50 protein-coding genes, 1 tRNA gene and 1 riboswitch (2 of these 52 cut by a window edge) are annotated in these 57,671 nt (G+C 64.5%); of the genes, 27 read left to right on the plus strand and 24 right to left on the minus strand.

Going from position 1 to position 57,671, the window contains the following annotated elements:
- The 4 genes in view from proC to DL1_RS07940 are tightly spaced (at most 42 nt apart) and all read left to right on the plus strand, a layout consistent with a single transcriptional unit that may run on beyond the window.
- Positions 1-686, plus strand: partial view of a pyrroline-5-carboxylate reductase gene (proC, locus tag DL1_RS07925; RefSeq protein ID WP_038064623.1) — the 3' portion only. The gene continues 127 nt to the left of window position 1, outside the view; only the last 686 of its 813 coding nucleotides appear in the window; its start codon lies off the left edge, out of view; the stop codon is at positions 684-686.
- Positions 683-1,018 (plus strand): tRNA-binding protein, encoded by a 336-nt coding sequence (locus DL1_RS07930; protein WP_038064626.1) that lies wholly within the window; start codon positions 683-685, stop codon positions 1,016-1,018. The genes proC and DL1_RS07930 overlap by 4 nt, the downstream gene beginning before the upstream one ends.
- Complete coding sequence (locus DL1_RS07935; RefSeq protein WP_038064629.1) at positions 1,018-1,965, plus strand: 2-hydroxyacid dehydrogenase; 948 nt, start codon at positions 1,018-1,020, stop codon at positions 1,963-1,965. Before DL1_RS07930 ends, DL1_RS07935 begins: the two co-directional genes overlap by 1 nt.
- Positions 1,966-2,007: 42 nt before the next feature.
- Entirely contained in the window at positions 2,008-3,126 is a 1,119-nt protein-coding gene (locus DL1_RS07940; RefSeq protein ID WP_038064632.1) for a beta-ketoacyl-ACP synthase III, read from the plus strand.
- On the opposite strand, the gene DL1_RS07945 is transcribed toward DL1_RS07940, so the two are convergent.
- The 10 genes from DL1_RS07945 to DL1_RS07990 form a co-directional block, all read right to left on the minus strand.
- Positions 3,123-3,707 (minus strand): thymidine kinase, encoded by a 585-nt coding sequence (locus DL1_RS07945; RefSeq protein ID WP_038064635.1) that lies wholly within the window; start codon positions 3,705-3,707, stop codon positions 3,123-3,125. The two genes, DL1_RS07940 and DL1_RS07945, sit on opposite strands and share 4 nt — an antisense overlap.
- 44 nt (positions 3,708-3,751) lie before the next feature.
- Positions 3,752-4,201, minus strand: a complete 450-nt coding sequence (gene dtd / locus DL1_RS07950) for a D-aminoacyl-tRNA deacylase (RefSeq protein ID WP_038064639.1) — start codon at positions 4,199-4,201, stop codon at positions 3,752-3,754.
- Complete coding sequence (locus DL1_RS07955; protein WP_038064642.1) at positions 4,198-5,121, minus strand: carbohydrate kinase family protein; 924 nt, start codon at positions 5,119-5,121, stop codon at positions 4,198-4,200. Before DL1_RS07955 ends, dtd begins: the two co-directional genes overlap by 4 nt.
- A 148-nt stretch (positions 5,122-5,269) precedes the next feature.
- A complete protein-coding gene (gene gcvP / locus DL1_RS07960; RefSeq protein ID WP_038064644.1) occupies positions 5,270-8,104 on the minus strand; it encodes an aminomethyl-transferring glycine dehydrogenase in 2,835 nt (944 codons plus the stop codon).
- 7 nt (positions 8,105-8,111) lie between these two features.
- Positions 8,112-8,462: a VOC family protein gene (locus tag DL1_RS07965; RefSeq protein WP_038064647.1), complete on the minus strand. Its 351-nt coding sequence runs from the start codon at positions 8,460-8,462 to the stop codon at positions 8,112-8,114.
- On the minus strand, positions 8,459-8,818 hold the full coding sequence (gene gcvH / locus DL1_RS07970; RefSeq protein WP_038064649.1) for a glycine cleavage system protein GcvH: 360 nt from the start codon (positions 8,816-8,818) through the stop codon (positions 8,459-8,461). Before gcvH ends, DL1_RS07965 begins: the two co-directional genes overlap by 4 nt.
- Positions 8,819-8,841: 23 nt before the next feature.
- Positions 8,842-9,945: a glycine cleavage system aminomethyltransferase GcvT gene (gcvT, locus tag DL1_RS07975; RefSeq protein WP_038064652.1), complete on the minus strand. Its 1,104-nt coding sequence runs from the start codon at positions 9,943-9,945 to the stop codon at positions 8,842-8,844.
- Between the two features lie 159 nt (positions 9,946-10,104).
- Positions 10,105-10,197: riboswitch (glycine riboswitch) on the minus strand.
- Positions 10,198-10,329: 132 nt separating this feature from the next.
- Positions 10,330-11,277: a 1-phosphofructokinase family hexose kinase gene (locus tag DL1_RS07980; protein WP_038064654.1), complete on the minus strand. Its 948-nt coding sequence runs from the start codon at positions 11,275-11,277 to the stop codon at positions 10,330-10,332.
- A 185-nt stretch (positions 11,278-11,462) separates the two neighbouring features.
- Positions 11,463-12,380, minus strand: a complete 918-nt coding sequence (locus DL1_RS07985; RefSeq protein ID WP_245739556.1) for an MBL fold metallo-hydrolase — start codon at positions 12,378-12,380, stop codon at positions 11,463-11,465.
- Between the two features lie 113 nt (positions 12,381-12,493).
- Positions 12,494-12,907, minus strand: a complete 414-nt coding sequence (locus DL1_RS07990) for a metallopeptidase family protein (RefSeq protein ID WP_038064659.1) — start codon at positions 12,905-12,907, stop codon at positions 12,494-12,496.
- A 100-nt stretch (positions 12,908-13,007) separates the two neighbouring features.
- On the opposite strand from DL1_RS07990, the gene gltX reads away from it, so the two are divergent.
- The gene (gene gltX, locus DL1_RS07995) at positions 13,008-14,336 is read left to right on the plus strand and encodes a glutamate--tRNA ligase (RefSeq protein ID WP_038064661.1); all 1,329 of its coding nucleotides are present in this window, start codon (positions 13,008-13,010) and stop codon (positions 14,334-14,336) included.
- 23 nt (positions 14,337-14,359) lie between these two features.
- Here gltX and DL1_RS08000 read toward each other — a convergent pair whose 3' ends face one another.
- Both DL1_RS08000 and DL1_RS08005 read right to left on the minus strand, forming a co-directional pair.
- Positions 14,360-14,818, minus strand: a complete 459-nt coding sequence (locus DL1_RS08000; RefSeq protein ID WP_038064663.1) for a hypothetical protein — start codon at positions 14,816-14,818, stop codon at positions 14,360-14,362.
- 62 nt (positions 14,819-14,880) lie between these two features.
- Positions 14,881-16,578 (minus strand): NAD+ synthase, encoded by a 1,698-nt coding sequence (locus DL1_RS08005; RefSeq protein WP_051693422.1) that lies wholly within the window; start codon positions 16,576-16,578, stop codon positions 14,881-14,883.
- Between the two features lie 210 nt (positions 16,579-16,788).
- Here DL1_RS08005 and DL1_RS08010 point away from each other — a divergent pair, with 210 nt between their 5' ends.
- A complete protein-coding gene (locus DL1_RS08010) occupies positions 16,789-18,348 on the plus strand; it encodes an MORN repeat-containing protein (RefSeq protein ID WP_143081602.1) in 1,560 nt (519 codons plus the stop codon).
- Between the two features lie 9 nt (positions 18,349-18,357).
- On the opposite strand, the gene DL1_RS08015 is transcribed toward DL1_RS08010, so the two are convergent.
- Genes DL1_RS08015 through DL1_RS08025 form a run of 3 tightly spaced genes read right to left on the minus strand, consistent with a single transcriptional unit; the run spans position 18,358 to position 21,237 of the window.
- Positions 18,358-19,884, minus strand: coding sequence for a cryptochrome/photolyase family protein (locus DL1_RS08015; protein WP_038064664.1), 1,527 nt, complete (start codon positions 19,882-19,884; stop codon positions 18,358-18,360).
- Complete coding sequence (locus DL1_RS08020; RefSeq protein WP_038064666.1) at positions 19,877-20,593, minus strand: SDR family oxidoreductase; 717 nt, start codon at positions 20,591-20,593, stop codon at positions 19,877-19,879. Before DL1_RS08020 ends, DL1_RS08015 begins: the two co-directional genes overlap by 8 nt.
- Positions 20,587-21,237, minus strand: coding sequence for an SDR family NAD(P)-dependent oxidoreductase (locus tag DL1_RS08025; RefSeq protein WP_038064668.1), 651 nt, complete (start codon positions 21,235-21,237; stop codon positions 20,587-20,589). The genes DL1_RS08020 and DL1_RS08025 overlap by 7 nt, the downstream gene beginning before the upstream one ends.
- 342 nt (positions 21,238-21,579) lie before the next feature.
- Between DL1_RS08025 and DL1_RS08030 the strand changes: the two genes are divergently transcribed.
- The gene (locus DL1_RS08030) at positions 21,580-23,139 is read left to right on the plus strand and encodes a 2-isopropylmalate synthase (RefSeq protein WP_038064858.1); all 1,560 of its coding nucleotides are present in this window, start codon (positions 21,580-21,582) and stop codon (positions 23,137-23,139) included.
- A gap of 53 nt (positions 23,140-23,192) precedes the next feature.
- On the opposite strand, the gene DL1_RS21535 is transcribed toward DL1_RS08030, so the two are convergent.
- Positions 23,193-23,375: a hypothetical protein gene (locus DL1_RS21535; protein ID WP_143081603.1), complete on the minus strand. Its 183-nt coding sequence runs from the start codon at positions 23,373-23,375 to the stop codon at positions 23,193-23,195.
- Positions 23,376-23,464: 89 nt separating this feature from the next.
- Between DL1_RS21535 and DL1_RS08035 the strand changes: the two genes are divergently transcribed.
- From DL1_RS08035 to DL1_RS08060, 6 genes are read left to right on the plus strand one after another with little or no spacing between them, the layout of a single operon-like run.
- The gene (locus DL1_RS08035) at positions 23,465-24,496 is read left to right on the plus strand and encodes a rod shape-determining protein (protein WP_038064670.1); all 1,032 of its coding nucleotides are present in this window, start codon (positions 23,465-23,467) and stop codon (positions 24,494-24,496) included.
- Between the two features lie 43 nt (positions 24,497-24,539).
- Entirely contained in the window at positions 24,540-25,508 is a 969-nt protein-coding gene (gene mreC, locus DL1_RS08040; RefSeq protein ID WP_051693423.1) for a rod shape-determining protein MreC, read from the plus strand.
- On the plus strand, positions 25,505-26,044 hold the full coding sequence (locus DL1_RS08045) for a hypothetical protein (protein WP_038064674.1): 540 nt from the start codon (positions 25,505-25,507) through the stop codon (positions 26,042-26,044). The genes mreC and DL1_RS08045 overlap by 4 nt, the downstream gene beginning before the upstream one ends.
- A gap of 12 nt (positions 26,045-26,056) precedes the next feature.
- Positions 26,057-28,006 (plus strand): penicillin-binding protein 2, encoded by a 1,950-nt coding sequence (gene mrdA, locus DL1_RS08050; RefSeq protein ID WP_038064676.1) that lies wholly within the window; start codon positions 26,057-26,059, stop codon positions 28,004-28,006.
- Positions 28,003-29,148 (plus strand): rod shape-determining protein RodA, encoded by a 1,146-nt coding sequence (gene rodA, locus DL1_RS08055; RefSeq protein WP_038064679.1) that lies wholly within the window; start codon positions 28,003-28,005, stop codon positions 29,146-29,148. The genes mrdA and rodA overlap by 4 nt, the downstream gene beginning before the upstream one ends.
- The gene (locus DL1_RS08060; protein ID WP_038064681.1) at positions 29,145-30,086 is read left to right on the plus strand and encodes a 2-hydroxyacid dehydrogenase; all 942 of its coding nucleotides are present in this window, start codon (positions 29,145-29,147) and stop codon (positions 30,084-30,086) included. The genes rodA and DL1_RS08060 overlap by 4 nt, the downstream gene beginning before the upstream one ends.
- A gap of 54 nt (positions 30,087-30,140) precedes the next feature.
- Here the strand turns inward: DL1_RS08060 and hisG are convergent, their stop codons facing one another.
- From hisG to hisS, 3 genes are read right to left on the minus strand one after another with little or no spacing between them, the layout of a single operon-like run.
- Positions 30,141-30,842, minus strand: a complete 702-nt coding sequence (gene hisG / locus DL1_RS08065; protein WP_038064684.1) for an ATP phosphoribosyltransferase — start codon at positions 30,840-30,842, stop codon at positions 30,141-30,143.
- Positions 30,839-31,909 carry an ATP phosphoribosyltransferase regulatory subunit gene (locus DL1_RS08070; RefSeq protein WP_038064686.1) on the minus strand — a complete coding sequence of 357 codons (1,071 nt, stop codon included), beginning with the start codon at positions 31,907-31,909 and terminating at the stop codon, positions 30,839-30,841. The genes hisG and DL1_RS08070 overlap by 4 nt, the downstream gene beginning before the upstream one ends.
- Before the next feature lie 3 nt (positions 31,910-31,912).
- Complete coding sequence (hisS, locus tag DL1_RS08075; RefSeq protein ID WP_038064689.1) at positions 31,913-33,412, minus strand: histidine--tRNA ligase; 1,500 nt, start codon at positions 33,410-33,412, stop codon at positions 31,913-31,915.
- A 75-nt stretch (positions 33,413-33,487) separates the two neighbouring features.
- Here hisS and DL1_RS08080 point away from each other — a divergent pair, with 75 nt between their 5' ends.
- Positions 33,488-33,694, plus strand: a complete 207-nt coding sequence (locus tag DL1_RS08080) for a SlyX family protein (protein WP_038064690.1) — start codon at positions 33,488-33,490, stop codon at positions 33,692-33,694.
- Positions 33,694-34,119, plus strand: a complete 426-nt coding sequence (locus tag DL1_RS08085) for a hypothetical protein (protein ID WP_038064691.1) — start codon at positions 33,694-33,696, stop codon at positions 34,117-34,119. Before DL1_RS08080 ends, DL1_RS08085 begins: the two co-directional genes overlap by 1 nt.
- Here the strand turns inward: DL1_RS08085 and dnaE are convergent.
- Positions 34,116-37,619, minus strand: coding sequence for a DNA polymerase III subunit alpha (gene dnaE / locus DL1_RS08090; protein ID WP_038064861.1), 3,504 nt, complete (start codon positions 37,617-37,619; stop codon positions 34,116-34,118). The genes DL1_RS08085 and dnaE overlap by 4 nt on opposite strands.
- A 282-nt stretch (positions 37,620-37,901) precedes the next feature.
- Between dnaE and xdhA the strand changes: the two genes are divergently transcribed.
- The 10 genes from xdhA to DL1_RS08140 all read left to right on the plus strand — a co-directional run bounded on the left by xdhA (position 37,902) and on the right by DL1_RS08140 (position 50,711).
- Positions 37,902-39,308, plus strand: coding sequence for a xanthine dehydrogenase small subunit (gene xdhA / locus DL1_RS08095; RefSeq protein WP_038064693.1), 1,407 nt, complete (start codon positions 37,902-37,904; stop codon positions 39,306-39,308).
- On the plus strand, positions 39,305-41,659 hold the full coding sequence (xdhB, locus tag DL1_RS08100) for a xanthine dehydrogenase molybdopterin binding subunit (RefSeq protein WP_038064696.1): 2,355 nt from the start codon (positions 39,305-39,307) through the stop codon (positions 41,657-41,659). Before xdhA ends, xdhB begins: the two co-directional genes overlap by 4 nt.
- On the plus strand, positions 41,656-42,606 hold the full coding sequence (gene xdhC / locus DL1_RS08105) for a xanthine dehydrogenase accessory protein XdhC (RefSeq protein WP_038064699.1): 951 nt from the start codon (positions 41,656-41,658) through the stop codon (positions 42,604-42,606). Before xdhB ends, xdhC begins: the two co-directional genes overlap by 4 nt.
- A complete protein-coding gene (locus DL1_RS08110; RefSeq protein ID WP_038064701.1) occupies positions 42,603-44,117 on the plus strand; it encodes an ABC transporter ATP-binding protein in 1,515 nt (504 codons plus the stop codon). The genes xdhC and DL1_RS08110 overlap by 4 nt, the downstream gene beginning before the upstream one ends.
- Positions 44,114-45,196 (plus strand): ABC transporter permease, encoded by a 1,083-nt coding sequence (locus DL1_RS08115; protein ID WP_038064704.1) that lies wholly within the window; start codon positions 44,114-44,116, stop codon positions 45,194-45,196. Before DL1_RS08110 ends, DL1_RS08115 begins: the two co-directional genes overlap by 4 nt.
- On the plus strand, positions 45,193-45,522 hold the full coding sequence (locus DL1_RS08120; RefSeq protein WP_038064706.1) for a hypothetical protein: 330 nt from the start codon (positions 45,193-45,195) through the stop codon (positions 45,520-45,522). Before DL1_RS08115 ends, DL1_RS08120 begins: the two co-directional genes overlap by 4 nt.
- Complete coding sequence (locus DL1_RS08125) at positions 45,519-46,451, plus strand: ABC transporter permease (protein WP_038064708.1); 933 nt, start codon at positions 45,519-45,521, stop codon at positions 46,449-46,451. The genes DL1_RS08120 and DL1_RS08125 overlap by 4 nt, the downstream gene beginning before the upstream one ends.
- Before the next feature lie 53 nt (positions 46,452-46,504).
- Complete coding sequence (locus tag DL1_RS08130) at positions 46,505-47,590, plus strand: BMP family ABC transporter substrate-binding protein (protein ID WP_038064711.1); 1,086 nt, start codon at positions 46,505-46,507, stop codon at positions 47,588-47,590.
- 117 nt (positions 47,591-47,707) lie between these two features.
- Positions 47,708-48,505 (plus strand): capsular polysaccharide synthesis protein, encoded by a 798-nt coding sequence (locus DL1_RS08135; protein ID WP_038064714.1) that lies wholly within the window; start codon positions 47,708-47,710, stop codon positions 48,503-48,505.
- A 193-nt stretch (positions 48,506-48,698) separates the two neighbouring features.
- The gene (locus tag DL1_RS08140) at positions 48,699-50,711 is read left to right on the plus strand and encodes an OmpA family protein (RefSeq protein WP_051693424.1); all 2,013 of its coding nucleotides are present in this window, start codon (positions 48,699-48,701) and stop codon (positions 50,709-50,711) included.
- 70 nt (positions 50,712-50,781) lie between these two features.
- Here the strand turns inward: DL1_RS08140 and DL1_RS20830 are convergent, their stop codons facing one another.
- Both DL1_RS20830 and DL1_RS08150 read right to left on the minus strand, forming a co-directional pair.
- Positions 50,782-52,131, minus strand: a complete 1,350-nt coding sequence (locus DL1_RS20830) for an ATP-binding protein (protein ID WP_051693425.1) — start codon at positions 52,129-52,131, stop codon at positions 50,782-50,784.
- A gap of 183 nt (positions 52,132-52,314) precedes the next feature.
- Positions 52,315-52,391: transfer RNA gene (locus DL1_RS08150), tRNA-Met, on the minus strand.
- Between the two features lie 140 nt (positions 52,392-52,531).
- On the opposite strand from DL1_RS08150, the gene selD reads away from it, so the two are divergent.
- The gene (gene selD / locus DL1_RS08155) at positions 52,532-54,721 is read left to right on the plus strand and encodes a selenide, water dikinase SelD (RefSeq protein WP_038064717.1); all 2,190 of its coding nucleotides are present in this window, start codon (positions 52,532-52,534) and stop codon (positions 54,719-54,721) included.
- Here the strand turns inward: selD and mnmH are convergent.
- Positions 54,663-55,736: a tRNA 2-selenouridine(34) synthase MnmH gene (gene mnmH, locus DL1_RS08160; RefSeq protein ID WP_038064720.1), complete on the minus strand. Its 1,074-nt coding sequence runs from the start codon at positions 55,734-55,736 to the stop codon at positions 54,663-54,665. The two genes, selD and mnmH, sit on opposite strands and share 59 nt — an antisense overlap.
- Positions 55,736-56,314 (minus strand): L,D-transpeptidase, encoded by a 579-nt coding sequence (locus DL1_RS08165; protein WP_038064722.1) that lies wholly within the window; start codon positions 56,312-56,314, stop codon positions 55,736-55,738. The genes mnmH and DL1_RS08165 overlap by 1 nt, the downstream gene beginning before the upstream one ends.
- 212 nt (positions 56,315-56,526) lie before the next feature.
- Here DL1_RS08165 and DL1_RS08170 point away from each other — a divergent pair, with 212 nt between their 5' ends.
- A protein-coding gene (locus DL1_RS08170) for a heavy metal translocating P-type ATPase (protein ID WP_038064724.1) crosses the window boundary here: on the plus strand, positions 56,527-57,671 show its beginning. 1,291 nt of this gene lie beyond the right edge of the window; the window shows 1,145 of its 2,436 coding nt (coding positions 1-1,145); it begins with the start codon at positions 56,527-56,529; its stop codon lies beyond the right edge, outside the window.

A 57,671-nucleotide genomic window follows, 5' to 3' on the forward strand; every position in this document is an offset into this window, starting at 1 on the left:
ACCCTTCGGACTGGCTCAAGAGCACGAATGTCCAGCTCAACGGCACGCTGCCCGACAGTCCGGCGGTGGTGCTGGTGGCCGTGAAGCCGCAGATGATGGCCGATGCGCTGCCGCAACTTGAGGCGATGGCCAAGGGTGATACGCTGTTTCTGACTGTTGCTGCCGGCATCACGATGGCGGGATATGAGCGGATGCTGGGCGATCAAACCCGGCTGGTGCGCGCGATGCCCAACACGCCCGCCGCCATCGGGCGCGGTGTCACGGCCATTGTCGGGAATCCGAACGCAACCCCGGAGGATCTGGAGACCGCCGATGCGCTGATGCAGGGCGTGGGTCAGGTGGTCCGGCTCGAGGCAGAGGATCAGATGGATGCCGTGATCGGGGTGTCGGGCTCGGGCCCGGCCTATGTGTTTCATCTGATCGAGGCGATGGCGGCGGCGGGCGAGGCCGAGGGGCTCTCCGCCGATCTCGCGCTTCAACTGGCGAAAGCGACCGTGGGCGGTGCCGGGCAACTGGCCGAGGACAGCCCCGAGACCCCCGCGACGCTGCGTGAGAATGTCACCTCGCCGGGTGGCACGACGGCGGCGGCGCTTGAGGTGCTGATGGATCCAGAGACCGGCCTGCGCCCGTTGATGCGCCGCGCGGTGGCCGCAAATATTGCGCGCAACCGGGAGTTGGGAAAATGACCATCTCGTTTGACGATTTTCTCAAGCTCGACATCCGCGTCGGCAAGATCACCCGCGCCGAACCCTTCCCCGAGGCCCGCAAGCCCGCGATCAAGCTTTGGGTCGATTATGGCGATGAGATCGGGGTGAAGAAATCCTCCGCCCAGATCACCCGGCATTACACGCCCGAGGCGCTGATCGGGCGGCAGGTGATGGGCGTGGTTAATTTCCCGCCGCGCCAGATCGGCCCGTTCATGTCCGAGGCCTTGGTCCTTGGCGTGCCCGATGCCGATGGCGAGGTCGTGCTGATCGGTCCCGGTCAGGATGTGCCATTGGGGGGGCGGCTGTTTTGATGAAACTGCTCGTCACCCGCCAACTCACCCCCGAGGTCGAGGCCCGCGTCGCGGCCGAATTCGACGTGACCTTCCGCAACGGCGATGCGCCGATGGACGCGCAAGAGGCGCGTGCCGCACTGGCCTCGCATGATGCGCTGCTGGTCACGCTGGGCGATCAGCTCAGCGCCGAGGCGTTCGCGGGGGCTCCGCGCGCCAAGATGGTCGCAAATTTCGGGGTGGGCTATAATCATATCGACGTCGCGGCGGCGACAGAGGCGGGTGTCACCGTCTCCAACACGCCGGGTGCTGTGACCGATGCCACCGCCGATATCGCGCTGATGCTGCTCTTGATGAGCGCGCGACGGGCGGGTGCCGGAGAGCGCTTCGTGCGCCGTGGCGATTGGACCGGCTGGACGCCCACGCAGTTTCTGGGCACCCACGTCTCAGGCAAAACGGTGGGCATCATCGGGCTGGGCCGGATCGGCACCGCAATCGCCAAGCGCTGCCATTTCGGCTTCGGCATGGAGGTGCTCTACACCAAGCGCAGCCCCACCGATCCGGGCTTCCCGGCGCGCCATGTCGATCAGGACACGCTGCTTGCGCAGGCCGATTTCGTGGTGATCGCAGTGCCCGCAAGCCCTGCCACGCATCACCTGATCGGGGCGGCACAGATCGCGCAGATGCAGCCGCACGCGCATCTGATCAACATTGCGCGCGGCGATATCGTCGATGAAGCCGCCCTGATTGTCGCCCTGCAGTCGGACACGATCGCCGGGGCCGGGCTCGACGTCTATGAGCGCGAACCCGAAGTGCCCGAAGCCCTGCGCGCGATGGAGAACGTGACGCTTTTGCCGCATCTTGGAACCGCCGCCCTTGAGGTGCGCGATGCGATGGGCCATATGGCGCTCGACAATCTGATCGCCTTCAGGGATGGGCGCGTGCCGCCCAACCGCGTCACGCCTTGACCTTTTCCCTCCTTGGCGGGACTGTTCGCCAAGGAGGACTTCATGCATCAAGCCGTTATTTCCGGAACGGGCGTCTACACCCCCGAGCACGTCATCACCAATGCCGAGCTGGTCACCGCGTTCAACGCCTATGTCACGCGGTTCAACAGCGAGAACGCGCAGGCCATCGAGGCGGGAACTGTTGAGGCCAAGGCCCCGTCCTCGGAAGAGTTCATCCTCAAAGCCTCCGGGATCGAGCAACGCTACGTGTTGGAAAAGACGGGCATTCTCGATCCAGACCGGATGTATCCGCATTACCGCCAGCGCAGCGATGACGAGCCGGGCCTGATGGCCGAGATCGCGCTCAAAGCCTGCGAGACGGCGCTCGCGATGGCCGGGCGCACCGGCGCGGAGATCGATCTCGTGATCTGTGCCGCCTCCAATATGGAGCGCCCCTACCCCGCCGTTGCCGTCGAGATCCAGAAGCTCTTGGGCGCGGGCGGCTTCGGGTTTGACATGAATGTCGCCTGCTCCTCGGCCACGTTCGGCATTCAGGCCGCCGCCGATATGATCCGCACCGGATCGGTCCGCCGCGCGCTCGTTGTGAACCCCGAGATCACTTCGGGCCATCTCGAATGGCGCGACCGCGATTGTCATTTCATCTTCGGCGATGTCGCCACCGCCACGCTGATCGAGCGGCGCGACGAGAACAGCCAAGGCTTCCTGATCCGCTCGACCCGCTGCGCCACGGAATTTTCCAACAATATCCGCAACAATAACGGCTTCCTGCGCCGCACCCGCCCCGATGGTCTGGCCGACCGGCGTGATATGCAATTCATGCAAGAGGGACGGAAAGTCTTCAAGGAAGTGATGCCGCTGGTGGCCCAACACGTCCATGACCACCTTGACGAGGCCGGGATCGAGCCTTCGGCACTGCGCCGCCTCTGGCTGCATCAGGCCAATAAGACGATGAATGATTTCCTTGGCAAGAAAGTGCTCGGGCGCGCGCCGGAGCCGGGCGAGCAGCCCAATATCTTGCAAGATTACGCCAATACGTCCTCGGCAGGCTCGATCATCGCCTTTGCCAAGCATTCCGACGACATCCAGCCGGGAGAGCTGGGTCTGATCTGCTCTTTCGGGGCGGGCTATTCGGTGGGCTCGGTCGTGGTCGAGAAACTCTAGATCCGCTCGCCCATCGCTTCGCGCCAATGACGGCGGCACAGGCTCACATAGGTCTCGTTGCCGCCGATCTGCACCTGATCGCCGTCGCGCAGAGCCCGACCATCCGCACCCATTCGCACCACCATTGTGGCCTTCTTGCCGCAATGGCAGATCGTGCGCACCTCGCGCATCTCATCGGCCAGCGCCAAAAGCGCAGCCGAGCCCGGAAAGAGATGCCCCTGAAAATCCACCCGCAGCCCGTAGCACATCACCGGCACGCCCAGATCATCGACCGCGCGCGCGAGTTGCCAGACCTGCGCTTCGCTGAGAAACTGCGCTTCGTCGATGAACACGCAGGCGCAGGGGCCGCTTGCCAGACGGGCGGCGAGCATCGCGAACATATCGGTTTCGGGGTCGAACTGCTCCGCCTGCGAGCCAATCCCGATCCGGCTGGCGATCTCGCCCACGCCCGCGCGGTCGTCAAAGCGTGAGGTGACAAGCATCGTCGCCATGCCGCGCTCGATATAGTTATGCGAGGCCTGGAGCAGCAGCGTGCTTTTGCCAGCATTCATCGTGGAATAATGGAAATACAGTTTGGCCATGCGCCTTCGATTAGCGCCCCGATGCGCTTTGGGCAAGCCATGGTTCAGCTGCGATCGGCACTGTCCATCCAGATTGTGATCGGCCCGTCATTCAGAAGGGCGACCTTCATATCCGCTCCGAACTGCCCGGTCTGCACCGGCAGGCCAAGGCTCGCCAGATGGGCTGCGAAATACTCATAGAGCCGCGCGCCGTCCTCGGGCGGTGCGGCGCTGGAAAAGCCGGGCCGGTTGCCGCGCGAGGTATCTGCGGCCAGCGTGAACTGGCTCACCACCAGACAGGCACCGCCGATATCGCGGACCGAACGATTCATCTTGCCCGCGTCATCCTTGAAGATCCGCAGCTTGGCCACCCGTGCGGCCAGCTTCTCGGCCTGCTCCTCCCCATCGCCCGCCATCGCGCAGACAAGGATCAACAGCCCCGGCCCGATCTCGGAGATCCGCGTCCCCTCGACCGTGACGGAGGCCTCGCTCACCCGCTGGACAAGCGCCCTCACACCAGCTCCGAGGCCCAGGGCGGATTGGCACCGGCCCGGCTGACCACGACCGCCGCCGCTGCCACGCCCAATTCCAGACAGGCCTGGACCAGCGCCTCATCGGCCTGCGCCACAGAGGCCTTGTCGAGAGCGCCTGCCCGGTCGAGAGCCGCCAGCACGCCCGCATTGAACGTGTCGCCCGCGCCCACCGTATCGACCACCTCGACGCGGCGCGCGGGCGCGAAAATCGAATGATTGGCCGAAAACCCATGCGCACCGGTCGCGCCCTCGGTCACGAAGACCAGCTTGGCACCACGCTCCAAGAGCTTTACGGCATGGGTCTCGATCGTGCCCGGCCCCTCGATCCAGCGCAGATCTTCGTCCGAGATCTTGACGATATCGGCCGCCGCCATCATCCGCGCCAGCCGCGCCCGGTAGCGCGCCTCATCGCGGATGAAGCCGGGCCGGATATTGGGGTCGATCATCGTCACGCGCTGCGGTGCCTCACGCAGCATCAGCGCCTCGTAGCTCGCCCCGCAGGGCTCCACCGGCAGAGAGATCCCGCCAAAGAACAATGCGCGCACAGCGTCCGGCACCTGCGGCAGGTCCGCCTCCGAGAGCATGCGCCCGGCGGTGTTCTCATCGTAGAACGCATAGCGCGCATGGCCGTCGACCAAGGTGACAAAGGCCAGCGTCGTGGGCCGGTCAGAGCGCGCAGACAGCCCGGCATCCACACCGGACTCCGCCAATGCATTCACCAGCATCTGGCCGAAAAGATCATCCGAGAGCCCCGAAAAGAACCCCGATTTCGACCCAAGCCGCCCCAGCGCGATGGCGGTATTGAACACCGCCCCGCCCGGATAGGGGGCAAAGGCTCCCTCGCCCTGCACGCTCTCGCGCGGCAGCATGTCGATCAGGGCTTCTCCACAGCTCAGGATCATCTCGGACCTCCCGTTGATTGCGCTAACATCGCTACACCGCCCAGCCACATCCGACAATCCCTTGGCTTTCGACTTCGTGCAAATATCCCGGGGGTGAATTTTGCCCCAAGGGCAAAAGAGGGGGCAGCGCCCCCTCCCCCGTGCTCAGTCATTCCGCCGCATAGGCCTCGACGGGCGGACAGGTGCAGATCAGGTTGCGATCGCCAAAGACGTTGTCAACGCGGCCCACGGGCGGCCAGTATTTATCGACCCGGAAGGCACCTGCGGGGAAGCAGCCTGCCTCGCGCGAATAGGCGCGGTCCCAATCGGCCACAAGATCCTCGACGGTGTGGGGCGCATGGCGCAGCGGGCTGTCCTCGGGCGTGATCTCGCCGCGCTCGACGGCGGAGATTTCGTCGCGGATCGCAAGAAGCGCTGCGATAAAGCGGTCGATCTCGGCCTTGGTCTCGCTCTCCGTGGGCTCGATCATCAGCGTCCCCGAGACCGGAAAGCTCATGGTCGGGGCATGGAAGCCGTTGTCGATCAGCCGTTTGGCAATGTCATCCACGGTGATGCCCACTTCGGTGAAGCCGCGCGTGTCGAGGATGCATTCATGCGCCACCCGACCGCGATTGCCCATGAACAAGATCGGATAGGCCGCCTTGAGGCGTGCTGCGATGTAATTGGCATTCAGGATCGCCACCCGTGTCGCCTGCGTCAGCCCCTCGCCGCCCATCATCAGGCAATAGGCCCATGAAATCAGCAGGATCGAGGCCGAGCCATAGGGGGCCGCACTCACCGCGCCCTCGCCGTCCTGGGTTTGCGAATGCCCCGGAAGGAAAGGCGCCAGATGCGCGCCCACACCAATCGGCCCCATGCCCGGACCACCGCCGCCATGCGGGATCGCGAAGGTCTTGTGCAGGTTGAGGTGGCTCACATCGCCGCCGATCTCGCCGGGTTTCACAAGCCCGACCATCGCGTTCATATTGGCCCCGTCGATATAGACCTGCCCGCCATGGGTATGGGTGATCTCGCAGACCTGCCGAACGGTTTCCTCGAACACGCCATGGGTCGAAGGATAGGTAATCATGCAGGCGGCCAGCTTGTCGCCTGCCGCTTTCGCCTTGGCTTCGAAATCCTCGATATCGACATCGCCATTGGGCGCGGATTTCACGACCACGACCTTCATCCCCGCCATCTGCGCAGAGGCCGGGTTGGTGCCATGCGCCGACATCGGGATCAGGCAGATATCGCGCTGATCATCGCCGCGCGAACGGTGGTAGGCCGCAATCGTCAGCAACCCCGCATATTCGCCCTGCGCGCCCGAATTGGGCTGCATCGAGAAGGCGTCATAGCCGGTGATCTCGCACAGCTTCTCGGTCAGATCGGCAATCGCCTCGTGATAGCCCTCGGCCTGATCGGCGGGCACAAACGGATGGAGCGAGCCAAATTCCGGCCATGTAAGCGGCATCATTTCGGCGGCCGCATTGAGCTTCATCGTGCAGGAGCCCAGAGGAATCATCGCCCGATCCAGCGCCAGATCGCGATCCGACAGGCGGCGCATATAGCGCATCATCTCGGATTCCGCGCGGTTCATGTGAAAGACCGGATGGGTCAGATACGCGCTCTCGCGCAGCATCGCCTCGGGCACGCCCAGCCGTCCCGGCTGCGGCCCACCCATCTCGATCCCGAACGCGTCGAGCAGACGCCGGACGATCCCCTCATCGGTGGTCTCGTCAATCGAGATCCCGACCCGGTCGCGCCCGACCTTGCGCAGGTTGATCCCGCGATGGCGTGCGGCGGCCATGATGCCTTGCTGACCCACCCCTACGCGCACGGTGAGCGTGTCGAAAAACGCCTCTGGCTCAACCTCGGCACCCGCCGCCCGCAGCGCATCGGCCACCTGCGTGGTGATGAAATGCACCCGCTCGGCGATGGCACGCAGACCCATGGGCCCGTGAAACACCGCATAGAAGCTCGCCATTACCGCCAGCAGCGCCTGCGCGGTGCAGACGTTCGAGGTGGCCTTCTCGCGGCGGATATGCTGCTCGCGGGTTTGCAGGCTCAGCCGGTAGGCGCGATTGCCGCGCTTATCGACAGAGACACCCACGATCCGACCCGGCATCGCGCGCTTCATGCTGTCTTGGCAGGACATGAACCCGGCATGCGGGCCGCCATAGCCCATCGGCACTCCGAAGCGCTGCGCCGAGCCCACCGCGATATCCGCGCCCATCGCGCCCGGCTCCTTGAGCAGGCAGAGCGCCAGCAGATCCGTCGCGACAATCGCCACGGCCTTTGCCTCATGCAACGCGCTGCAGGCATCGGTGAAATCGCGCACATCGCCATAGGTGCCGGGATATTGGAAGATCGCCCCAAAGACCGCCTCGGCCTGCAGATCCTCCGGCGCGCCCACGATCACCTCGATGCCCAAAGGTGCTGCGCGGGTACGGATCACGTCGATGGTCTGCGGGTGGCAATCGCGATCCACGAAGAACGCGGTCGCCTTGGATTTCGACACGCGCTGCGCCATCGCCATGGCTTCAGCCGCCGCCGTCGCCTCATCGAGCAGCGAGGCATTGGCGACCGGCAGCCCGGTCAGATCCGACACCATCGTCTGGAAGTTCAAAAGCGCCTCAAGCCGCCCCTGCGCGATCTCGGGTTGGTAGGGCGTATAGGCGGTATACCAAGCGGGGTTTTCCAAGATATTGCGCTGGATCGCGGGCGGCGTGACCGTGCCGTAATAGCCCTGCCCGATAAGGCTTACCATCACCCGGTTCTTCTTGCCGACCTCTTGCATCTTTTGCAGCAAGCCATATTCAGTCAGCGGCGCCCAGCTCAGCGGGCTGTCCTGCCGGATCGATTTCGGCACCGTCTCATCGATCAGCGCATCGAGGTCACGCGCCCCCACCGCCTTGAGCATCTCGGCCATCTCACCGGGCGCAGGCCCGATATGGCGGCGATTGGCGAAGTCATAGGTGTCGTAGGTCGTGGGGGTAAAGCTCATGGCGTCCTCAATTGTGGCAGACGATATTGATCAGCGTTCCGGTCGGATCGCGCAGATAGAAGCGGCGCACGCCCCAAGGCTCCGAGACCGGGCCATAGGGGATCTCGGCGCCAAGGGCACGGGCCTTGGCCAGCACCGGCTCCAGCGCGTCGACCGCGACCGAGATCTGGGGCAGCTCGGTTCCCGAACCGCCCTGAGAGGCCACGCTCAGCTGGACCGGGGCGCTCTCGCCCGTGCCCAGCGTCGCGATAAAGCCGTGATCCATCAGCAGATCGAGCCCTAGCAAGTCGCGATAAAACGCAGCGAGCGCCGCCGGGTCATCACTGTGCAGATTGGCTACGATCCGTTGGACCGTCATCCGATGAAGTCCTTGTAGGCGGCCTCATCCATGAAGTCGTCCAGCGCAGAGCTGTCGGCGAGCTTCATCTTGAAGAACCACGCCTTGCCGGTCGGGTCCTCATTCACGAGGCCGGGATTGTCGGCCAGATCCTCGTTGATCTCGACGATCTCACCATCAAGCGGCGCCATGATGTCAGAGGCGGCCTTGACGCTTTCGATCACGCAGATCTCGTCGCCCTTGGACACTTCTGCGCCGGGCTCAGGCAGCTCGACAAAAACGACATCGCCCAGTTGCTCGGAGGCATGGGCGGTAATGCCGACGATCACCAGATCGCCCTCGGGCTTGAGCCATTCGTGGTCTTGAGTGAATTTCATGTGGGGTCTCCCTGTCGCAGGTCTTAGCGTTTGTAGGTTGTGGGTTGGAACGGCATAGGCGCAATCGTGGCAGGCAGGCGCTTGCCGCGCACCTCGCCATAAACGGTCGTGCCCTCGGTCAGATCGGACGGCAGATAGGCCATCGCCAGCGGCCCACCGATCGAGGGGCCAAAGCCGCCAGAGGTAATTTTGCCGATGGCTGTGCCGCCCTCGGATAGCGCGAAAATCTCGACGCCTTCGCGCATCGGGGCGCGGCCCTCGGGGCGCAGACCGACGCGCTTGCGCGCGGTCCCGTCCTCAAGCTGGGCGAGGATGGTATCGGCACCCGGAAATCCGCCCGCCCGCGCCCCGCCCGTGCGGCGCGCCTTCTGGATCGCCCAAGCGAGATTGGCCTCAATCGGCGTGGTGGTGGTGTCGATATCATGGCCATAGAGGCACAGCCCCGCCTCAAGACGGAGGCTGTCGCGCGCGCCCAGACCGATGGGCGCGACCGCCTCATTCGCGAGCAAGGCACGGGCAAACGCCTCGGCCTCCGGCGCGGGCACCGAGATTTCATAGCCGTCCTCGCCCGTATAACCCGAGCGAGAGATCCACAGCTCAGAGCCCTGCCAGTCGAACGTGGCCACATCCATGAAGCGCATCGCGGCCACGCCGGGCACGAGGGCGTCGAGCGCGCCTTCCGCCGCAGGTCCTTGCAGCGCCAGAAGCGCCCGATCGGTGATCTCCTGCACGCCCTCGATATGGGCGCACATATGCGCCAGATCGGCTTGCTTGCAGGCCGCATTGACCACGACAAACAGGTGATCGCCGCGATTGGCGACCATCAGGTCATCGAGAATACCGCCCTGCGCATCGGTGAACATCGCATAGCGCTGGCGACCTTCGGCCAAGGCGACCAGGCTCACAGGGACCAGCGCCTCGAGGGCCTCAGCCGCACCCGCACCGGGCACGATCACCTGCCCCATATGGCTGACATCGAACAGTCCGGCCTGCGCGCGGGTGTGCAGATGCTCGCCCATCACGCCCATCGGATATTGCACCGGCATCGCATAGCCCGCAAACGGCACCATCTTGGCGCCCAGTTCGAGATGCAGATCGTAAAGTGGTGTCTTTTCGAGATCGCTCATTCCGGCCTCTTCCCCTTGCGCCGGATCGCCCGGCATCGACAAATGGGCCAAACGACCCGTGCGATGCCCCCTCTGTCCGTGCCGCCCCCTTGTCCGGGGCAAGCGCCTGAGATCGTTATCCCTTCGGCGGGCGCGTGCAGCGCCACTCTCCAGAGTCCTTGGCTGGATGCGGTCCTTTTGCCTGAGAGTTTACCGGGGCGGTTGCTCCTTCGGCACCGCGATTTGCATCGCAGCTTCTCCCGTATCCAACGAGACTCCGAATAGCGGAGCGAAGCCGGTCCTGACAAGCCCGATTCGCCAAATGCGGCGCTTGCGCGCCAAAACCGACCAAAGCGGGAGCGCAAATGCCCAAGCAACAGGCAGGTTCAGACCTCGGAGGCAGGTTCAAACCTCGGAGACGGGGCATTGCGCGCGCAATCGGCGCATATCAGAGGCCCGACACAGATCGGTGGCGGGCGACATCACCGCAGCCGAAGCCGCGGCCGCCCCATCTTGCAACGCCTCGGGGAGCGACTTGCCGCGCGACAGCGCCAGAGTGAAGGCCGCAACGAAACTGTCGCCCGCCCCCACTTTCGAGACCACCGGCACGCGGGCTGCCTGAGCAAACCAGCGCGCCTCGCGCGTGGCCAGCACGTTGCCCTCGCCACCACGCGCGACCAGCACCACCTCGGCCACCCCGCGCTGCACGAGATCTTGCGCGAAATCGGCACTGTCGGCGCGTTCGGGCAAGGGACGCCCCGCCAGCTCTTCGGCCTCAAGCGCATCCATCCGCAGCAGCCCGGCGGGCGGCGCGGTCGCGCTCAGCAGATGGTGCAGCGGGGGGCCGGATGTGTCGAGAAACAGCCGCGCCTGCGTGCGGGAGATCCGCGCGGCAAGCTGTGCGGGGAAATCCGGCGGCACGCCGGGGGGCTGGCTGCCCGAAAGCACGACGATCCCGCCCTCGGGGGCCGCGCGCGCAATCCGCGACAGCGCCCGGCTGACATCGCGCGCGCTCCATTCCGGCCCCGGCATCACGAAGCGATATTGCGCGCCGGTGCTCTGATCCGTGGCCGTGAGGCTCAGGCGGGTCTCCCCCGGCGCGGGAAAGGCGCAAACCCCGATCCCCGCCGCCGCGAGAAGACGCATCACCTGATCCCCGTTCGGCCCGCCAAGCGCCGCAAAGGCCGTCGAATTGCCGCCCAAAGCCGCAATCGCACGACTCACATTGAGCCCGCCACCGCCCGGATCGCTTAAAGGATGGGAGCAGCGCAGCTTGCGCTCGGGCTGCACAGCCTCGGTCGTCACTGCGAGATCCACGGTCGGATTGAGCGTGATTGTGAGGATCGCTGTCATCTCATGCTCCCTTTTCACCCGAAAGCACGGGACCGCCACCGCCCGCGCTAGCCCCACCACAAGAGCGCGGCTGCACGCGGAATGCAATCGCGCGCAGCCCGGCCACCGGCTCACCCCGTTCAAAGAAAAGGGACCGCCACGATGTGGCGGCCCCGGAAAGGTGGCGTCTGGCCTGCGCGCAGGGCTCAGACGTTGAGCTGATAGGCCATCGACACGAAGCGGAAGCCGGGGCCCGAGGGCTCCAGATAGCCCACACCGGGAAACGGCATGTGATAGCCCACAAAGGCCACCCGATCCGCGGCGATCATGCCCAGAAGGGATTTGCGCGTGGCGGCGGCCGCTTCTTTGTCCATGTCAAAACGCACTTCCCATTCGGGGCGGCGCAGCGACCAGACGAAGTGATTGGCGGTATCGGCGGCCAGAACGAGGCTCTGATCCCCGCTCTCGACCCGGTAGGCCATATGACCCGGCGTATGACCGAAGGCCTCGACCGCCGTGATGCCAGAGACCACCGAATCGCCGCCCTTGAGGAAGGTGAACTGATCGGCCAGCGGGCGCACCTTGCTTTCGAAGGTATCATTGCCTGCCTGCGACCAATGATCGAACTCGGCTTGGCCGGTAACGTATTTCGCATTGGCAAAGGTCGTCCCCGCCTCGCCGCGCAAGCCACCGATGTGATCGCCATGCATATGGGTAATCACGACCGTGGTGATGTCTTCGGGCGTATGCCCGGCGGCCATCAGCGCGGCGGTCATCCCTTCCGGGTTAAGGCCGGTGTCGAACAGGATCTTCTCGGACCCGGTCTCAATCAGGGTCGGCGTGAAGAAGTTCAAAGAGGTATCGGTCGGAATGAACGCCTCTTTCGAAAGGGCTGCGAAATCTTCGGGGCTGGCATTGGTGCCGAACGTGCCCTGCGGCTCGCTCAGAGGGCGGGTGCCCGCAAGCAGCGTGGTCACCGTCATGTCGCCCACCGTCATCCGGCGATAGGGCGGGATATCGGGCTTCGCCTCGGGTTCGGTCTGCGCAAAGGCGGCCTGCGCACCGATCAAGGCGGGGGCTGCGGGCAGCACGGCTGCCGCCTTGAGCGCGGTTCTTCGTGTCATGAACGTCCTCGTCATCTCTGTCTCCCTGTGGCTGATTAACGATACTCCCAAGCCAGCCGGGCACCCGTGGCGCCAGCTGACAGATATTAAAACGCGCAAACGCCAAGATCGGTTCAATCCCACCAGCGATCAATTTCGGCGATCTGCGCATCCGACCATCCTAGATGATGCGCGAGCTCGTGCACATAGACATGGCTCACCAGCGCATCGAGCGTGATATCGCCCCGCGCGATCCACTCATCGAGGATGGCGCGGCGAAACAGCCAGATCACATCGGCATGGCCGCCCGGATCCATCACCGATTTCGCCGTCAGCGGCACGCCCTCATAAAGCCCGGTGAGCGCGAAGGGATCGTCCATACCGAGATCGCGCAGCAGATCGTCGGGGGCCAGATCCTCGACCCGGATCGCGACATCGCGCGCAGCGGCGGCAAATTCCGCAGGCAGGGCGGAGCGCGCGGCCTCTGCAAGCGCTGCAAAATCATCGAGATCCGGGGCGGTGACGCCCGCCCAGTCGCTTTGTGCCATCGTCGTCTCCTTACTGCACGGCGGCTGCATCCGCTGGCCCTCGATATGGACAATCGATGCGCTCTGTGAAAGAGCAGGCAGCAACTAGGAGTATCCGCCGATGACCACCGTGACCCGCTTTGCCCCTTCGCCCACCGGATATATCCATGTGGGCAATCTGCGCACCGCGCTGATGAATTACCTGATCGCCCGTAAGACCGGGGGCCAGTTCATCCTGCGCCTCGACGATACCGATCAGGAACGCTCGAAGCAGGAATATATCGACGCGCTGAAAGCGGATCTGGAATGGCTGGGCCTCGAATGGGACCGCGAAGAGCGCCAATCGCTGCGCCTTGAGCGCTATGCGGAGGTCGCCGAGACGTTGAAAGCCGACGGGAAGCTCTACGAGTGCTTTGAAAGCCCGACCGAGCTGGATCTCAAGCGCAAGAAGCAGCTCAATATGGGCCGCCCCCCGGTCTATGATCGCGCCTCCCTGCATCTGAGCGAGGCCGAGAAAGAGGCCGCGCGCGCCGAGGGCAAGGAAGGCTACTGGCGCTTCAAGCTGGAACTTGAGCGGATCGAATGGGCTGACGGGATCTTGGGCGACCTGTCGATTGACGCGGCCAGCGTGTCCGATCCGGTGCTAATCAAGGCCTCGGGTCAGGTGCTTTATACCTTCGCCTCGCCTGTGGATGATGCCGATATGGGCATCACCCATATCGTGCGCGGTGGCGATCACGTGACCAATACCGCGACCCAGATCCAGATCATCGAAGCGATCGGCGGCAAGGTTCCGAGCTTTGCCCACCACTCGCTGCTGACCGGCCCGCAGGGCGAAGAGCTGTCCAAGCGCCTCGGCGCGCTCTCGATCCGCGATCTGCGCGCCCAAGGCATCGCCCCCGAGGCGCTGTTGTCGATGATGGCGCGGCTTGGCTCCAGCCAGCCGATTGAGCTGAAAATGTCGCTCGACGAGTTGGCCGAGGGTTTTGAGTTGAGCCAGTTCGGCTCGGCCCCCACCAAGTTCGACGCAGAAGACCTGATCCCGCTGACCCGCATGCGCAACCAGCATCTGCCCTTCGCATCCGTGCGCGAACAGATTGCAGAGCTTGGCATTCCCGACGCACAGGCCGAGCAGTTCTGGGCCGTGGCCTCGCAAAATATCGACAAGCTCAGCGATCTCGATCACTGGGCCGATCTGTGCCTGAATGGCGCAGAGCCGGTGATTGCCGAGGAAGATCGCGCGTTCATCGCCACGGCCATGACGCTGCTGCCCGAGGCGCCCTATACCGAGACCACGTGGAAAGACTGGACCACAGCGGTCAAAGAGGCGACTGGGCGCAAGGGTAAGGGGCTGTTCATGCCGCTGCGCCTTGCGGTGACCGGCCAGCCGCACGGCCCCGACATGGCCAGCCTGATGCCGCTGCTGCACAAAGTGCGCGCGCGCGGATAAACCCGCGCGGCGCCGGGCGCGGTCTAAAAGCTGAAGATGTCGCCGATGTTCTCGATGATCGAGACCAGAAGGACCATGCCCGCCACAAGCAGCGCAAGCCACCAGACGAAATGAAAGACGATCGCGGCGGCGCCAAAGCCCGCGCCGTAGATCGCATAGCGCCAGTTCTCGCGCAGGACGCCCGACACCATCGACAACACGATGGCGATCACGCCCATGATCGGGGCGGCGAGAGCGACATAGGCCCAACCAGATACCGGGGCGGGGACCTGCTCCGGCCTTGGCAGCCCCAGCAGCGAGCGCCATGCGGCGCGTTTCATCTCGCCCGCCATCTCACCGATTTGCGTTGCAGCCGAGGGCTTGGCCTCAAAACTTGGTCCAACGATCTGCACAAAGACCAGCACCAGCGCGAGGGCGCCGGTCAAAACCGCCCACATCCCCCAGCTTCGTGCCAGAACCCCGATATCGCGCTCCTGAGCCATCCGTGATCTCCTTTGGCATAGGAAACCACGGCATCAGGGCAGAAATATGTCCGCCCCGACGCTCAGCTTTCGGGGGTGCGCGCCTCCGGGCGCGGACGGCCCTGCCCGGCATCGCGCCAGCGATTGACCATCGGATAGCGGCGATCCAGCCAAAACCCTTTGCGCGAAATCCGCGGCCCCGGCGCCGACTGGAAGCGCTTCCACTCCGCGATATAGAGCAGATGCTCGACCTTCTTGATCGTCTCGCGCTCATAGCCGCGCGCGATCAGATCGACGACCGAGGCGTCATCCTCGACCAGCCCCTCAAGGATCCCGTCGAGGATCTCATAGGGCGGCAGGCTGTCATCGTCGCGCTGATCGGGACGCAGCTCGGCCGAGGGCGGCTTGTCGATGATCGCGGGCGGGATCACCTCGCCCTCCGGCCCCGCCATCCAGTCGCGATGGTTGGCATTGCGCCAGCGGCAGGTCTCGAAAACGCGGGTCTTGTAGAGATCCTTGATCGGGTTGTAGCCGCCATTCATATCGCCGTAGATCGTCGCGTAGCCCACCGCCATTTCCGACTTGTTGCCGGTGGTCAAAAGCATGCCGCCGAACTTGTTCGAGAGCGCCATCAACATCACGCCGCGCAGCCGCGACTGGATGTTTTCCTCTGTCACGTCGGGCTCGGTGCCCTCCATCAGATGCGCAAGCGCCCCGTTCACCGCGTCGCGCGCGCCATCAATGCGCACCGTATCGAGCCGCAAGCCCTGACGCCGCGCCAGATCCTCGGCATCATCGAGCGAGCCCTGCGAGGTGTATTCCGAGGGCAGCATCACGCAATGGACGTTCTCGGGCCCCAGCGCATCGGCGGCAATCGTCGCCACCAGCGCGGAATCGATCCCGCCCGACAGGCCCAGCACGACTTTCGAGAAGCCCGACTTGCCAAGATAATCGGCGGTGCTCATCACCATGGCGCGATAATCCTGCTCCCATTCGTCGGGCTGGCGATCATCGCGGCCCGCCACACAGGTCCAGCCCAGATCGCCGCGCTCGAAATCCACGTGATCGACGATCTCGTCGAACGCCGCGAATTGCGCGGCCAGCTTGGCCTGCGGGTTGAGCACGAAGCTCGCGCCATCAAACACCTGATCGTCCTGCCCGCCCACGCAGTTGAGATAGACCAGCGGCAGCTCGGTCTCGATCACCCGCGCCACCATGTGGTTCATCCGGGTCTCCAGCTTGCCGCGATAATAGGGCGAGCCATTGGGCACGACGAGGATCTCGGCGCCGGTCTCGGCGAGGGTCTCGGACACATCGGGATGCCAGCTATCCTCGCAGATCGGCGTGCCGATACGCACCCCGTTGATCTGATAGGGCCCCGAAATCGGGCCGCGATCAAACAGCCGGTACTCGTCGAAAATCCCCTTATGGGGCAGCTCATGCTTGAGCATCCGCGCGACCAGCTTGCCGTCCTGCCAGACCCAATAGGCGTTGTAATGGCCGCTGTCGTCCCAGAACGGCCCGCCGATCCCCAGCGCCGGGCCATCGGTGATCCGCGCACCCAAGGCCTCCATCACCGCCGTTGCATCGCGCACGAAGGCGCGCTTGGCGACCAGATCCTGCGTCTGGTAGCCCGTCAGGAACATCTCGGGCAGCACCACCATGTCGGCCCCGGCGGCGCGTCCGGCCTCCCATGCGGCAAAAGCCTTGTCGGCATTGGCCTTGAGCGCCCCTACGGTCGGGTTGAGCTGGGCCAGGGTCAGGCGGAAACGATCGGGCATGGCATCCTCGGTCTGTCAATCTGCCCCTGATGTAGCAGACTGAGCCGGACAGGGAAGTGCGCGATCCCGAAAACCGCCCCGGCCTGAGAGCGGCTTGTCACCCCCTGCCCCTGCGCTTACTCTGGCTCGCAATCAGGACGGGGCGAATCCCGTCCCGGACATGGGCAAAATCGAGCGGGGGCAGGCATGGCACGGGCGCGGCTTCGCATCATGACATCGGCAATTCTGGCAGGCAGCCTGCTTGCCGCGCATGCGGTGCAAGCGCAGACGCAGGATGTCGTCACCAAGCAATATGACGATGGCGGGCTCTATGAGGGCACCTTCACCGATGGCAAGCAGGACGGCTACGGCACCTACAAGCTGCCCTCGGGCTACGAATATGACGGCCAATGGGTGATGGGCGAGATCAAGGGCAAGGGCCGCGCGCGCTTCCCCAACGGCTCGGTCTATGAGGGCCAGTTCGACCGCGGCAAACCCAACGGCAAGGGCAAGATCACCTTTGCCGATGGCGGCACCTATGAGGGCGACTGGATCAACGGCGAGATCACCGGCACCGGCACGGCGCATTATGCCAACGGCTCGACCTATTCGGGCCAGTTCAAGAACGCGATGCATAACGGCAAGGGCACGCTCGAGAGCGCGAATGGCTATCGCTATGTCGGCACTTGGATCAACGGCGTCAAACAGGGCGAGGGCGAGATCACCTATCCCGATGGCTCGACCTATTCCGGCCAGATGGAGAACGGGCAGCGCTCGGGCAATGGCACGCTCAAGATGGCTGACGGGCTGATCTATAAGGGCGCATGGAAAGACGGCCAGATGAACGGCATGGGCACGCTCACCCAGCCCAATGGCGATGTCTATGAAGGCCAGATGGTGAATGGCAAGCGGCACGGCAAGGGCCGCGTCACCTATGCCAATGGCGATGTCTACGAGGGCGATTTCCTGCTCGACAAACGCCATGGCACCGGCACTTTCACCGGCACGGATGGCTATGTCTATGAGGGCGACTGGAAAGAGGGTCGGATCGAGGGCACGGGAAAGGTGACCTATCCCGATGGCTCGGTCTATGAAGGCCATTTCAAGAATGACCAGCCCGATGGCAAAGGCAAGATCACCTATCCCGATGGCTCCAGTTATGAAGGCGATTGGGTTGCGGGCGTCATTGATGGCACCGGCACCGCGCGCTACGCCAACGGGCTTGTCTATGAGGGCCAGTTCAAGAACGCGCGCAACAGCGGCACCGGCAAGATGACCTATCCCGACGGCTACAGCTATGACGGCGAGTGGGTTGACGGGCAGCGGCAGGGCAAGGGCATCGCGCGCTATTCCGACGGCACGGTCTATGAGGGCAACTTCAAAGCCGGTCAGCGCGACGGGATGGGTAAGCTCACGATGCCCGACGGTTTTGTCTATGAGGGCGAGTGGCGCAATGGTGCGATCGATGGCAAAGGGACCGCGACCTATGCCAATGGCGACACCTATACGGGGATGTTCCAGAACGGCAAACGCGAGGGGCAAGGCACGATGACCTATGCCTCGGGTCAGGTGGCCTCGGGCAAATGGCAAGACGGCGCGCTGAATAACGCAGCCCCCGATGCGGCGCAGGGCGAGACACCCGCCCCCGCCCAGACCGAGACCCCGCCCACGGAGGCCGCGCCCACGGAGGCCGCGCCCGAAGCTGCGGTCCCAAGCGATCAGGGGGCTGCCACGCCGGACAGCGCGACCGAAGGCACGCCAGCGGACGGGACTGCACAGCCCGCCAACTAGACCGACCCGCTAGATCCGGTCTCCCGCATCGAGCCTCTCAAGAAGGGCGCGCGCGCTTGCCAGCTTGTCGTCGCGCGCCTGCGCGTCCTGGCGGTCCCAGTTGCGATAAATCAGCGCCATCCGAGGATTGCTCTCGAAGCGCGCCCGGTGGCGCTCCAGAAACTGCCAATAGAGGCTGTTGAACGGGCAGGCCCCCTCCCCCGATTTCGCACGCACATCATAGGCGCAACCGGAGCAGTAATCCGACATCCTGTCGATATAGGCGCCCGACGAGATATAGGGTTTCGAGCCCACGATGCCGCCATCGGCGAATTGGCTCATGCCTGCCGTGTTGGGCGCCTCGACCCATTCGAACGCATCGATATAGACGGCCAGATACCACTCTTGCACCTGCGCCGGATCGACCCCCGCCAGAAGCGCGAAATTGCCCGTCACCATCAGCCGCTGAATGTGATGGGCATAGGCCAGATCACGAGTCTGGGTGATGGCGGCCCTCATACAGGCCATATCGGTCTCGCCCGTCCAGTAGAACCACGGCAGATCGCGCGCATGGCGCAGCGCGTTGCGCGCGGTGTAATCAGGGCCTTCGAGGAAATAGATGCCACGCATATATTCCCTCCAGCCAAGGATCTGGCGGATGAAGCCCTCTGCCGACTGTATCGGCACATCGCCCGCGTCATAGGCCGCCTGCACCGCCTCGCAGACCTCGCGCGGCGAGAGTAGACCGATATTGAGCGCAGCCGACAGCTTCGCGTGATAGAGCACCGGATCGTCGTGCAGCATCGCATCCTGATAGGGGCCGAAATCCCGCAGGTTGTGCTCGACGAAATGGGCAAGCGCGCGCTCGGCCTGCGCCCGGCTCACCGGCCAGTTGAACGTCTCAAGCGTGCCGAAATTGTCGGGGAACTCCGCCGCGACCATCTCAAGCACCTCTTGCACCAGCGCGTCCTTGCGAAACGTCGGGGCGGGTTCGCGAAACAGATCGGCCTGCGCGGGCTTGCGGTTTTGCTTGTCAAAGTTCCACGCCCCGCCCGCAGGCGCATCGCCTTCCATCAAAAGACCGGTCTCGCGCCGCATCTCGCGGTAGAACCACTCCATCCGAAACTCCTTGCGGCCCTCGGCCCATCGGCCAAACCGGGCCTCCGAGCAAAAGAAGCGGTCGTCAGGCAATTGCCGGATCTTGAGCGGACTTTGCTCGAACGCGGTGCGCAACCGCCATTCGCCCGGCGCGATCACCAAAATCTCGCTTGCACCCGTCTCATCGGATCGGCGCGCGATTTCAGCAGGCAGCGAGCCTGCATTCTCTGCGTCGGACAACCGGGTGTAGCGCAGATCCCAGCCGTCGCGCTCCAGCTCATCGGCAAACCGGCGCATCGCGGCGAAGATCAGGGCGAGTTTCTGTTTGTGATGCCCGACATAGCTGGCCTCGGAACGCACCTCGGCCATCATCACCACATCCGAGGCCTTGTCAGCGGCGCGCAGGGCCGCCCCGTCATGGCTGAGCTGATCACCAAGGACCACGATCAGCCTAGTCATAGATCATCTTTCGCGTCATCCCGCCATCGACCACCAGCACCTGCCCCGTCACGAACCGCGCGCTGGCAAGGTAGCGTACAGCCTGCACGATATCTTCGGGCTCGCCCACGCGCCCTGCGGGGTGCTGCGCATGATCGGCCTGCGACAGCTCTGTCTCGCCGGTATTGATCCAGCCCGGCGCGATGGCATTCACGCGCAGATCCGGCCCAAGCCCCACCGCCATCGCATGAGTGAGCGCCACCACGCCCCCCTTCGCTGCCGCATAGCCATAGGTGTCAGGTTCAGATTGCAGCGCGCGGGTCGAGGCGATGTTGACGACCGCCCCTTTCGCGGCGCGCAGCGCGGGCAGACATTCGCGCGTCGTGAGGAACGTGCCCGTCAGATGCGGCCCGATCCAGCTATTCCAATCCTTGAGGCTCATCGTCTCCAGCGGGCCGCTCGCCGGATTGGCAGGCCCGCCATTATTCACCAATAGATCAATATGGCTCAGCCCGGCCTCTGCGACCGCTGCCTCGATATCGCGCTCTCGCGAGAGATCGCAGGCAATGGCGTGAATGCCGCGCGCGCCCTCAAGTCTCTCCAGCGCTGCCGTATCCACATCGAACACCGCCACATGCCAGCCCGACGCCGCCAGATCGCGCGCAATGGCGCGGCCGATTCCATGGGCACCGCCGGTGACCACGGCACTGCGAAACGCGCGCTCTACCATGCGACCTCCTTGCCAGCGTAGTCGTAAAACCCGCCCGATTTGTCTGGCGAGATCCCCGTCAGCACGTCGATCAGGCGCTGTGCCGCATCCGGCGGGGCGAGCTTCTCGCGCGGATAATCCGCGGTGAAAGCCGTGTCGACGGTGCCCGGATGCAGGCAGGCCACGGTCAGCTTGGGATGGCTGCGCGCCAGCTCGATGGCCGCGCCATGCAAAAGCTGATTGAGCGCCGCCTTGGCGCTGCGATAGCTGTACCAGCCGCCCAGCCGATTGTCCCCGATCGAGCCCACCCGGGCCGAGAGCGCGCCAAACCATGCGGGCCGGTCGCGCGCCAGCAGCCCCCGCGCGTGCTTGAGCACAAGCGCAGGCCCTACCGCATTGACCTGAAACTGCGAGACCAACTCTTGCGCATTCAGCCGGTCGAGCGATTTCTCGGGCGTGCCCAGCTGCCCCGTCGCCACGAAGATCAGATCGAAAGGCCCCTCCAGAGCCTCCAGCGCGGCGCTGATCGACGCCTCATCGGTGATATCGAGCCCGTCGCGGCTGCGCGACAGGCCGCGCACGGACCAGTCGCGGGTGATCAGCTCGTCGCGGATCGCAGCCCCGATCCCGCCCGTATCGCCAATCACAAGTGCTTGAAGCGTCACGTTGAAATCTCCCTCGCCCGCTGTCTATGCGGGCTAAAAACCCTACGCAGCCACCGCGCAAACGGTTCCGTTTTTTTGCTTTTCTTTTACGTCTTGATCCGTATAGTCCGAGCCATGACACGGGACCAACATATCCATTTTGACGCAGCCGGGGCTTTGGCCCAAGGCGCGCTGACCCGTGGTCTCCTTCTTCTTAGCAGCCTCTGAGCGTGCCCTGCCCGGGCGCGACCGCTCAGGGGTAGCCAGCGCCCGGACCAACCCGACAGCCACCGCGCAATGCTGGCCATCGGGACTTAGGAACGCTACACCCTGCTTTGAAAGAGACAACAGATGGCCCAGACCATGACCGACCAATCACAAGTTCTGATTTTCGACACCACGCTGCGCGACGGCGAGCAATCGCCGGGCGCCACCATGACCCATGACGAGAAGCTCGAGATCGCGAGCCTGCTCGACGAAATGGGCGTCGACATCATCGAAGCAGGCTTCCCGATTGCCTCTATCGGCGATTTCGAGGCGGTGAGCGAGATCGCGAAACGCTCGAAGAATTCGGTGATCTGCGGGCTGGCGCGCGCCAAGATGCCCGATATCGACCGCGCCTGGGAGGCGGTGAAACACGCAGGCAAGCCGCGCATCCACACCTTCATCGGCACCTCGCCGCTGCACCGCGCGATCCCGAATCTCGACATGGATGAGATGGCGCAGGTGATCCACGACACCGTCACCCATGCGCGCAACCTGTGTGACGATGTGCAATGGTCGCCGATGGACGCCACCCGGACCGAGCATGACTATCTGTGCCGCGTGGTCGAGATCGCGATCAAGGCGGGTGCCACCACGATCAACATCCCCGATACGGTCGGCTACACCGCACCGGTGGAATCCGCTGATCTGATCCGTATGCTGATCGAGACCGTGCCCGGCGCCGACGAGATCATCTTCTCGACCCATTGCCACAACGATCTGGGGATGGCGACGGCCAACTCACTGGCAGCTGTCGCAGGCGGTGCGCGCCAGATCGAATGCACGATCAACGGGCTGGGCGAGCGCGCCGGCAATACCGCGCTTGAAGAGGTGGTGATGGCGATGCGCGTGCGCCGCGACATCATGCCCTACTCCACGCGGGTCGACACGACCAAGATCATGAACCTGTCGCGGCGTGTAGCGCAGGTCTCGGGCTTCCCGGTTCAGTTCAACAAGGCCATCGTCGGCAAGAACGCCTTCTTGCATGAAAGCGGCATCCATCAGGATGGCGTGCTCAAGAATGTCGAGACCTTCGAAATCATGAAGCCCGCGGATATCGGCCTTAACGAGGCCAATATCGCCATGGGCAAACATTCGGGCCGGGCCGCGCTGCGCGCCAAGCTGCGCGATCTGGGCTATGAGATGGGCGACAACCAGCTCAAGGATGTGTTCGTGCGCTTCAAGGCGCTGGCCGACCGCAAGAAGGAAATCTACGACGACGACCTGATCGCGCTGATGACCGATAGTGCCGCCAACACCGCCGAGGACTTCCTGCAGGTGAAGTCGCTGCGCGTGGTCTGCGGCAGCGATGGTCAGGAAGCCGATCTGACGATGAGTGTGGACGGGGTCGAGAAATCCTCGAAATGCGAGGGTGACGGTCCGGTCGATGCGGTCTTCAACTGCGTCAAGGCGATCTACCCGACCGAGGCACGGCTCAAGCTCTATCAGGTCAGCGCCGTGACCGAGGGCACCGATGCGCAGGCGACCGTTAGCGTCCGGTTGGAGGAAGACGGACGGATCGTGACCGGGGCTGCTGCCGATACCGACACCATTCTGGCCAGCGTCAAAGCCTATGTCGGCGCGCTCAACCGTCTGCGGGTGCGCAGCCAGAAAACCGCCCCCGATGCGGATGTGAAAACGGTCAGCTACAAGGTCTGAGCCCAACTTGGAGGCACCCGGTCGGGGCGGCAGATCTGCGGCCCCGACCCAAATCAGGCGAACTGCCCGAAAACAAAGCGAAATAGCACGATTTCGTGACGCATCGCATAATGAATGTTTTTGGCCCGGATTTTGGCAGGTCCCCACCCTGAAAAGTTGAAAAATGTCAACTGCTTGCCAGGGACTGCGCGGATTGCCGCAAGCCTGCCGCGCCCTTGCAGCAAAGGCACTTCCACGCGCCACGCCCTTTGACTATACGAGGCCAATGCCACGGCAGGCACGAGTCGTGGGTGTGACGTGATTTGGCGACGGGACAGGCAATAAAATGGTAGGCGGGATCTTTTCCTCGGATATGGCGATTGACCTCGGCACAGCGAATACGCTGGTGTACGTAAAGGGCAAGGGCATTGTTCTCAACGAACCCTCTGTGGTCGCCTATCATGTCAAGGATGGCAAAAAACAGGTCCTCGCCGTTGGGGAAGACGCCAAACTGATGCTGGGCCGCACGCCCGGTTCGATCGAGGCGATCCGCCCGATGCGTGACGGCGTCATCGCCGATTTCGACTCCGCCGAAGAGATGATCAAGCACTTCATCCGCAAGGTGCATAAGCGCTCAACCTTCTCGAAACCCAAGATCATCGTCTGCGTCCCGCATGGTGCCACCCCGGTCGAGAAACGCGCGATCCGCCAGTCGGTTCTTTCCGCAGGTGCGCGCCGCGCCGGCCTGATCGCCGAACCCATTGCAGCCGCCATTGGGGCAGGCATGCCGATCACCGATCCCACGGGTTCGATGGTTGTCGATATCGGCGGCGGCACGACCGAAGTGGCCGTGCTCAGCCTTGGGGATATCGTCTATGCCCGCTCGGTTCGGGTGGGTGGCGACCGGATGGATGAGGCAATCATCTCGTACCTGCGCCGCAACCAGAACCTTCTGGTGGGCGAAAGCACCGCCGAGCGCATCAAGACCACCATCGGCACCGCACGGATGCCCGATGACGGGCGTGGCATGAGCCTGCATGTGCGGGGCCGCGACCTGCTCAACGGCGTGCCGAAAGAGACCGAGATCACGCAGGCCCAAGTGGCCGAAGCGCTCAGCGAGCCGGTGCAGTCGATCTGCGACGCGGTGATGCAGGCGCTTGAGACCACCCCGCCCGATCTGGCCGCAGATATCGTCGATCGCGGCGTGATGCTCACCGGTGGCGGCGCGCTCTTGGGCGAGCTGGATCTGGCCCTGCGTGAACAGACCGGCCTGTCGATTTCGATCGCGGACCAGTCGCTCAACTGCGTGGCACTGGGCACCGGCAAGGCGCTTGAATATGAAAAGCAGCTTCGCCACGTTATTGATTACGATAGCTGATCCGGCGCCCCGGCCCGGGAAGCCGCGCTGACCGGAGACGAATTTGGCCAGAAATCGCGACAACGAGGACTATGTTGGCCCGCTGCGCCGCCTTGGCGTGACGGTACTGGCGATCTTGCTGATCGCCTGCTTCATGGTCTGGCGGATCGACAGCCCCCGCATGGAGCGCGTCCGCTCGGCATTAATCGACCGCTTCGTGCCGAGCTTCACTTGGCTCATGGCACCGGCAAGCAAGCTCACCGATATGGTCGAAGGCTTTCAGTCCTATGCCCGGATCTACGAGCAGAACCAGGAATTGCGGCGCGAGCTGCAGCAGATGAAAAGCTGGAAGGAAGCCGCCGTCCAGCTTGAGCAGCAAAACGCCAAGCTGCTTGCGCAAAACAAGGTCCGCCTCGATCCCAAGCTGACAAGCGTCTCTGGTCGCGTGCTGGCCGATAGCGGCTCGCCGTTCCGCAAATCGGTGCTGATCAATGTTGGCAAGCGCGACGGGATCGTCGATGGCTGGGCCACGATGGATGGGCTTGGGCTTGTGGGGCGTATCGCGGGGGTCGGCAACTCTACGAGCCGCGTGTTGCTGCTCACCGATGCGTCAAGCCGGATCCCGATCTCGATCCCGGCCTCGGGGCAGAACGCGGTGCTGGCGGGCGACAACTCCCCCTACCCTGTCCTTGATTTTCTCGAACATCCCGAGCGCGTGCGCCCCGGAGATCGCGTCGTCTCCTCGGGTGATGGCGGCGTATTTCCCGCGGGTCTCCTCGTCGGGCAGATTTTCCAAGGCCGCGACAAGCGCCTGCGGGTGCGCCTCGCCGCCGATTATGAGCGGCTCGATTTCCTGCGCGTGCTGCGCTCGCACCCGGCTGAGCGGATCGATGATGCCGGTGGCCTGATTGCGCCCGATCCCAAGGTCGTCGAACACGAGGCCGCCGAGAAAGCCCGCGCCGAAGCCAGCGAGGGCGAACTGCAACCCGGAGATGGCACCGGCGACGGCTCTGACGGGACATCGGGCCAATGATCGACCCGCTCACCCGCCGCAGGCTCAGCTACCGCACGCTTTATGTCTGCATCGCACTTGTCTTGATCTTCATCCGGCTGATGCCGATCAACCACGTGCCCGGAGGTCTGCCGGGACCGGATCTGACCCTTGCCCTGACATTGGCTTGGGTGTTGCGACGCCCGGAATATGTGCCCGCTCTCCTGATCGTGGCAGTGTTTTTACTCGAAGATATGCTATTCTGGCGTCCCATCGGATTGTGGGCGGTCATCGTGCTGGGCGCAACAGAGTTCACCCGGGCGCGCGAGCAGGCGCTGCGCGACCTGCCCTTTGCGCTGGAATGGGCGCTGGTTGCGGTTCTGCTGGTCGCGATGATGTTGGTGAAACGGTTGGTGCTGCTGGTGGTTCTGGTCGAACAGCCCGCGCTGGGGCTTGAATTGTTCCAGATGCTGATGACACTGGCAGCCTATCCGGTGGTGGTTTTGGTATCGCGTGTGGCCTTCGGGCTGCGGCGCGCGGCACCCGGTGAAGTCGACGCCTTCGGGCATAGAATGTAGAAAGGGGCCGCGATGAGACGTTCCCCGAAAGAATCACAACAAAGCACCCGCTCAATCACGCGGCGTGGCCTGCTGCTGGGCGGGGCGCAGATGGCGGTCGTCGCTGTGCTGGCCGCCCGCATGCGCAAAATGCAGCTTGAGGATTCCGCGCAATACCGGCTTCTGGCCGAGGGCAACTCGGTCAAGATCCGGTTGATCCCGCCCGCGCGCGGGTTGATCTATGACCGAAACGGCGTGTTGCTGGCCGGAAATGAGCAGAATTACCGCGTCACCATCACCCGCGAAGACACTGACAATGTCGCGGCGACGCTGGCCGATCTGCGCAAGCTGGTCCCGATTACCGACAGCGATGCCGCCGATATTTTGCATGACATTCGCCGCCGTCCCCCGACCACGCCGGTGACCGTGGCGGACCGGCTGAGCTGGGATGAGTTCTCGCGCGTCGCGGTCAACACCCCCTCGCTGCCGGGCGTGAGCCCCGATGTCGGCCTCTCGCGCGCCTATCCGCGCCGTGAGGATTTCGCCCATGTCATAGGCTATGTCGGTCCGGTCTCTGACTACGATCTGAGCAAGATGGAAGATCCCGATCCACTTCTGATGATCCCGAAATTCCAGCTGGGCAAGACCGGAATCGAGGCCAAGGAAGAGGACGTTTTGCGCGGGGAAGCGGGGCAGCGTCGTGTCGAGGTGAACTCTGCCGGGCGCGAGATGCGCGAGCTGTCGCGCGAGCCCGGAAAGCCGGGCGAGAACCTGCAGCTGACCATCGACTACCGGCTGCAAAACTACGCCCTCAAACGGCTTGAGAACGAATCCGCCGCCTGCGTCGTGATCGATGTGACCAATGGCGACGTGCTGGCCTGCACCTCTGCGCCCTCTTTCGATCCCAACATGTTCGTACGCGGGATCTCGGTCGCGCAATATCAAGAGCTGACCCAGAACGATCACCGGCCGCTGGCCGATAAGTCGGTTCAGGGCCTCTACCCGCCGGGCTCGACCTATAAAATGGTGACGGCCCTGGCGGCCCTTGAGGCCGGTCTGACCACGCCGAACGAGACTGTCTGGTGCCCGGGCTATGTCGAGATTGCGGGGCGGCGGTTTCACTGCTGGAAGCGCGCGGGCCACGGTCATGTCGATATGACCAAAAGCATGCAGCAAAGCTGTGATGTCTATTACTACGAGATGTCGCAACGTGTCGGCATCGACAAGATGAGCGCTATGGCAGAGCGGCTGGGCTTCGGGGCACGGCCCGACCTGCCGATGTCTGCGGTCAAGGAAGGGGTCGCGCCGACCAAGACCTGGAAACGTGAGCGCTACGGCAAGGACTGGCTGATCGGCGACACGGCCAACGCAGCGATCGGTCAGGGCTATGTGCTGGCCTCACCGATGCATCTGGCGATCATGGCGGCGCGGATTGCCAGCGGCAAAAAGGTCGAGCCCCGGCTGATCCGCACCCGCGACGGCATCGAGCAGCCGATCCGCGTCAGTGACGATCTGGATATCGACCCGGACCATCTGATTGATGTGCGCCGCGGCATGAATGCAGTTGTTAACTCGGCCCGCGGCACGGCCCGCGGCGCGCGCATTGAGCGCGACGAATGGAAAATGGCGGGAAAGACCGGCTCCGCGCAGGTGCGCAACATTTCCAAGGCCGAGCGGGCGCGTGGCGTGATCCGCAACGACCAGCTTCCCTGGGATCAGCGCGACCATGCACTGTTTGTGGCCTTCGCCCCGGTCGACAATCCACGTTATGCCGTCTCAGTCGTGGTCGAGCACGGCTCTGGTGGCTCGACCACGGCAGCGCCCATCGCGCGTGACGTATTGCTGTTTGCGCAGGCCGGGGGCTTACCCCCTGATGATGCCTACCCGGCCTTCGCACGCAAGGCCGCGCAAGAGCTCAACGCCTCGCTCGATCTCGTCGACCCGGAAACCGTCCAGAAACCGCAGGCAAAGTCGCGCGCATGAGCTATCTCGAATCCAATCTCAAGACTGTCCCTACAGGCTGGCGCAAACTGTTCTATATGAACTGGCCTTTGATCATCCTGCTCACGGCCGTGGCCTCCGCCGGATTTTTGATGCTCTACTCGGTGGCGGGCGGCAACTTGCAGACATGGGCCGAGCCCCAGATGAAGCGTTTCGCACTCGGCCTTGTCGCGATGTTTGTGGTGGCGTTCGTGCCGATCTGGTTTTGGCGAAATGTCTCGGCACTGGCCTATTTTATAGCGCTTCTATTGCTGATCGCGGTGGAGTTCTTCGGCGCGATCGGCATGGGCGCACAGCGCTGGCTTGAGATCGGGCCGGTGCGCATTCAGCCTTCAGAGTTGATGAAAGTCACCCTCGTGATGCTGCTGGCGGCCTATTACGACTGGCTGCCGGTCCATAAGGTCTCGCGCCCGCAATGGGTGCTTGTTCCGGCACTCATCATCCTTCTACCGACCTTCCTCGTGCTGGCCCAGCCCGATCTGGGCACGGCGGTGATGCTGGTACTGGGCGGGGCCTTCGTGATGTTCGCAGCCGGGGTGAGCTTTTGGTATTTCGGCACCGTGATTGCGCTGGTGGCAGGCCTTATCTTCGGCGTGATGGAAAGCCGCGGTACGCCCTACCAGCTTTTGCACGACTATCAGTACAAGCGGATCGATACCTTCCTTGATCCCGGCTCCGATCCGCTCGGGGCGGGCTATAACATCATGCAGGCGCAGATCGCACTTGGCTCGGGCGGCTGGTCGGGACGCGGCTTCATGCAAGGGACGCAGTCGCGGCTCAACTTCCTGCCCGAGAAACACACCGACTTCATCTTCACCACCTTGGCCGAGGAGTTTGGCTTTGTCGGTGCCTTCTCCCTGCTGATGCTCTATGCCGGGATCATCGCATTCGCGCTTTACTCCGCGCTCTCAACCCGAGACCGATATGCATCCCTGCTGAGCTTTGGCGTGGCGGGGACGTTCTTCTTCTTCTTCGCGATCAACATGGCGATGGTGATGGGGTTGATGCCCGTCGTGGGGGTCCCCCTCCCCCTTGTGAGCTATGGGGGGACGGCGATGCTGATCCTGCTGGCGGCGTTCGGGCTGGTGCAAAGCGCGCATATTCACCGACCGAGGCAAGGATGATCCAAGCTCTTTTCGCTGACCGAGCAGAGAACTGGGCGCGCTATGACGGCCCGCTGCAAAAAGCACTCGCAGATGCCGGGCTGTCGGTTGAAATCCACCAGCCCGGCGAGATAGCGCCCGAGCGCATCGATTACATCATCTATTCACCGCAGGGGCCGGTGCAGGATTTCACGGCCTATACGCGCACCAAGGCCGTGCTCAATCTCTGGGCCGGGGTCGAGCGGGTCGTGGGCAATGCGACCCTGACCCAGCCGCTGTGCCGAATGGTCGATGCGGGGCTTGAACGCGGCATGGTCGAATATGTGACCGGCCATGTAATGCGCTATCATCTGGGGCTCGATGCACTTCTTGCCGCGCAGGACGGGATCTGGCGCCACGATAGTGCGACCCCGCCGCTCGCACGCAACCGCTCGGTCGTCATGCTGGGGCTGGGGGCGTTGGGGGCGGCCTGCGCCGACGCGTTGCGCCAGCTTGGCTTTGCGGTGACCGGCTGGAGCCGGACCCAGAAAGAGATCGCCGGGATCACCTGTCTGAGCGGCGCAGACGGGCTGGAGGCTGCGTTGCGACGCGCCGAGATCCTCGTCTCGATCCTGCCCGACACGCCCGAGACCACCGATCTTCTCAACGCCCGCACTCTGGCGCTGTTGCCGCGCGGCGCGCAGCTGATCAATCCCGGGCGCGGTACGTTGATCGACGACGACGCCTTGCTGGCGGCGCTGGAGACAGGCCAGGTCGGGCACGCCACGCTTGATGTGTTCCGGACCGAGCCGCTACCGCCCGCGCACCCCTATTGGGCGCATCCCCAGGTCACCGTCACCCCCCATATCGCCGCCGAAAGCCGGGCTGAGACCGCCTCGGAGGTCGTGGCCGAAAACATCCGGCGCGGCGAGGCGGGAGAGCCGTTTCTCTACGAGGTCGACCGGGCACGGGGCTACTAGCCGCTGAGCCCCGGCAAGAGGCCCGCGTTCTGACCTTTCAGATCGGCGGGAGGCTCAGAGCTCCGGCAGATCGACCCCGAGCTGGCGCGCAAACTGGCTCATCGCCGCCTCGTGTCCGCCCCAGATCGGCGCGCGCGATGCAAAAAGCGTCGCTTGGCTTTGGTGGATCACTGCATCGGACAGGATCTTGAGGTGGTTGGCCCGCAGGGTTTCACCGCTCGAGGTGATATCGGCGATGGCCTCGGCGGTGTGATTGGCAATCGTGCCCTCCGTCGCGCCCTGACTGTCGACAAGCTGCCAGTCGGCCACGCCCTCGCGGGTCAGAAACTCGCGCACGAGCCGGTGGTATTTCGTGGCGATCCGCAGCCGGAAACCATGCGTGCCCCGAAACCGGTGCGCGCAGGCATCCAGATCTTCAAGGCTGTCCACATCGGCCCAGCAATCGGGCACGGCAAGGATCAAATCGGCATGGCCAAAGCCCATCGGCGCGAGGCTCGCCACCTGACTGTCCCAGTCAGCGAGCTTCTCGCGCACCAGATCCGAGCCCGTGACGCCAAGATGGATCCGCCCCGCCGCCAATTCGCGCGGAATTTCCCCCGCCGAGAGCAGCACGAGGGCCACACCCTCGGCCCCTTCGACCGCGCCCGCATATTCGCGCTCTGACCCGGTGCGCTTGAGCGTGATGTCGCGCGCGCCGAACCACTCGAAGGTCTTCTCCATAAGACGGCCCTTGGAGGGCACCCCGAGCTTGATCATGCCGCGCCCTCCAGATCTGCCAAAAGCCCGGCCCGGATCACACCGCCCACTGCCGGGATTTCATCGCCCTGCCCCAATTGCCGGGTCAGCGCGTCATAGCGCCCGCCCGTGGCGACAGGTGGCAGCGAGGGATCCGCCGCCGAGAAGGTGAAAACGAACCCGTCGTAATACTCCATAGAGGACCGGCCGTGGCTGGCATCGAATTGCAGCCCGGCGGGATCAATCGCACGCGCCTCAAGCGCGGCCAACCGCCGCTCCAGCCGCGCGATGGCGGGTTCCAGCGTCGGGATGTCCAAGGCGCGCAGCGCGGCAGGGGCGGCATCTGCCGGACAGCGCAGCTCGGCCAGCGCGCCGATGGCAGAGACCGCATTGGCGCTGAGTGGCGGGGCCTCGGCATCGGCTGCCAGATCCGCGATCCGCGCTTCCATCTCGTCGCGGCTGCGCAGCCCGATCCAGGGCGCGCCAGAGCGCTGCCCGGTGAGCAGATCCGCCCGCGCGGCGGGCGTCGCGATCTGGCCCGAATAGCGCGACAGGAGGTGCTGAAACCGCTTGGGGCGCCAGATATGACGCGCCAATGCCGCCTTGCGCGCGGGCAGCGTGTCGAGCCCGTCCACGGCGGCGCGCAACAGCCCCATATCCCCGATGGTCGCCTTCAGGTTCAACCCGGATAGCAGGCCGGAAAACAGCGCGAAGACCTCGGCATCGGCAGCTTCGGGATCGGCGCGGTCAAAGATCTCAAACCCGGCTTGGAAATACTCATTGGCCCGCGCCGGACCGCGATGATCCTGACGGCGAAACACCTCGCCCGCATAGGCGTAGCGCGCAGGCTCTGCCCCATGCGCCATATGCGCCTGCACCACGGGCAGCGTGAAGTCGGGCCGCAGCATCATCTCGCCACGCAGCGGATCGGTGGTGACATAGGCCCGCGCGCGGATATCCTCGCCGTAAAGGTCCAAAAGCGCCTCGGCGGGTTGCAAGATGTCGGGCGTGACCTCGACGGCACCGGCCGCGAGAAACGCCTCCAGCAGGCGGGCGGCAGAGGCCCGGTATAGCGCCTTGTCCGACATGGCTCAGCCCTTGTAGCGCGCAAGGATCTCTTGCACTTTTTCTACCATTTCCGCCACCGGAACCTCGAATTGCGCCGGTTGCGACTTCCATTCTTCAACCGTCGCGTCCTGCGCGATCTTGGCACCCAGAATGAGATCCTTGATCTGCACGACGCCGCGTTCAGCCTCATCCGAGCCTTGGATCACGGCCACCGGGCTTTGCCGTTTATCGGCATATTTGAGCTGGTTTCCGAAGTTCTTCGGATTGCCCAGATAGACCTCGGCGCGGATGCCTTGCGCGCGCAGCTCAGCGGCCATCGCCATATAAGAAGCCATCCGGTCGCGATCCATCACGGTGACGACGACCGGGCCTTGCGCCTCGGCATCGAGCCGCCCCTTGGCATGCAGCGCGGCCAGCAGGCGGTCCACCCCGATGGAGACGCCGGTCGCAGGCACCGCTTGGCCGGTGAAGCGCTTGACCAGATCGTCATAGCGCCCGCCCCCCGCAACCGAGCCGAAGCTCCGCTTGCGACCCTTCTCGTCGAGAATTTCAAAGGTCAATTCGGCCTCGAAAACCGGGCCGGTGTAATAGCCCAAACCGCGCACGACCGAGGGGTCGATCACGATGCGATCAGAGCCGTAGCCCTGCGCGTCGAGCAGGGTGGCGATCTGTTCCAGCTCGTCCACGCCTTCGGCCCCAAGCGCCGATCCGGTGACCAGCTCGCGCAGACGCGCGCAGGTGGCGGCATTGTCGTCCCGCCGGGCCTCCATGAAACCCATGACGGTATCGGCCTGCGCATCCGACAGCCCCGCGCCCTTGGTGAAGTCGCCCGACTCGTCCATCCGGCCCGCACCGATCAGCGCGCGCACGCCCGTCTCGCCGAACTTGTCGAACTTGTCGATGGCTCGCAGGACAGTGCCGCGCTCGGCCTCAAACTTGGCGGGATCGGAGGGGTCGAGCACGCCCGCCACTTCCATGACGCCATTGAGCACCTTGCGATTGTTCACCCGCACCACGTAATCGCCGCGCGGAATTCCCACGGCTTCCAACGCATCGGCCAGCATGCCGCAGATCTCGGCATCGGCTGCCACCGAAGGCGCGCCCACCGTATCGGCATCGCATTGATAGAACTGGCGGAAGCGACCGGGCCCGGGCTTTTCGTTGCGCCAGACCGGACCCATCGTGTAGCGGCGATAGGGGCTGGGCAGGTCGTTGCGATATTGCGCCGCGACCCGAGCCAAGGGAGCCGTCATGTCATAGCGCAGCGCCAGCCATTTGCCGTCATCTTCTTCCTGCCACGCGAACACACCCTCATTGGGGCGGTCCACATCGGGCAGGAACTTCCCCAGCGCCTCAACCGTCTCGACAGCCGAGGTCTCAAGCGCCTCAAAGCCGTGATGGCGATACACTTCCGCGATCTTGCCCAGCATCGCGGCCCTCTCGGTCACCTCGGCGCCGAAGTAATCGCGAAACCCCTTGGGCGCTTCGGCCTTGGGACGGGGCTGTTTTTTCTCTTTGGCCATTGGCTTGCACCTGATCAGTTCTCGCGCGAGGGTGTAGCCCAAGGGGCAGGCCCCGGCAAGCGATAGGGACATCACATGCAAGATCGGTTTGAGCGGGCGGAAGAAGAGATCGCCCATCTGACGCGAACGGTCGAAGATCTTTCGGACGTGGTGGTCGAGCAGACCCGCCGGATCGAGCGGCTCGAGCGTCAACTTGGGCTGCTGATGGAGCGCGAGGCTGAGCGCGAAGTCGAGGGCGGCGGGACGATCCCGCTGGCCGATCAGAAACCGCCGCATTGGTGATGATGCGCGGCTTGTGGATCTTTGCGGCGACGCTGGTCGGGCTGCAGATGCTGGTCTATCTCGCGCTGCTGATCTGGCCCGGATCAACCGATCTGCGCGGCGCGATGCTGCGTTTCGAGGCATGGCAGGCGACCGGCGCGATGGTGGTGCAAATCTTCTTGCTGATCCCGATCCTCGCATGGCTGGGCTGGAAGCTCACCGGTCAGCGACAGGCGCGCTGGCTGATTACGCTGACGCTGGTGCTGAGCCTTGCCCTTGCCGCCAGCGGTTGGATCGAGCTGTGGCTGATCGAGGCCGCGCTGATCGAGCCCACCGATGCGCAGGACCGCGCCATGCAGCTGGCGGCGCTGCGCTGGGGAGAGGCGGGTCTGGCCTTGGCCGCCGCGATCTCGCTGCGGCTTTCCTCGATCTCGGAGCGGCTTTAGACCTCTTCGACCTCGGCCACCCCGCGCAGGCTTCGCAGCGCGCCTTTGACCTGCGGATTGACCGGAAAGTCGCGCCCTGCTGCAATCGTGTAGCGGCAGTTGCGGTCGGGATCATAGACCATGAAGCGCACCGGGCCGCGCGAGCGGATCTTGCCCTCCTGCTCGATCCGGCCCAGCAGCGAGGCGATTGAGCCCAGCGCGCCAGCATCATCGACATGGATCAGCAATCCAGAGGAGCCCGCATCCGCCGTGGCTTTCTCGACCGGCTGGGCCGAGGAGGCGACCATCCGCACCGACTCGCCATCGACCTCCACCTTGACGGTCAACACCAGCAGATTGCCGGTCTCAAGCACATCGCGGCAGGCCTCCAGCGCTTCGGACCAGAAGGCCACCTCATAGGGGCCCGAGGCATCGGACAGCGCCACGAAGGCAAAACGATTGCCCTTGGCCGATTTCTTCTCGCGCACCGAAGCGACCTCGCCCGCGATCTTGGTGACGAAGGGACCGCCCACCGCCTTGCGCTGCACGTCCTCCCAGCTCAGCACGTTCTTGCGCTTGAGCGCGGGGAGGTAATCCTCAATCGGGTGGCCCGAGAGGTAAAAGCCGATGGCCTTGTGCTCTTCGGACAGCCGCTCGCCCGGCAACCAGTCATCGGTATCGGCCAGACGCGGCGGCGGCAGATCGTCGCCCGCCTCACCAAAGAGCGACACCTGCGCAGAATCGCGCGCCTCGATCACGGCCCCCGACCACGCCATCAGCGATTCGAGCGACTCAAAGACCCGTTTGCGGTTCGGATCGAGCAGATCGAACGCCCCGGCCCGCGCCAGCATCTCAAGCGGGCGCTTGCCCACACGTTTCATATCGACCCGGCGCGCGAAATCGAACAGATCGGCAAACGCGCCGCCTGCCTCGCGCGCATCCACGATCATCTGCATCGCATCCGAGCCCACATTCTTGAGCGCGCCCAGCGCGTAGACCAGTTTTTGATCGACGACATCGAAGCTTGCGAGCGAGCGGTTGACGCAGGGCGGGATAATCTCGATCCCGAGCTTTTTCTGCACCTCATCGGCATAGACGGCCAGCTTTTCAGTCAGGTGAATATCGCAATTCATCACCCCGCCCATGAACTCGACGGCATGGTTGGCCTTCAGCCACCCGGTGTAATAGCTGACCACGGCATAGGCAGCCGCGTGGGATTTGTTGAAGCCGTAATTGGCGAATTTCTCCAGAAGGTCGAAGACCTCCGAGGCTTTCTTCTTCTCGACGCCGTTCTTGGCCGCACCCGCCTCGAATTTCGGGCGTTCGGCATCCATGGCTTCCTTGATCTTCTTACCCATCGCGCGGCGCAGCAGATCCGCGCCGCCGAGCGAGTAGCCCGCCATGACCTGCGCGATCTGCATCACCTGTTCCTGATAAACGATGATGCCTTGGGTTTCCTCAAGGATATGGTCGATGGTGGGATGGACCGAGGTGATCTTCTTGATCCCGTTCTTGACCTCGCAATAGGTCGGGATGTTCTCCATCGGGCCGGGACGATACAGCGCCACCAGCGCCACGATATCCTCGATACAGGTGGGCTTCATCTGGCGCAGCGCCGATTTCATGCCCTCCGATTCCACCTGGAACACCGCGACGGTCTTGGCGGCGGCATAGAGCTCGTAGGTCTTCTTGTCATCGAGCGGGATCAGGTTGATCTGGTTCTCAGCGCCCTCGGCGGGCTGATACAGCTGGTTGCCCTGCGCATCGACATGCAGCGGGCGGCCCGATTTGAAGATCAGATTCATCGCCGATTGCACGACGGTCAGCGTCTTGAGGCCAAGAAAGTCGAACTTCACAAGCCCCGCCTGCTCGACCCATTTCATGTTGAACTGGGTGGCGGGCATATCCGAGCGCGGATCTTGATAGAGCGGCACCAGCTCGTCGATGGGCCGGTCGCCGATCACGACACCGGCGGCGTGGGTCGAGGCGTTGCGCAACAGCCCCTCGATCGCCTTTGCGTAATCGAGCAGCCGCGCGACCACCTCTTCATTGCGCGCAGCCTCACGCAGACGCGGCTCATCGGCCAGCGCCTTTTCGATCGAGACCGGCTTGACCCCTTCAACCGGGATCATCTTGGAGAGCTTGTCGACCTGTCCATAGCTCATCTGCAAGACCCGGCCCACATCCCGCACCGCCGCCTTGGACAACAGCGCGCCGAAGGTGATGATCTGGCCCACCTTGTCGCGACCGTATTTATCTTGCACGTAGCGGATCACCTCTTCGCGGCGATCCATGCAGAAGTCGATGTCGAAGTCGGGCATCGAGACACGTTCGGGGTTCAGGAACCGCTCGAAAAGCAGCGAGTAGCGCAGCGGATCAAGGTCGGTGATGGTCAGCGCATAGGCCACAAGGCTACCCGCCCCCGAGCCCCGACCCGGACCGACCGGAATGTCGTGCTCCTTGGCCCATTTGATGAAATCGGCCACGATCAGGAAATAACCCGGAAAGCCCATCTGCTCGATGATTCCCAGCTCGAATTGCAGCCGCGCCTCATATTCGGCGACCGGCACCGCATGCTCGATCACCGCAAGCCGGTCGCGCAGTCCTTCATTGGCCTGACGACGCAGTTCCTCGATCTCGTCATCGGCGAATTTCGGCAAGATCGGATCGCGGCGATAGGTGGCAAAAGCACAGCGCCGCGCGATCTCGACCGAATTCTCAATCGCCTCGGGCAGATCGGCGAACAACGCCACCATCTCGCCCTCGGATTTAAAGTAATGCTGAGGTGTCAGGCGGCGGCGCGGCTGTGCCTGATCGACATAGGCCCCCTCGGCGATGCAGATCATCGCATCATGCGCCTCGTAGATCGACGCTTTGGGGAAATAGACATCATTGGTCGCAACCAGCGGCAACCCGATCTCATAGGCCCATTCGACGAAAGGCCGCTCGGTCACGGCCTCCGCCTCGGGCAGCGCGCCGCCCTCGCCCGGATGGCGCTGCAATTCGACGTAAAGCCGTGTCGGATAGATCGCCGCGAGCCGCTCCAGAAGGGCGCGCGCGGAGTCCGTCTTGCCGTCGCGGATCAACCGCCCGACCGGGCCGTCCGACCCGCCGCTGAGACAGATCAGCCCCTCGCTATAGCGCTCCAGCTCCTCGATTGTGACCTGCACCTGCGCCCCGTGCTTGTCGAGATAGAGGCACGAGTTGAGCTTCATCAGGTTCTCATAGCCCCGCTCGCTCTGCGCGAGCAGCACAACAGGCGCGGGCGCGCGCGGGCGCTCCCCGGGCTGCACGGGGTCATATTCGACCGAGACCTGACAGCCAATGATCGGCTGCAACCCCGCCCCCTGCGCGGTCACGGAAAATTCCAGCGCAGCGAACATGTTATTGGTATCGGTGACGGCGACGGCAGGCATTTTCGCCGCCTCGCACATCTTCACGAGCTTCTTGGCGGGCACCGCACCCTCGAGCAAAGAGTACTCGGTATGGACGCGCAGATGAATGAATCGGGGGCTGGTCATGGCGCCAAGATAGGGGGGCGGCGCTGCGACGAAAAGCACCAATCCGCACCTCAGCGCCTGTGCGCCGCGCTGACCGGGCGGCAGCGCGCCCAGTGCCGCGCCGGAACACGCAGCCAACGCCCAAAAAGTAACCCAATGCTGACGCTGCGGGCACAATCGGCCACTCGCCCCTTGCCAAGCGCGCCCCGCATCGGCTTTGCTGGCCAACGGGTCGCCTGCTCTACGCCGCATCGAGCGGGCGTGCCCGGATTGGGACACAGGGTAACGCGGCGGATTAAGTCCATGGAGATTTCGTTTCTTCTCAACGGAGAAACCCGGCGCGTCGTGATCAGCGATCCGACCCAGAGCGTGCTTGACTGGCTGCGTGCCGAAGGCCTCACCGGAACCAAGGAAGGCTGCAACGAGGGCGATTGCGGCGCCTGCTCGGTGATCGTCACCGATCACGACGGCGCACACCCCCTCAATGCCTGCCTGATGATGATGCCCCATCTGCAGGGCCGCGCCCTGCGTACGATTGAAGGGATCACGGGCCCTGCGGGCGCGCTGCACCCGGTCCAGCAGGCGATGATCGACCATCACGGCTCGCAATGCGGCTTTTGCACGCCGGGCATCGTGGTGAGCTTGGCTGCGGCCCATCTCAATGGCCAAAGCGATTACGACGATCAGCTTGCAGGCAACCTGTGCCGCTGCACCGGCTACGCCCCGATCATCCGCGCCGCCGAGACGGCCAAAACCGCGCCTGTCCCGGACTGGATGCACGATACTCCTTTCACCTTGGATCAAGTATCTTCGGGGGGAACGGTCGCGGCGCCAGCCGAGGCCGTGGGGGGCAGACAGCCCCCCTTCCTGCCCGCCGATGCGGATGCGCTGGCCCGCTGGTATCGCGCCCATCCCGATGCCACGCTGATTGCAGGCGCGACCGATGTCGGGCTTTGGGTGACCAAGCAATTGCGGACGCTGGAGCCGGTGGCCTTTCTGGGCCAATGCCGGGATCTGCAGCAGATCGACGAGACGCCTGAGAGCTATGTGATCGGGGCCGGGGTGACGATTGCGGCGCTGCGCGCGGCGATGGAGGGCCCCTATCCCGCGCTGGCGGGACTGCTTCGCCGTTTCGCCTCCGAGCAAATTCGTCAGGCCGCGACAATCGGCGGCAATATCGCCAATGGCTCGCCCATTGGCGATGGCGCGCCTGCGCTCATCGCATTGGGGGCGCGGCTCACGCTGCGCCTTGGCGATACGCGCCGTGATCTGCCGCTTGAAGACTTCTTCCTTGAATACGGCAAACAAGACCGCCAGCCCGGCGAATTCGTCGAGAGCATCACCCTGCCCAAGGGCGTCACGGGGCTCGCCTGCTACAAGCTCTCGAAACGGTTCGATCAGGATATCTCTGCCGTCTGCGGCTGCTTCAATCTTGAGATCACCGAAGGTCAGATCCGCGCCGCGCGCATCGCCTTTGGCGGCATGGCGGGGATCCCCAAACGCGCCGCAGCTCTGGAGGCCGCCCTGACCGGGCAGCCCTTCACCGAAGCGGCGCTCACCGCCGCCCTGCCCGCCCTTGCACAGGATTTCGAGCCGCTCTCGGATATGCGCGCCTCGGATCACTACCGGATGGCTGCCGCGCGCGGGATGGTGCTGCGCTATCTGCATGAGGCGCAGGGCGCGCCCTCGATCCTTGAGGTGCAGCCATGAGCGTCGGTTCCACCCGCCCCCACGAGTCCGCCCGCCTCCATGTCACCGGCGCGGCCCGCTATGTCGATGACATCCCGACGCCTGCGGGCACGTTGCATCTGGCCTTCGGCCTGTCAGACAAACCGCATGCCGATCTGACCGCTCTCGATCTCGACGCGGTGCGCACAGCGCCCGGCGTCGTGGCGGTGCTGACCGCCGCCGATATGCCCTTTGCCAACAACGCCTCGCCCGCACCCGATCCCGAACCGGTACTGGCCGAGGGCACGGTGCATTACGTGGGCCAACCGATCTTTCTGGTCGCGGCCACCAGCCATATTGCCGCGCGCAAGGCGGCGCGGCTGGCCAAGATCACCTATGCCCCGCGCCCCGCGATCCTGACGGTCGAAGAGGCGCTCGCGGCCGACAGCCATTTCGAGGGCGCGCCGGTGATCTGGGCGCGCGGCGATGTGCAAGCCGCGTTTGGCCGTGCCGTGCATCAGGTCGAGGGCCGCCTCGATATCGGCGGGCAGGAGCATTTCTACCTTGAGGGTCAGGCCGCACTCGCGCTGCCCGACGATCCGGGCATGGTGATCCGCTGCTCAAGCCAACACCCGACCGAGATCCAGCATAAGGTGGCCGACGCCTTGGGCTGTGCGATGCATGACGTGCGCGTCGAGATGCGCCGGATGGGCGGCGGCTTTGGCGGCAAGGAGAGCCAAGGCAATGCGCTCGCGGTGGCCTGCGCGGTGGCAGCACGCCTGACCGGACGGCCCTGCAAGATGCGCTATGACCGCGACGACGATATGACGATCACCGGAAAGCGGCACGATTTTCAGGTGCGCTACCGGCTCGGCGCCGATGCGCAGGGCCGGATCGTGGCCGCCGAGTTCACCCATCTCGCGCGCTGCGGCTGGTCGCCCGATCTCAGCCTGCCGGTCTGCGACCGCGCGATGCTGCATGCCGACAGTTCGTATTTCCTGCCCAATATCCGCGTCGAGAGCCACCGGCTGCGCACCAACACCCAATCCGCCACCGCCTTTCGGGGCTTTGGCGGGCCGCAGGGGATGCTCGCGACCGAGGCAGCGCTTGATCACCTCGCCCATGTGATGGGGCGCGATCCGCTCGAAATCCGGCGGCTCAATTACTACACCGAGCGGTCGGGGGGCCGTCTGCCCCCCGCGGACAAGGCCGATGCCTTGCCCGCCCCCCCCGAAGATATTTCGACCAAGGCGAAGATGCAGACCACGCCCTATGGCCAGCCGGTCGAGGATTTCATTCTGCACGGCCTGACGCAGGATCTGCTGGCGCGTTCGGATTACGCGGCGCGGCGCACGGCAGTGGATCACTGGAATGCGCGCAATCCGATCTTGAAGAAGGGTATCGCCTTCTCGCCGGTGAAATTCGGGATCTCCTTCACGCTCACCCATCTCAATCAGGCGGGCGCGCTGGTCCATGTTTATTCCGACGGCTCGATCCAGCTCAATCACGGCGGGACCGAGATGGGACAAGGGCTGCATCAAAAGATCTGTCAGATCGCAGCGAGCGTCTTTGGCGTGGACGATAGCGGCGTGCGGATCACGGCGACCGCCACCGACAAAGTGCCCAACACCTCGGCCACGGCGGCCTCGTCGGGGGCCGATCTCAACGGGATGGCGATCAAGGCTGCCTGCGAGACGATCCGGGGGCGGCTTGCGGAGGTCTTTGCCGGTGAGGTCGGTTGTGAGGTCGCAGCGGTCGATTTCGCCGATGGGATGCTGCGCGCGGGGGCCCAAGAGCTGCCTTTCAAGCAGGTCGTCAAGCGGGCCTATGAAACGCGCGTTTCGCTGTCCTCGACGGGTTTCTACGCGACGCCAAAGCTCAGCTGGGACCGGCTCAAGGGGCAAGGTCGACCGTTTTTCTATTTCGCCTATGGCGCGGCGGTGAGCGAGGTGGTGATCGACACGTTGACCGGCGAGAACCGGATCCTGCGCTGCGATATCTTGCATGATGCAGGGAGCTCTCTGAACCCCGCGATTGATATCGGGCAGATCGAGGGCGGCTATGTGCAGGGCGCGGGCTGGCTCACCACCGAAGAGCTGGTCTGGGACGATGCAGGACGGCTGCGCACCCATGCGCCCTCGACCTACAAGATCCCGGCCTGTTCGGATCGGCCGGGGGTTTTCAACGTGGCGCTTTGGGATGAGCCGAACCGCGAGGAGACGGTGTTTCGCTCCAAGGCGACGGGCGAGCCGCCCTTCATGCTGGCGATCTCGGCGTGGCTGGCGCTCAGCGATGCCTGCCGGGCTTGCGGCCCCGAATGGCCCGATCTGCAAACGCCCGCCACGCCCGAGGCGGTGCTGGCGGCTGTGCAGCGTGCGCGGGGTACGCCATGAGCCTCGATCCCGCCTATCTCACCCGGATGATCTCGGCGCACGGGCCCTTCACCCGCGTCGTGGTGGCGCGCGCACAGGGTTCGACCCCGCGAGAGGAAGGCGCCGCGATGCTGGTCTGGCCCGACCGGATCGTGGGCACGATCGGTGGCGGCGCGCTGGAACTGGCCGCGATCACTGCCGCCCGCGCGGGACGCTCGGGCTTTGAGGCCGTGCCGCTTGGCCCTGCGATGGGGCAATGCTGCGGAGGCGCAGTCACGCTGGGCTACGAGGCATGGGACAGCGCGCGCATCGCGCAGGTCCAAGGCGACTGGCATGCCCGCGCATTGGGCCGCACACTGGGCCGCACGGAGGCGATGCCGCTGGCGGTCACCCGTGCGCTGGCGCGGGCGCGCGACAGGGGTGCCGTGCCGCCGATGATGATCGAGGGCTGGCTGATCGAGCGCGTGGCCCCGCCGCCGCTGCCGCTTTGGATCTGGGGGGCGGGTCATGTCGGTCGGGCGCTTGTGAACGTGATGCAGCCGCTGCCTGATCTCGCGATTCATTGGGCCGACAGCCATGCAGAGCGGTTTCCCGACACGATCCCCGAGGGCATCACGCCGCTGATCGCGGAGAACCCGGCGACGCTGGCATCTTTGGCGCCGCGCCACGCGCATCACCTTGTGCTGACCTATTCGCATGCGCTGGATCTCGATCTGTGCCATCGGTTGCTGAGCCATGGCTTCGGCGCCCTAGGGCTGATCGGATCGGCGACGAAATGGGCACGGTTTCGCAAACGTCTTGCGGCACTTGGCCATACGGATGCACAAATTTTGCGCATTGCCTGCCCGATAGGCGATCCTTCCCTTGGGAAGCACCCTCAGGCCATTGCCTTGAGCGTTGCGAGCGCGCTAGTGAGAGAGCAGAATGCAGTGCAGACTGCCAGTGAAAGAGGGATGCGCGCCGGGTGAGCGAGCTGTTGCAGATCGAGGGGCTGACCAAGGCCTATCCCGGTGTCGTGGCCAATGACGACGTGGCGCTCGCTGTGGGCGAAGGCGAGGTGCATGCGCTTCTGGGCGAAAACGGCGCGGGCAAATCGACCCTCGTCAAGATGCTCTACGGCTTGGTCAAACCCGACCGCGGCACGATGCGGTTTCGCGGTCAGGCCTTCACCCCCGCCGATCCGCGTGCGGCCCGCGCCGCCGGTGTCGCGATGGTGTTTCAGCATTTCTCTCTGTTTGAGGCGCTAAACGTCGCCGAGAATGTGGCGCTGGGGATGGAGACGCCACCGCCGATGCGTCAGCTGGCGGCGAAAATTCGTGAGATTTCGAATGATTACGGGTTGCCTCTGGATCCGGCGCGCCTTGTCGGGGATCTCTCTGCGGGCGAGCGTCAGCGCGTCGAGATTGTGCGCTGCCTGCTGCAAGATCCCAAGCTTCTGATCATGGATGAGCCGACCAGCGTGCTCACGCCGCAAGAGGTCGAGATCCTGTTCAAGACCTTGCGCAAACTGTCCCAAGAGGGCACGGCGATCCTCTATATCTCTCATAAACTCGAAGAAATCCGGACCTTGTGCGATGGCGCGACCATCCTGCGTGGCGGCAAGGTCGTGGCCCATTGCAACCCGCGTGAGAAGACCGCGCGCGAGCTCGCCGAGCTGATGGTCGGGGGGGCGTTCAACGTCACTGACAGGGCCAATCGGGAACTGGGCGATGTCGTGCTTGAGGCGCGCGGGCTGTCGCTGCCGCCGATGTCGCAATTCGGCCCCTCGCTCAAGGAGATCGGCTTTGAGTTGCGCGCGGGCGAGGTGCTGGGGATTGGCGGGGTGGCTGGGAACGGCCAGGAGGAATTGCTGGCCACGCTCTCGGGCGAGCGGGTGTCAGCGGCGGGCACGCTTTGGCTGCGCGGCCAAGATATCTCGGGACTGGGGCCGAACCCGCGCCGGGCGCGCGGCGTTCTGGCAGCCCCGGAGGAACGTCTGGGCCATGCCGCCGTGCCCGCGATGAGCCTCACCGAAAACGCCATTCTCACCGGCACCCTGCGCAAGAAACTGACGCGCAACGGCTTTGTCGATCAGGCCGCAGCCGAGCGCTTTGCGCAAGACGTCATCACCGGGTTCGACGTGCGCACGCCGGGCCCCCACGTGGCCGCGCGGGCGCTTTCGGGCGGCAATTTGCAGAAATTCGTCATCGGGCGCGAGGTTTTGCAGGCCCCTGAAGTGCTGATCGTGAACCAGCCGACCTGGGGCGTCGATGCCGCCGCCGCCGCCGCGATCCGGCAGGCGCTGCTGGATCTGGCCGCGAAAGGGGCTGCGGTGATCGTGATCAGTCAGGATCTCGACGAGTTGATGGAGGTCGCAGACCGGTTTGCCGCGCTCAATGAAGGCCGCCTAAGCGAACCGCGTGCCACCAAGGGGCTGACGATCGAAGAGGTCGGCCTGATGCTTGGCGGGGCACACGGCATGCAGGAGGCACAGCTATGATCACCCTGATCCGCCGCCCCAACCCCTCGCGCTTTTGGAGCTATGCCACGCCGGTGGCCGCCGTGATCGCTACGATGATCGCGGGCGGGCTGCTGTTTGCACTGCTGGGAAAGCACCCGGTCGAGGCGATCCGTGTGATCTTTTACGAGCCGCTATTTGGCGAGAACGCCGCCTATTTCCGGGGCCAGCTTCTGGTCAAGGCAGGGCCGCTGGTGCTGATCGCCTGCGGGCTCGCGGTCGGGTTTCGCGCGGGCATCTGGAATATCGGGGCAGAGGGTCAGTATATCATGGGCGCGCTCGCCTCGGCATGGCTTGCGCTGCACATGTACCCGGCGGAAAGCCATTGGTTGTTTCCGGCCATGATCGTGCTGGGCGCCATTGGCGGGCTGTTATGGGCGATGATCCCGGCGCTGTTGAAGGTCTGGTTCGGCACCTCCGAAATCCTCGTATCGCTGATGTTGGTCTATGTGGCGGAAAACCTGCTGGCCTATATGGCCTTTGGCCCGCTCAAGAACCCCGAGGGTTATGGCTTTCCCGGTTCGCGCAATCTGCAAGACTACCCTTCGGCCCATAATGCCGAGCTGATCGCGGGCACGGGGTTGCATTGGGGCGTGGTGGCCGCATTGGTGGCCGTGATCTTCACCTATATCCTGATGCATCGCCATATCATGGGCTTTCGCATCCGCGTCGCGGGCGAGGCCCCGCGCGCGGCGCGCTTCGCAGGTGTGGTGCCTGCGCGGCTGGTGATGATCTCGCTGGGTTTTGCGGGTGCGCTGGCCGGGCTTGCGGGCATGTTCGAGGTGTCGGGACCGGCGGGCCAGATCACCGACAGTTTCAACGTGGGCTACGGCTTTACCGCGATTATCGTGGCCTTCCTCGGACGGCTGCATCCGGTGGGCATCCTGCTGGCGGGGCTGCTGATGGCGCTGACCTATATTGGCGGCGACATGGCGCAGCTGACGCTTGGCCTTCCCTCGGCGGCGATCCAGGTGTTTCAGGGGATGCTCCTGTTCTTCCTACTGGGCTTTGACGTGCTGACCAATTTCCGCGTGCGTCTGGGACGGAGGGCCGTGGCATGAAGCTGCCCTCTCTCCATCTTCCGGTCATCGCATTGGCGGGCCTGCTGGCCGGGCTCGGCCTGTGGTATCTGGTGACGCTGCTCAGCGTGTTGTGGATGCTGGTCTTGATCGGCGTTGTGCTCCTTGTGGTGCTCGAAAGCGTGGGGCGGCTCTCGCAGGCGCTGTTCGCCCGGCTCGGCGGGCGCGGCGATGAGCCCACAACCCGCATGCCTCACATGCGCCGCCGCGAATGGTATCTGGCATTGGGCGGTCTGGTCGCGGGGCTGATCTGGGGCTACGGGCTGTGGGGCTCGGTGCTGACCCTTGGACAAGGAGCGGGCGCATGATCATTGGCGGGATCGATATCATCGGCCTCATCGCAATCCTGATGAGCGCCTCTACCCCGGTGCTTCTGGCGGCCACGGGCGAGTTGGTCGCGGAGAAATCGGGCGTGCTCAACCTCGGGGTCGAAGGGATGATGATCATGGGGGCGGTCGCGGGCTTTGCCGCAGCCGTCGCCACCGGCAACCCGGTTCTGGGCTTTCTGGGCGGCGCAATTGCCGGGGCGCTGATGGCCACGCTTTTCGCCGTGATCACCCAGATCTTCCTGTCCAATCAGGTGGCCAGCGGCCTTGCGCTGACGCTGTTCGGGCTGGGCCTGTCGGCGCTGATCGGCAAGGGCTATGAGGGCGTGCGCCCGCCGCCCACGGCCAAGATCGACTTCGGTCCGCTCTCTGACATCCCGGTGCTGGGCCGGATCGTGTTTTCGCATGACTGGATGGTCTATCTCTCGCTTTTGCTGGTCGTCGTGGTCTGGATCGTGCTGCGCTATACCCGTGTGGGGCTGGTCCTGCGTGCGGTCGGCGAGAGCCATGACGCAGCCCATGCACTTGGCTACCGCGTCGTCGCGGTGCGCTTTGCAGCGCTGGCTTTTGGCGGGGCGCTGGCCGGTCTGGGCGGCGCCTATCTGAGCCTCGTGCGCGTGCCGCAATGGACCGAGGGCATGACCGCAGGCGCGGGCTGGATCGCTCTTGCCATCGTGGTCTTTGCAAGCTGGCGCCCGTGGCGGGTGCTGCTGGGCGCGTATATGTTCGGCGGCATCACGGCATTGCAATTGCAGTTGCAGGCGGCGGGCTACGCGATCCCCGTCCATATCCTGTCCATGGCGCCTTACGTGATCACCATCGTCGTTCTGGTGATCTTGTCGGCCATCCATCGCCACGGCGTGCAGGCCGCCCCTGCCAGCCTTGGCAAATCCTTTCACGCCTCGAGCTGAGGCATCTATCCATAGGCCCGAAAGCGGCCGAAATTGTAGCTGGGAGAATACAAATGAACCGCAGATCCTTTCTGAAAACCACCGCCGCCACGGCCGTTGTCGCAGGCGCGGGTGTCCCCGCGCTGGCGCAAGACGGGCCGCTGAAGGTCGGTTTCATCTATGTCGGTCCGGTGGGCGATATGGGCTGGTCCTACCAGCACGATCAGGCCCGCAAGGCGCTTGAGAAGGCGTTTGGCGACAAGATCGAGACCTCTTATATCGAGAACGTGCCGGAAGGCCCCGATGCCGAGCGCGCGCTGACCCAGCTTGCGCTTGCGGGCAACAAGCTGATCTTCGCGACTTCCTTTGGCTTCATGGATGCCACCGTGAACGTCGCCAAGAAATTCCCCAATGTGATGTTCGAGCATGCGACGGGCTACAAGCTGGCCAAGAACCTCGCGACCTATGACGCCAAATTCTTCCAGGGCCGTGCGATTCAGGGCACGATCGGCGGGCGGATGACCAAGACCAACAAGATCGGCTATATCGGCTCCTTCCCGATCCCCGAGGTCTATCAGGGCATCAACGCCGCCTATCTCGCTGCCAAAAAGGTCAACCCGGATGTCGAAATGAAGGTCGTGTGGGCCTATACATGGTTCGACCCGGCGAAAGAGGCCGATGCCGCCTCGGCGCTGATCTCGGATGGGGTCGACGTTCTGCTCCAGCACACCGATTCCACCGCACCGCAAGCCAAGGCGCAGGAGGCGGGCAACGTCATCACCTTCGGTCAGGCCTCGGATATGTCGAGCTTTGCGCCCAAGCCGCGCGTCTCCTCGACGATTGACAACTGGACCCCCTACTACACCAAGCGCGTCCAGGACATGCTGGATGGCACGTGGAAATCCGAAGCCACATGGGGCGGGATCGACAGCGGCATGGTCGAGATCGGCGAGATCTCCGACGCGGTGCCTGCAGAGGTCAAAGCCGAAGCGCTCAAGCTCAAGGACGACATCGCCTCGGGCGCGGTTCATCCCTTCACCGGCCCGCTCAACAAGCAAGACGGCTCGGTCTTCCTTGCCGATGGCGAAATGGCGACCGATGACCAGCTGCATTCCATGACCTTCTATGTCGAAGGCATGACCGCAGAAGCGCCGAAATAAGGCCACCCTTTGCATTGGGCCCGCGCAGAGTGTGGGCCCAATGCGCGACACTGTCCCACGCTCGCCCCGCCCGGAACTCGTCCGGGCAGAGAGGTCAACGCCGTTGAGGATGTCATCATGATCCCGCAGGTCATTCACGCGCTTTGGAATACCGGTTGGGACAGTGCCCCGGCCTTAGTCACGCAGACCCGCGCCTCATGGCAGCGCCATGCCCCGAATTTCACCGTCAACGCGCTGGAGGCCGACGGTCTGGCGCATCATCTGGCCGAGCTGGGGCTTGGTGATCGCAAGATCCCGGTTCAGGCCGCCTCGGACATCCTACGCACCAAGCTGTTATATGAGCAAGGCGGCCTTTGGCTCGACGCCACCTGCCTTTTGGTGGCGCCCTTGGAAGACTGGTTGCCTCAGAAGGTCGCGCCATCGGGCTTTTTTGCCTTCGCCCATCCCGGTGCGGACCGGCTGATTTCCAGCTGGTGCCTCGCCGCCGAGCCGCGCTCGGAAATTCTCGGGCTTTTGCTCAAGACGCTCTGTGCCTATTGGTCGCGCGATCGCGAGATTTTCAACGGGTTCAGCGGGATTGCGCGCTGGAACATCCCCGCGCGCAAGGCGCGCGCCCACGCGCTGCGCGACCCGCTCTGGGCGGTCTCGCAAGCGGGCTATGCCAAAACCCGTTTCGCGCCGTATTTCTTCTTTCACTACCTCTTTGAGGCGCAGATCCAGCAAGACCCTGCCAGTGCCGAGACATGGCGCAAAACGCCAAGAGTCTCAGCGGTGCCCGCGCATGTTCTGGGGCAGATCGCGCAATTCGGGGGCATCCACGAGCTGTCCGAAAGCGAGTTTGGGCAGATCCGGGCAATCAGCCCGCTTCACAAGCTCAACTGGCGCCTCGACTTCCCCGATCAGATCTTTGCCTAAAGAGCAAAAGCCACAGCGCGCACGGCGTTTGTCCCCCTCTCAGCTTGCGATCAAAGGGCTCGGGAATGCCTGAAGTTCCTTCATGCGGGGTGAGCAGTTCTTCGCGCATGCCCCACGCAATCCGGAACAGCGGATGATCACACAACGTTGAACCCCGGAAACGCGGCTGATTGCCGTGCTGAAGGGAGACATCATGAAGACGCTCAAGACCACGACCGCCCTCGTTGCAGGGCTGACCGCTTTGATGCCTGCCACGATCCCCGTGGCGAGTTTTGCGCAAACCGATGCGACCGCTCAGACAGCCTGCATCGCCAAGGCGATTGCCGATGGTAAGTCCGACGCAGATGCAAAAAAGGCCTGCGCCGACGATGCAGCCAAGGAAGGAGACGCCGCGCAGGCTCAGCCGGAAGAGGCGCAACCTGCACCCGAGGCAGACCCCGCGCCCAAGGCCGAGGCTGACGCTGCCCCGTCGCAGGACAAAACGAAACCTGCGCCCGAAGCTGACGCCGCACCGGCCCCTGAAGCGGACAGCTCTGCGACGGCCGAGCCCGAGGCGACACCCGCACCGGCCCCCAAGGCAGACGGCTCAGCCAAGGCAGAGACAGATGCGGCACCGAAAGCCCAAGCTGGCGCTCAGGCAGATGTGAAAGCCGATGCGGAGACGCAAGCGCAGGACGACACCGCGCCGACGCCCGAAGCTGAAGCCAGAACTAACGCGGATACCGCCACGACCGACGCCGCGCCGATGACGCAGGACAATGCCGACGCTGCTGCCAAGGCCGCGATCGAAGGGCAAAAGCCTGAGGGCACGAAGGCTGGCACCGAGGCCGAGACCACCACCGAGGCCCCCAAGCCCGAAAACAAACCCGCGCCGAAAGCGGCGGAGACAGAACAGCCCAAGGCTGACGACACGGCCTCCGGCGATGCCACCGCCAAGACGGATGCCGAGGCACAGGCCAAACCGGCGCCCACCAGTGATGGCACCGCGACAACAGATGCTCAGACCGAGGCCACGGCATCGGGCGATGCCACAGCCGAGGGCGATCAGGCCGCGACCGATACGGAGGCCAAGGATGCCCCCGCCGCCGCGCAGGTGCTTGAGAAAGCGCTTGCCGACAACAAGCAGGCCGCCGACGGGGCCCCGGTCGAGAACGAGGCGCTCTCGTCTTCCGCCGATGATCCCGGCGCGGATGAGGTGACGGCGCGCGAAGAGACGATCACAAAGGAAAATGCGCGCTCCTCGGATGAGGATTTTGCAACCGGCGTCTCTGGCAAGTCCACGACCGAGACCCAAACAGCCGAACCTGCCAAGAAGAAAGAGCGCGGGCTGAACCTTTTGGAGTCCACCGCCGTGGCGGGGCTTGGCGCACTGGCCGTGGGCGCGTTGCTCAACAATGGCTCGAAGGTTGCCGTCAATTCGGGCGACCGCGTGGTCGTGCAAAATCAGGACGGCTCCTATGCGCTGGTCAAGGATGACAACGCGCTGCTGCGTCAGCCCGGCGCACGGATCCGCACGCAGGACTTTGCCGATGGCTCCTCGCGTACCATCGTGACCAAAGAGGATGGATCACAGATCGTCACCGTCTATGACGGTCAGCGCCGGATGCTCAAACGCACGCTGATCCAGCCCAATGGCGAACGCTACCTGCTGATCGACGATGCCACGGGCACCCAGCCTGTCGATGTCTCGAACCTGCCCAAAGCCGCGCCGACCGTCTCGGTCAGCTCAAGCGATGAAGCCGCGCTGCGCAAAGCCCTTGATCGGCAGGCGCGCGTCGACCGGACCTTCACGCTGGCACAGGTGCGCGATATCCGTCAGGTCCGCGATCTGGCCCCAGCCGTGGCGGTGGACAATATCACCTTCCCCACCGGCTCGGCCGCGATCCAGCCCGATCAGGCACGCGCGCTCGCAGCCCTCGGACAGACCCTGCAAGCCCGGATCGCCGACAACCCGCGGGAGATCTTCCTGATCGAAGGTCACACCGATGCGGTCGGCAGCGCGGCCAGCAACCTCGCGCTCTCTGACCGGCGGGCCGAATCCGTGGCGCTGGCGCTGAGCGAGTATTTCGGGGTGCCTTCTGAGAACCTCGTCGTGCAGGGCTATGGCGAGCAGGACCTGAAGGTGCAGACCGATGGCCCCTCCGAGGCCAACCGCCGTGCCGCCGTGCGCCGGATCACCGATCTGCTGCGCGTCGCGCAGAACTGACGGATCGCCACGCGATTGGGACCGGGGGCGCCAGATCGGCGCCCCCGTTTTCATGCGCCGCACTCTCGGCTCAGTGTTTGCGACACGGATAGGGAGGGAGTGCTGGCATAGGCGCGGGCGGGACCTCTTCGCGGGCGATCATCGGCAGCAGGATCGAAACCTCGGTGCCAGCCTCCGAGCTTGCGATCTGCACGAACCCGCCGGACTGGCGAGCAAAACCCAGCACCATTGGCAGCCCCAGCCCCGCGCCTGCCCCGACCGGCTTGGTGCTGAAAAACGGCTCGGCCACATGATCGATCAGCTCTTCGGGAATGCCCGGGCCGGTATCGCGTACGCTGACCTTCGCATAAAGCCCCGGCGCGATCTCGGCCCCGTCGAGCGCGCGCGTCAATCGAGTGATCTCGATCACATCACATGTCAGCCAGATACGTCCGGTCCCATGGACCGCATCGCGCGCATTGATCACGAGGTTCAAAAGCGCGGTGATCATCTGGTTCTGGTCGATCCGCACCGGCAGAGAGGGCGCCCCGATCTCATGTCCCAGCACAACGCCCGAGGACAAAAGCGGACGCGCCATCTGCACGCAATCACGCACGATATCGGATAGATCTCTGGGCTCAGGCACCAGCTTGGCCTTGCGCGAATAGCTCAGCAATTGCGCGACCGTCCCGCGTGCCCGCTCAGCCGCCTCGCGCGCCGCTGCGATCATCTCACGGCGTTCACGCGGATCCTGCGAGATCTCGTGCAGCTCCAGATTGCCGAGAATCACCGTCAAGATATTGTTGAAATCATGCGCCACACCGCCTGCAAGCTGGCCGATCGCCTCCATTTTTTGACGCTGGACTGAGGCCTCGGCGGCGCGTTGAGAACGCAGACGATGCGCCCGGGTCGCCAAAAGCGCCTGCGCGAAATAGACGAAGACGCCCGCAAAGCAAAAACACAGCACCACTTTGACGACGAACTCATCAGCATGCGAGGTGATCAGATAGATTGTTGCCACAAAGGCCAACCCGATGACGACGATCTGCCCGCCGACCATCAAAGGCGGCCCATCGGCGCGGCGCAGCAGGAACATCATATATCCGACCAGCGCCACGGTGCCCGGAACCCGCAGCGCGATATCTTCGTAGCCGATCAGGTAGACCGGCATCGATAGGAAGACGGCGCTCAGGGATAGATAGAGCGCGATACAGATGATCAGCCGCACCTCCGAAGGGCGCGCGATGCTGCGTTTGAGAAACAGATAATAGGGCAGATGCCCCCCGATATAGAGAGCGATCCAGACGAGCGTCGATATCCAGCCGGTATAGAAATAAAGAACGGCGACCGTGCCAATGCTGAGCCCGAACCGAAACACCACTTCGATCCAGTTGCTATACTCGACCTCTAAGAGCCGGTCGATCTCGCCTTTCGCATCCATAGAGCAGCCTGCCAGTTTTCCGGAAGCTTACAGAAAAATTCGCGTCTTACATGGCAATTCGGGTCCCGCACGGCGCTTTTCCACGCGAAGCGGGTCTTCTGTGCAATCCGCTCTGCGCCGAGCATGCGATGCGAATATGAAAAATGCGCCCAGTGGGCGCATTATTTCACTCAGGAAGTGAAGTGGTGGCGAGGGGGGGATTTGAACCCCCGACCCCACGATTATGAGTCGTGTGCTCTAACCAACTGAGCTACCTAGCCACTGCGTGCGCTAACTAGGCAAAGCCGTCCCGCCCGTCAAGGGCGTTTTGCGCGAAAACCGCATGGCTTGTCTCTTGCGCCATTTCGCGATTGGCGCGCGGGTGGTCAACGGCTAGGCAGGAGAGACCATAGGAGAGACCATGACGCCCGCAGCCCCCTTGCCCCTCACCCGCGACCTTGTCCTGATCGGGGGCGGCCACACCCATGCGCTCGTCTTGCGGATGTGGGGCATGCGCCCGCTGCCCGGTGTCCGATTGACCGTGATCAACCCCGGCCCGACGGCGGCCTATTCGGGCATGCTGCCCGGCCATATCGCTGGGCATTACCCGCGCGAGGCGCTGGCGCTCGATCTGGTGAAACTCGCGCGCCATGCCGGTGCGCGGCTGGTGCTGGGGGAAGTCCGCGGGATCGACCGGGCCAGCCGACAGATCCACGTGCCGGGTCGCGCGCCGATTGCCTATGACGTGGCCTCGCTCGATATTGGTATCACCTCCGAGATGCCCGATCTGCCGGGATTCGCCGCCCATGTCACACCTGCCAAGCCGCTCGAGCGCTTTGCCGATGCGTGGGAGCGCTTTCTCGCACGCGCGCCCAGCACCCCGCGGATCGCGATTGCGGGCGGCGGGGTGGCCGGGATCGAGCTCGCGATGGCCTGCGCGCATCGCCTGCCCGATGCGCAGATCACGGTCTATGAGGCTGGGACAGAGGTGCTGCGCGCGCTTGGACCGGGCGCACGGGGGCGGCTGCTGGCGCATTGCGCGCGGCTCGGTGTTGCGATCCAGACCAATGCCGCTCTGGCAGGTGCCAGCGAGGGCGAGATACATCTGGCGGATGGGCGGCCCGAAACGGCGGATTTCATCATCGCCACGGGTGCCGCCCGTCCCGCGCCGTGGCTCCCAGAGACCGGGCTTGCGCTGCATGAGGGCTATGTTTCGGTGGGGCCAAGCCTGCAAAGCTCTGATCCAGCCATCTTCGCTGCGGGCGACATCGCACATCTGAGCCACGCCCCCCGCCCCAAGGCCGGCGTCTACGCGGTGCGCGCGGCCAAGCCGCTCTATCACAACCTGCGCGCCGCGCTGTCGGGCGGCGCGATGCGCGGCTATCGGCCCCAGCGCGACTACCTCAAGCTGATCTCGACCGGGGGAAAGGGGGCGGTTGCGGATAAATGGGGCCTGCCGCTCGATGGCGCATGGCTCTGGCGCTGGAAGGACCGGATCGACCAGCGCTTCATGGCGCGGCTCAGGGAGCTGCCCGCGATGCCCGGCCCCCCCCTGCCGCGCGCACGTGCACAGGGCATGGAGGCGGTGCTGGGCGACAAGCCGCTTTGCGGCGGCTGCGGAGCAAAGCTGGGCGGGGAGGCCTTGCGCCGCGCGCTCTCTGGCCTGCCTGCGCCCGCGCGCGCCGATGTGCTCTCGGGGCCGGGCGATGATGCCGCGATCCTTGCGCATGGGTCGGGCGCGCAGGTCTTCACCACCGATCACGTGCGCGCCTTTACTGAAGATCCGTGGCTGCTGGGCCGGATCACAGCCCTTCACGCCATGAGCGATGCCTGGGCGATGGGGGCCGCCCCGCAGGCCGCGCTGGCGCAGGTCACCCTGCCGCGCCAATCCGAGGAGATGGGCGCACGCGCGCTGGCCGAAATGCTGGGTGCCGCGTCAGAGGCGTTTCGCGAAGCGGGCGCGGATCTCGTGGGCGGGCATACCTCGATGGGTGCCGAGTTGGAGCTGGGCTTCAGCGTGACCGGGCTGTGCGCACAGCCCATCGGGCAGAGCGGCGCGCGTCCGGGCGACCGTCTGATCCTGACCAAGCCGCTTGGCACAGGCGTGGTGCTGGCCGCCGAAATGGCACGCGCCGCGCCGGGTGCGGTGGTGGCGCGTGCCTTGGCGCAGATGGCGCAAAGCTCTGCGCGCGCCAGCGACATCCTCGCGCCTCATGCCCATGCGATGACCGATGTGACGGGGTTCGGGCTGGCCGGGCATCTGCTGGGCCTGTGCATGGCCTCGGATGTGTCCGCGCGCCTGTCGTTGGATGCAATTCCGCTGATCGAGGGGGCGGAGGCGCTGGCCGAGGCCGGGCAGCACTCAACCTTGCTTCCGCAGAATATCGCGGGTTGCGCCGGACGGGTGACCGGCCCGCCGGGTCCGCGCATGGAGTTGCTCTACGACCCGCAAACCTCGGGCGGGTTGCTGGCAGCCGTGCCTGCCGCCGATGTGGCCGCTCTTCTGGAAGCGCTGCACGCAGCGGGCTACGCGGCGGCAGAGATCGGTGAGATCACCCCTGGCCCGGCGATGCTGCGGGTTCACGGATCGCGCGTTCAGACTGCGCGATAACCTGAGCGGCAAGCGCCTCTATCGCCTCGGGCGCGAGGCTGGGCGCATCGATCACCTGCTCGTCGAACGCGTGCCGCCTGCGATGCTTTTCATACCGCTGATCGTAGTGATCGCGCATCAATTCGCCTGCCAGCGTGGTAAAATCGCCCGCCTGCGCCTGAGCCAGCCAGCGCTCGATCCGCTCGGCGGGCTGGAACGGGCGCAGCTTGTCGATGACCGCAGTCAGCCGCGCAGGATCGGTGGTGATATCTCCATAGGCCCGCGCCAGATAGGCGGCGCGTTCAGAGAGCGGCGCGCGCAGGCGAATGCGCGGCGCAGAGCGCACCGCAGCCCAGATCCCGCTGGGCAATTGCAGATCCCCGATCTTCGAGCTTTCCGCCTCCAACAGCACAGGCCGCGCCGGATCAAGCGCCGCAATCGCGCGCACCAGCCGCGATTCGAAATCCTTTTGGCTCGATTGCCCCCCCGCCATCGCGCCAAACAGCGAGCCGCGATGATTGGCGAGCCCTTCAAGGTCGATCACCTGCGCGCCCTGTGCCGCGGCTGCCTTGAGAATATCGGTCTTGGCCGTGCCAGTGTTGCCATCCAGCACGACGACCGGGCCGGGCATCGGCGCGCCACAAGCCTCGACCACCAGCTTGCGCCATGTTTTGTAGCCACCCTCGACCAGCTCTGCGCGCCAGCCAACCTGTCGCAGAATCGTCGCGAATGAGCCTGAGCGCTGCCCGCCCCGCCAGCAATAGACCAGCGGTCGCCAGCCTCCCGGCTTGTCGGCCAGCGCCTCGGTCAGATGGCGCGCCGAGTTCTGCGCCACCAGCGCCGCCCCGATTTTGCGCGCATCAAACGAGGAGACCTGCTTGTAGATCGTGCCGACACGCGCGCGCTGATCATCATCGAGCACGGGAAGATTGATCGCCCCGGGAATATGATCCTCGGCGAATTCGGACGGGCTGCGCACATCGATGATGGTGTCGAAATCGAGACCGGCGACCTGCGCGACAGAGGTAAATTGCATCAATAGACCGTAACGGGCGTGCCGATCGGCACCTGATCGAACAGTGCGATGACATGATCATTGACCATGCGCAAGCAGCCGTTCGATACTGCATGCCCAATCGAGCTGGGCTCGGTCGTGCCGTGGATGCGGATCGCAGTGTCACGGCCGTCCTGATACAGATAGAGCGCGCGGGCCCCCAGTGGATTGGTCGGGCCGCCCGGCATACCGTCCTTGTATTTGGCGTAATGCTCGGGGCTGCGCTCGATCATCTCGGGCGTCGGGGTCCAGCTCGGCCATTTGACCTTGCGCGCGACCACGGCCTTGCCGCGAAACACCAACTCCGACTTGCCAATAGCCACCCCGTAGCGCATCGCGACGCCCGGCGCGATCACATGATAGAGGAAGAACTTGTCAGACACGACAATGATCGAACCCACCGCCAGATCCGGCTTCACCCGGACTTGGCGCGGATAATATTGCGACCCAATTGGCCAAGACTTCGCCGGCGCGGTCTCAACGGGGGAGGTCTGCGCAAAGGACGGCAGGGCCGCAAAGGGGGTCGCTGCGAGCGACAAAAGAAAGGCGCGGCGATCCATCGGGATCCTCCTGAGGTTTCGCAAAGCGATGCGATGCGGTTCGAAATCAACCTGAAGGCTATCAAAGCCGCACCAAGCTCTCAAGTTTTCAAGCCTTTGAGCTGCAATAAGACCGCAAGCGTGGCGCAATCGCCCCTGCCCCACTTGCGACGCCGTGGCGCGCCTTGACCCGCGCTGCGCCGCGACCCAATTAAGGGGAAGGAGCGCTCGGCATGCAAAAAACGACCTTCACCATCGACGCAATGCATTGCGGTGCCTGCACGGGCCGGGTGGAGCGTGCGCTTCTGGCCCAGCCGGGTGTGAGTTCGGCCAGCGCCAATCTGATGGCGCGCACCGCGAGCGTGGAATATGAGGCCCCCGCCGATCCCGCGAATCTGAGCGCGGCGCTCAGCGAGGCGGGCTATCCGCCCTCAGACAGCTCGATCCAGCTCGATATCGACGGGATGACCTGCGCGAGCTGCGCAGGCCGGGTCGAGCGCGCGCTGACCGCCCTGCCCGGCGTCAGCGGAGCCCACGTCAATCTTGCCACGAACAGCGCAAGGGTCGATTTCGCCCAAGGCGTGCTTGACCCTGAGGATCTCACCCGCGCGGTCGCGGAGGCGGGCTACAGGGCCACGCCGCGCCGCGAGGATGCAAGCGCGCCCTCTGCCGCCGAGCGTCAGGCCCAAGAGGGCCAAGCGCTCAAGCGGAATTTCCTGACCGCCTTGATCCTGACCCTGCCGGTCTTTGTGCTGGCGATGGGCAGCCATATGATCCCCGGCATGCATCACCTGATCGCCGCGACGATTGGAGAGCGCACAAGCTGGGTCATTCAGGGCGCGTTGACCGCGCTGGTGCTGGCCTTCCCGGGCCGGATCTTCCTGCGCATCGGCATCCCGGCGCTGCTCCGGGGCGCGCCCGAGATGAACTCGCTCGTGGCTCTGGGCTCGCTTGCGGCATTCGCCTTCTCGACCGTCGTGACGCTTGCGCCATCTCTGATCCCGGCCTCGGCCCGCGGGGTCTATTTCGAGGCCGCCGCCACAATCGTCACGCTGATCTTGCTGGGCCGCTGGCTTGAGGCGCGTGCCAAGGGCCGCGCGGGCGAGGCGATCTCGCGGCTGATCGGCCTGCAACCCGACACCGCGCGGGTCCAGACCGAAACCGGCATCGAGGAGCGCCCAATCGCAGAGCTGCGCGCAGGCGATGTGCTGCTGCTCAGCCCCGGCGAGCGAGTGGCACTGGACGGGGTGGTCTGCGAGGGCCAAGGCCATGTCGATGAGAGCATGCTGACGGGCGAGCCGGTCCCGGTCGAGAAAACCGAGGGCAGCCCGATCACCGGCGGCACTGTCAATGGCAGCTCCGCGCTGAGCTACCGGGT

Origin of the sequence: Thioclava dalianensis (assembly GCF_000715505.1) — a bacterium.
In the GTDB taxonomy this organism is placed as follows: domain Bacteria; phylum Pseudomonadota; class Alphaproteobacteria; order Rhodobacterales; family Rhodobacteraceae; genus Thioclava; species Thioclava dalianensis.

Bases quoted from the DNA above. Each gene is read 5' to 3' on its own strand.
- DL1_RS07930 (WP_038064626.1), top strand. From the start codon at position 683: ATGACCATCTCGTTTGACGATTTTCTCAAGCTCGACATCCGCGTCGGC.
- DL1_RS07935 (WP_038064629.1), top strand. From the start codon at position 1,018: ATGAAACTGCTCGTCACCCGCCAACTCACCCCCGAGGTCGAGGCCCGC.
- DL1_RS07940 (WP_038064632.1), top strand. From the start codon at position 2,008: ATGCATCAAGCCGTTATTTCCGGAACGGGCGTCTACACCCCCGAGCAC.
- DL1_RS07945 (WP_038064635.1), bottom strand. From the start codon at position 3,707: ATGGCCAAACTGTATTTCCATTATTCCACGATGAATGCTGGCAAAAGC.
- DL1_RS07955 (WP_038064642.1), bottom strand. From the start codon at position 5,121: ATGATCCTGAGCTGTGGAGAAGCCCTGATCGACATGCTGCCGCGCGAG.
- gcvP (WP_038064644.1), bottom strand. From the start codon at position 8,104: ATGAGCTTTACCCCCACGACCTACGACACCTATGACTTCGCCAATCGC.
- DL1_RS07965 (WP_038064647.1), bottom strand. From the start codon at position 8,462: ATGACGGTCCAACGGATCGTAGCCAATCTGCACAGTGATGACCCGGCG.
- gcvH (WP_038064649.1), bottom strand. From the start codon at position 8,818: ATGAAATTCACTCAAGACCACGAATGGCTCAAGCCCGAGGGCGATCTG.
- gcvT (WP_038064652.1), bottom strand. From the start codon at position 9,945: ATGAGCGATCTCGAAAAGACACCACTTTACGATCTGCATCTCGAACTG.
- DL1_RS07980 (WP_038064654.1), bottom strand. From the start codon at position 11,277: ATGACAGCGATCCTCACAATCACGCTCAATCCGACCGTGGATCTCGCA.
- DL1_RS07985 (WP_245739556.1), bottom strand. From the start codon at position 12,380: ATGACACGAAGAACCGCGCTCAAGGCGGCAGCCGTGCTGCCCGCAGCC.
- DL1_RS07990 (WP_038064659.1), bottom strand. From the start codon at position 12,907: ATGGCACAAAGCGACTGGGCGGGCGTCACCGCCCCGGATCTCGATGAT.
- gltX (WP_038064661.1), top strand. From the start codon at position 13,008: ATGACCACCGTGACCCGCTTTGCCCCTTCGCCCACCGGATATATCCAT.
- DL1_RS08000 (WP_038064663.1), bottom strand. From the start codon at position 14,818: ATGGCTCAGGAGCGCGATATCGGGGTTCTGGCACGAAGCTGGGGGATG.
- DL1_RS08005 (WP_051693422.1), bottom strand. From the start codon at position 16,578: ATGCCCGATCGTTTCCGCCTGACCCTGGCCCAGCTCAACCCGACCGTA.
- DL1_RS08010 (WP_143081602.1), top strand. From the start codon at position 16,789: ATGACATCGGCAATTCTGGCAGGCAGCCTGCTTGCCGCGCATGCGGTG.
- DL1_RS08015 (WP_038064664.1), bottom strand. From the start codon at position 19,884: ATGACTAGGCTGATCGTGGTCCTTGGTGATCAGCTCAGCCATGACGGG.
- DL1_RS08020 (WP_038064666.1), bottom strand. From the start codon at position 20,593: ATGGTAGAGCGCGCGTTTCGCAGTGCCGTGGTCACCGGCGGTGCCCAT.
- DL1_RS08030 (WP_038064858.1), top strand. From the start codon at position 21,580: ATGACCGACCAATCACAAGTTCTGATTTTCGACACCACGCTGCGCGAC.
- DL1_RS08035 (WP_038064670.1), top strand. From the start codon at position 23,465: ATGGTAGGCGGGATCTTTTCCTCGGATATGGCGATTGACCTCGGCACA.
- DL1_RS08045 (WP_038064674.1), top strand. From the start codon at position 25,505: ATGATCGACCCGCTCACCCGCCGCAGGCTCAGCTACCGCACGCTTTAT.
- mrdA (WP_038064676.1), top strand. From the start codon at position 26,057: ATGAGACGTTCCCCGAAAGAATCACAACAAAGCACCCGCTCAATCACG.
- rodA (WP_038064679.1), top strand. From the start codon at position 28,003: ATGAGCTATCTCGAATCCAATCTCAAGACTGTCCCTACAGGCTGGCGC.
- DL1_RS08060 (WP_038064681.1), top strand. From the start codon at position 29,145: ATGATCCAAGCTCTTTTCGCTGACCGAGCAGAGAACTGGGCGCGCTAT.
- hisG (WP_038064684.1), bottom strand. From the start codon at position 30,842: ATGATCAAGCTCGGGGTGCCCTCCAAGGGCCGTCTTATGGAGAAGACC.
- DL1_RS08070 (WP_038064686.1), bottom strand. From the start codon at position 31,909: ATGTCGGACAAGGCGCTATACCGGGCCTCTGCCGCCCGCCTGCTGGAG.
- hisS (WP_038064689.1), bottom strand. From the start codon at position 33,412: ATGGCCAAAGAGAAAAAACAGCCCCGTCCCAAGGCCGAAGCGCCCAAG.
- DL1_RS08080 (WP_038064690.1), top strand. From the start codon at position 33,488: ATGCAAGATCGGTTTGAGCGGGCGGAAGAAGAGATCGCCCATCTGACG.
- DL1_RS08085 (WP_038064691.1), top strand. From the start codon at position 33,694: ATGATGCGCGGCTTGTGGATCTTTGCGGCGACGCTGGTCGGGCTGCAG.
- dnaE (WP_038064861.1), bottom strand. From the start codon at position 37,619: ATGACCAGCCCCCGATTCATTCATCTGCGCGTCCATACCGAGTACTCT.
- xdhA (WP_038064693.1), top strand. From the start codon at position 37,902: ATGGAGATTTCGTTTCTTCTCAACGGAGAAACCCGGCGCGTCGTGATC.
- xdhB (WP_038064696.1), top strand. From the start codon at position 39,305: ATGAGCGTCGGTTCCACCCGCCCCCACGAGTCCGCCCGCCTCCATGTC.
- xdhC (WP_038064699.1), top strand. From the start codon at position 41,656: ATGAGCCTCGATCCCGCCTATCTCACCCGGATGATCTCGGCGCACGGG.
- DL1_RS08115 (WP_038064704.1), top strand. From the start codon at position 44,114: ATGATCACCCTGATCCGCCGCCCCAACCCCTCGCGCTTTTGGAGCTAT.
- DL1_RS08120 (WP_038064706.1), top strand. From the start codon at position 45,193: ATGAAGCTGCCCTCTCTCCATCTTCCGGTCATCGCATTGGCGGGCCTG.
- DL1_RS08125 (WP_038064708.1), top strand. From the start codon at position 45,519: ATGATCATTGGCGGGATCGATATCATCGGCCTCATCGCAATCCTGATG.
- DL1_RS08130 (WP_038064711.1), top strand. From the start codon at position 46,505: ATGAACCGCAGATCCTTTCTGAAAACCACCGCCGCCACGGCCGTTGTC.
- DL1_RS08135 (WP_038064714.1), top strand. From the start codon at position 47,708: ATGATCCCGCAGGTCATTCACGCGCTTTGGAATACCGGTTGGGACAGT.
- DL1_RS08140 (WP_051693424.1), top strand. From the start codon at position 48,699: ATGAAGACGCTCAAGACCACGACCGCCCTCGTTGCAGGGCTGACCGCT.
- DL1_RS20830 (WP_051693425.1), bottom strand. From the start codon at position 52,131: ATGGATGCGAAAGGCGAGATCGACCGGCTCTTAGAGGTCGAGTATAGC.
- selD (WP_038064717.1), top strand. From the start codon at position 52,532: ATGACGCCCGCAGCCCCCTTGCCCCTCACCCGCGACCTTGTCCTGATC.
- mnmH (WP_038064720.1), bottom strand. From the start codon at position 55,736: ATGCAATTTACCTCTGTCGCGCAGGTCGCCGGTCTCGATTTCGACACC.
- DL1_RS08165 (WP_038064722.1), bottom strand. From the start codon at position 56,314: ATGGATCGCCGCGCCTTTCTTTTGTCGCTCGCAGCGACCCCCTTTGCG.